41 protein-coding genes (2 of these 41 cut by a window edge) are annotated in these 57,671 nt (G+C 42.7%); 21 read left to right on the top strand and 20 right to left on the bottom strand.

The window, feature by feature from the left end; all coding sequences use genetic code 11:
* The 5 genes from P2W82_RS16385 to P2W82_RS16365 all read right to left on the bottom strand — a co-directional run.
* Nucleotides 1–476, bottom strand: partial view of a PKD domain-containing protein gene (locus tag P2W82_RS16385; RefSeq protein WP_336516992.1) — the 5' portion only. The gene continues 1,210 nt to the left of window position 1, outside the view; only the first 476 of its 1,686 coding nucleotides appear in the window; its start codon is at nt 474–476; the stop codon falls past the left edge of the window.
* 110 nt (nt 477–586) lie between these two features.
* Nucleotides 587–2,080 carry a RagB/SusD family nutrient uptake outer membrane protein gene (locus P2W82_RS16380; protein ID WP_336516991.1) on the bottom strand — a complete coding sequence of 498 codons (1,494 nt, stop codon included), beginning with the start codon at nt 2,078–2,080 and terminating at the stop codon, nt 587–589.
* A gap of 28 nt (nt 2,081–2,108) precedes the next feature.
* Nucleotides 2,109–5,639, bottom strand: coding sequence for a TonB-dependent receptor (locus tag P2W82_RS16375; RefSeq protein WP_336516990.1), 3,531 nt, complete (start codon nt 5,637–5,639; stop codon nt 2,109–2,111).
* A 226-nt stretch (nt 5,640–5,865) separates the two neighbouring features.
* The gene (locus tag P2W82_RS16370; protein ID WP_336516989.1) at nt 5,866–7,071 is read right to left on the bottom strand and encodes a FecR family protein; all 1,206 of its coding nucleotides are present in this window, start codon (nt 7,069–7,071) and stop codon (nt 5,866–5,868) included.
* Between the two features lie 78 nt (nt 7,072–7,149).
* Nucleotides 7,150–7,743 (bottom strand): RNA polymerase sigma factor, encoded by a 594-nt coding sequence (locus P2W82_RS16365; protein WP_336516988.1) that lies wholly within the window; start codon nt 7,741–7,743, stop codon nt 7,150–7,152.
* A gap of 381 nt (nt 7,744–8,124) precedes the next feature.
* On the opposite strand from P2W82_RS16365, the gene P2W82_RS16360 reads away from it, so the two are divergent.
* The 11 genes from P2W82_RS16360 to P2W82_RS16310 all read left to right on the top strand — a co-directional run bounded on the left by P2W82_RS16360 (nt 8,125) and on the right by P2W82_RS16310 (nt 21,509).
* Nucleotides 8,125–11,529, top strand: coding sequence for a VCBS repeat-containing protein (locus P2W82_RS16360; protein ID WP_336516987.1), 3,405 nt, complete (start codon nt 8,125–8,127; stop codon nt 11,527–11,529).
* A 443-nt stretch (nt 11,530–11,972) separates the two neighbouring features.
* Nucleotides 11,973–12,911, top strand: coding sequence for a lysophospholipid acyltransferase family protein (locus tag P2W82_RS16355; RefSeq protein ID WP_336516986.1), 939 nt, complete (start codon nt 11,973–11,975; stop codon nt 12,909–12,911).
* A 235-nt stretch (nt 12,912–13,146) separates the two neighbouring features.
* On the top strand, nt 13,147–14,943 hold the full coding sequence (locus P2W82_RS16350) for a phospholipase D-like domain-containing protein (RefSeq protein WP_336516985.1): 1,797 nt from the start codon (nt 13,147–13,149) through the stop codon (nt 14,941–14,943).
* Between the two features lie 298 nt (nt 14,944–15,241).
* Nucleotides 15,242–15,778 (top strand): YceI family protein, encoded by a 537-nt coding sequence (locus tag P2W82_RS16345; RefSeq protein ID WP_336516984.1) that lies wholly within the window; start codon nt 15,242–15,244, stop codon nt 15,776–15,778.
* A gap of 3 nt (nt 15,779–15,781) precedes the next feature.
* Nucleotides 15,782–16,207 (top strand): hypothetical protein, encoded by a 426-nt coding sequence (locus P2W82_RS16340; protein ID WP_336516983.1) that lies wholly within the window; start codon nt 15,782–15,784, stop codon nt 16,205–16,207.
* 112 nt (nt 16,208–16,319) lie between these two features.
* Complete coding sequence (locus P2W82_RS16335; protein ID WP_336516982.1) at nt 16,320–16,784, top strand: YHS domain-containing (seleno)protein; 465 nt, start codon at nt 16,320–16,322, stop codon at nt 16,782–16,784.
* A 15-nt stretch (nt 16,785–16,799) separates the two neighbouring features.
* Entirely contained in the window at nt 16,800–17,201 is a 402-nt protein-coding gene (locus P2W82_RS16330; RefSeq protein WP_336516981.1) for a MauE/DoxX family redox-associated membrane protein, read from the top strand.
* 6 nt (nt 17,202–17,207) lie between these two features.
* The gene (locus P2W82_RS16325) at nt 17,208–17,804 is read left to right on the top strand and encodes a sigma-70 family RNA polymerase sigma factor (RefSeq protein ID WP_336516980.1); all 597 of its coding nucleotides are present in this window, start codon (nt 17,208–17,210) and stop codon (nt 17,802–17,804) included.
* Between the two features lie 5 nt (nt 17,805–17,809).
* On the top strand, nt 17,810–18,046 hold the full coding sequence (locus P2W82_RS16320; RefSeq protein ID WP_336516979.1) for an anti-sigma factor family protein: 237 nt from the start codon (nt 17,810–17,812) through the stop codon (nt 18,044–18,046).
* Nucleotides 18,047–18,279: 233 nt separating this feature from the next.
* On the top strand, nt 18,280–18,720 hold the full coding sequence (locus P2W82_RS16315; RefSeq protein ID WP_336516978.1) for a YHS domain-containing (seleno)protein: 441 nt from the start codon (nt 18,280–18,282) through the stop codon (nt 18,718–18,720).
* A gap of 134 nt (nt 18,721–18,854) precedes the next feature.
* Nucleotides 18,855–21,509 (top strand): sensor histidine kinase, encoded by a 2,655-nt coding sequence (locus P2W82_RS16310; protein WP_336516977.1) that lies wholly within the window; start codon nt 18,855–18,857, stop codon nt 21,507–21,509.
* A 441-nt stretch (nt 21,510–21,950) separates the two neighbouring features.
* On the opposite strand, the gene sucD is transcribed toward P2W82_RS16310, so the two are convergent.
* The 6 genes from sucD to P2W82_RS16280 form a co-directional block, all read right to left on the bottom strand.
* Nucleotides 21,951–22,823, bottom strand: a complete 873-nt coding sequence (sucD, locus tag P2W82_RS16305; RefSeq protein ID WP_336516976.1) for a succinate--CoA ligase subunit alpha — start codon at nt 22,821–22,823, stop codon at nt 21,951–21,953.
* 251 nt (nt 22,824–23,074) lie between these two features.
* Nucleotides 23,075–23,878: a DUF4198 domain-containing protein gene (locus P2W82_RS16300; RefSeq protein WP_336516975.1), complete on the bottom strand. Its 804-nt coding sequence runs from the start codon at nt 23,876–23,878 to the stop codon at nt 23,075–23,077.
* On the bottom strand, nt 23,875–24,693 hold the full coding sequence (locus tag P2W82_RS16295; RefSeq protein WP_336516974.1) for an ABC transporter ATP-binding protein: 819 nt from the start codon (nt 24,691–24,693) through the stop codon (nt 23,875–23,877). The genes P2W82_RS16300 and P2W82_RS16295 overlap by 4 nt, the downstream gene beginning before the upstream one ends.
* A gap of 24 nt (nt 24,694–24,717) precedes the next feature.
* A complete protein-coding gene (locus P2W82_RS16290; RefSeq protein WP_336516973.1) occupies nt 24,718–25,455 on the bottom strand; it encodes an MlaE family ABC transporter permease in 738 nt (245 codons plus the stop codon).
* Between the two features lie 41 nt (nt 25,456–25,496).
* A complete protein-coding gene (locus P2W82_RS16285) occupies nt 25,497–26,537 on the bottom strand; it encodes a hypothetical protein (RefSeq protein ID WP_336516972.1) in 1,041 nt (346 codons plus the stop codon).
* Nucleotides 26,538–26,570: 33 nt separating this feature from the next.
* Entirely contained in the window at nt 26,571–28,910 is a 2,340-nt protein-coding gene (locus tag P2W82_RS16280; protein ID WP_336516971.1) for an NADP-dependent malic enzyme, read from the bottom strand.
* Between the two features lie 256 nt (nt 28,911–29,166).
* On the opposite strand from P2W82_RS16280, the gene P2W82_RS16275 reads away from it, so the two are divergent.
* Together P2W82_RS16275 and P2W82_RS16270 are read left to right on the top strand one after the other, a co-directional pair.
* Entirely contained in the window at nt 29,167–29,601 is a 435-nt protein-coding gene (locus tag P2W82_RS16275; protein WP_336516970.1) for a hypothetical protein, read from the top strand.
* 642 nt (nt 29,602–30,243) lie between these two features.
* On the top strand, nt 30,244–30,648 hold the full coding sequence (locus P2W82_RS16270; RefSeq protein WP_336516969.1) for a hypothetical protein: 405 nt from the start codon (nt 30,244–30,246) through the stop codon (nt 30,646–30,648).
* A 48-nt stretch (nt 30,649–30,696) separates the two neighbouring features.
* Here P2W82_RS16270 and P2W82_RS16265 read toward each other — a convergent pair whose 3' ends face one another.
* The 3 genes from P2W82_RS16265 to secA all read right to left on the bottom strand — a co-directional run bounded on the left by P2W82_RS16265 (nt 30,697) and on the right by secA (nt 35,990).
* Nucleotides 30,697–31,878, bottom strand: coding sequence for a M20 metallopeptidase family protein (locus P2W82_RS16265; RefSeq protein ID WP_336516968.1), 1,182 nt, complete (start codon nt 31,876–31,878; stop codon nt 30,697–30,699).
* Nucleotides 31,879–31,903: 25 nt separating this feature from the next.
* Complete coding sequence (locus P2W82_RS16260; protein ID WP_336516967.1) at nt 31,904–32,329, bottom strand: SPOR domain-containing protein; 426 nt, start codon at nt 32,327–32,329, stop codon at nt 31,904–31,906.
* A gap of 328 nt (nt 32,330–32,657) precedes the next feature.
* On the bottom strand, nt 32,658–35,990 hold the full coding sequence (gene secA, locus P2W82_RS16255; protein ID WP_336516966.1) for a preprotein translocase subunit SecA: 3,333 nt from the start codon (nt 35,988–35,990) through the stop codon (nt 32,658–32,660).
* Nucleotides 35,991–36,239: 249 nt separating this feature from the next.
* On the opposite strand from secA, the gene P2W82_RS16250 reads away from it, so the two are divergent.
* The 7 genes from P2W82_RS16250 to P2W82_RS16220 all read left to right on the top strand — a co-directional run bounded on the left by P2W82_RS16250 (nt 36,240) and on the right by P2W82_RS16220 (nt 46,037).
* Nucleotides 36,240–39,101 (top strand): outer membrane beta-barrel family protein, encoded by a 2,862-nt coding sequence (locus P2W82_RS16250; protein ID WP_336516965.1) that lies wholly within the window; start codon nt 36,240–36,242, stop codon nt 39,099–39,101.
* A 371-nt stretch (nt 39,102–39,472) separates the two neighbouring features.
* Nucleotides 39,473–40,363: an ATP synthase F1 subunit gamma gene (gene atpG, locus P2W82_RS16245; RefSeq protein WP_336516964.1), complete on the top strand. Its 891-nt coding sequence runs from the start codon at nt 39,473–39,475 to the stop codon at nt 40,361–40,363.
* A gap of 95 nt (nt 40,364–40,458) precedes the next feature.
* Nucleotides 40,459–41,169, top strand: a complete 711-nt coding sequence (gene scpB, locus P2W82_RS16240; RefSeq protein WP_336516963.1) for an SMC-Scp complex subunit ScpB — start codon at nt 40,459–40,461, stop codon at nt 41,167–41,169.
* A gap of 291 nt (nt 41,170–41,460) precedes the next feature.
* On the top strand, nt 41,461–42,684 hold the full coding sequence (lysA, locus tag P2W82_RS16235) for a diaminopimelate decarboxylase (protein WP_336516962.1): 1,224 nt from the start codon (nt 41,461–41,463) through the stop codon (nt 42,682–42,684).
* Between the two features lie 87 nt (nt 42,685–42,771).
* On the top strand, nt 42,772–43,266 hold the full coding sequence (locus P2W82_RS16230) for a DUF4442 domain-containing protein (RefSeq protein WP_336516961.1): 495 nt from the start codon (nt 42,772–42,774) through the stop codon (nt 43,264–43,266).
* Nucleotides 43,267–43,694: 428 nt separating this feature from the next.
* Nucleotides 43,695–45,098, top strand: a complete 1,404-nt coding sequence (locus P2W82_RS16225; RefSeq protein ID WP_336516960.1) for an MBL fold metallo-hydrolase — start codon at nt 43,695–43,697, stop codon at nt 45,096–45,098.
* A gap of 78 nt (nt 45,099–45,176) precedes the next feature.
* Nucleotides 45,177–46,037 (top strand): alpha/beta hydrolase, encoded by an 861-nt coding sequence (locus tag P2W82_RS16220; protein WP_336516959.1) that lies wholly within the window; start codon nt 45,177–45,179, stop codon nt 46,035–46,037.
* 65 nt (nt 46,038–46,102) lie between these two features.
* Here the strand turns inward: P2W82_RS16220 and P2W82_RS16215 are convergent, their stop codons facing one another.
* Nucleotides 46,103–47,554 carry a Xaa-Pro peptidase family protein gene (locus tag P2W82_RS16215; protein ID WP_336516958.1) on the bottom strand — a complete coding sequence of 484 codons (1,452 nt, stop codon included), beginning with the start codon at nt 47,552–47,554 and terminating at the stop codon, nt 46,103–46,105.
* A 1,181-nt stretch (nt 47,555–48,735) separates the two neighbouring features.
* Between P2W82_RS16215 and P2W82_RS16210 the strand changes: the two genes are divergently transcribed.
* Nucleotides 48,736–49,266, top strand: a complete 531-nt coding sequence (locus P2W82_RS16210) for a hypothetical protein (RefSeq protein ID WP_336516957.1) — start codon at nt 48,736–48,738, stop codon at nt 49,264–49,266.
* A gap of 42 nt (nt 49,267–49,308) precedes the next feature.
* Here P2W82_RS16210 and P2W82_RS16205 read toward each other — a convergent pair whose 3' ends face one another.
* The 5 genes from P2W82_RS16205 to P2W82_RS16185 all read right to left on the bottom strand — a co-directional run.
* Entirely contained in the window at nt 49,309–51,918 is a 2,610-nt protein-coding gene (locus P2W82_RS16205; RefSeq protein ID WP_336516956.1) for an MGH1-like glycoside hydrolase domain-containing protein, read from the bottom strand.
* Nucleotides 51,919–52,494: 576 nt separating this feature from the next.
* On the bottom strand, nt 52,495–53,325 hold the full coding sequence (locus P2W82_RS16200) for an SMP-30/gluconolactonase/LRE family protein (RefSeq protein WP_336516955.1): 831 nt from the start codon (nt 53,323–53,325) through the stop codon (nt 52,495–52,497).
* 49 nt (nt 53,326–53,374) lie between these two features.
* Entirely contained in the window at nt 53,375–54,622 is a 1,248-nt protein-coding gene (locus P2W82_RS16195; protein WP_336516954.1) for an NAD(P)/FAD-dependent oxidoreductase, read from the bottom strand.
* Nucleotides 54,623–54,792: 170 nt separating this feature from the next.
* A complete protein-coding gene (locus P2W82_RS16190) occupies nt 54,793–56,814 on the bottom strand; it encodes a glycoside hydrolase family 127 protein (RefSeq protein WP_336516953.1) in 2,022 nt (673 codons plus the stop codon).
* Nucleotides 56,815–57,149: 335 nt separating this feature from the next.
* Nucleotides 57,150–57,671 carry the 3' end of a 4-hydroxyproline epimerase gene (locus P2W82_RS16185; protein ID WP_336516952.1) on the bottom strand. The gene runs 546 nt beyond the window's last position, so only the last 522 of its 1,068 coding nucleotides appear in the window; the start codon falls outside the window, past its right edge; it ends in the stop codon at nt 57,150–57,152.

The raw sequence follows: 57,671 nt of genomic DNA, 5'->3' as shown, positions 1-57,671 counted from the left end.
TTGATCAGATCGTTTACAAATGCCGCACTCGTAAACGGACCACTGCTCCAATACACATCTTTTGCTCCAAAACCACCAAAACCATCCATGGTCTGGTACTTTGTATTCTTATCAATGGAGATTTCTACGGCCCTTGTATTTACCTGTACACTGACTTCAACAGGACTGTTAACTTTGTCACTAACGGATAATTTCACCTGATATATGTCCGCCAACGGATAACTGAATGTTTCATCGGGCCCACCTTTTTTCGTCGTGCCTTCGCCGAAATTCCAATTGTACTCCAGCGGATCACTATCTGCGTCGCTGGCCGTTGCCGTGAACCGGTAAGTTACCGGTGAAGCGCTTGTCATTTCTGCGGTCAGGCTTACCTGTGGTTTCGTATTGGTTTTGTTTTCAGCGGATGATTTATTGCAGGAAACCAACATGATGAGAAGGCAGCATATCATTACATCATATTTTATATTTTCAATCATATCATTTGATGATTTAAAAAAGACCCCCGAAGGAGGTCTTTGATCTTAACCGAACTCTAACTGGTATGAAAACGTTCGACGATAAAACGTTACACGTTAAACGTGCAACCTTAATAACCTGCGTTCTGTCGCATATTTGGATTTACGTCTAATTCGGAATTGGGTATTGGCATCAGCAAATGTTTACTGGCATCAAAAGCCATCGGCACATTAGAATTGAAGAAAGCATTATTGAGTGTAATGATTCCCTGCAGATGCCATCTTCTTAAGTCAAACCAACGCTGACCCTCACCCGCTAATTCCCTGAATCTTTCATCCATGATCCATTGCATGATTTTAGCTTTATCGGATTCTGATGTACTGAAATCTGAAGGAACAGCGCCACCCGCACGGGCTCTTGCTCTTACCTGGTTGATCAATCCAATAGCCTCTGAAGTTGATCCTCCTGATTGCAAAATTGCTTCAGCCTTCAGCAATAACACATCAGCATAACGAAGTAGTCTCGGATTATTCGCGCTTGCTACACCAGATTGCGTATACTTATCCCTTACCACATATTTGTTGATCGTACGATCTGCAGTAGCCAGGGTAACAGGAATTCTTGGATCGCCGGCATCGAATGCACTTACCAGTTTCGGAGTTGCAAACCAGCGCGACTGTCCGAACAACGCGTAGTTGTTATTGTAGTATCCCCAGAAAATCGACATAGATCCAATCGCATTGTCAAAATCATTTGACAACCATACATTATCAAAAGCGAATGGCTGAGACGCCTGGAATTCAAAGAGTGATTCAGCATTATTTTCTGTATCGAAAGCAAAATTGTCTTCGAAAACAGGAACTAATGTAAGGCCGCTGAGTTTGGCAAACGCAGCAAGTGCTTCCGTATAATCAGCCGTTGTTTTTGTTGCCGATGCCCTGAACACAAGTGATTTCCCCACCATTCCATTCGCAGAATTTGCTGTTGCTCTTCCGCGATCTGCATCACCCCATGCCTGCGGAAGAAGCGTCGCCGCTTCTTTAAAATCGGCAATTGCCTGGTCCAGTAACTCGGTACCTGACGTCGGGGAAGGAGTAAATTGATCGGCAGACGTTACGCGTTCATTCCTGAGCGGTGCTGTGCCATAATAATTCCAGAGATGGTAGTAGGCAAGCCCGCGGAGAAACAACGCTTCACCTTTATGATAACTTTTCAGATTCGGTGTTGTATAAATTCCATCTTTTACCTCAGCTATTTTCTCAAGAACCACATTCGCACGCGCGATCTGCACGTATAAATTCTGGTACATATAACTGACACTGCCATTGCTCGGTTGTATCGGACCGAAAACCTCAAATGGCTCTGAGGACGCATTAGTTGTGATGTCATCTCCTTCGAGAAACCACATCGGTACCAAAGAACTACCAGCATTGTACCAGTAAAAATCACTCAGTTTGGAATATATGCCATAAACTGCTTTTGAAAAATCAGATTCCTGAGCGAAGAAATTGGCTTCTGTCGGACCGTGCGGAAGCAAATCAAGTTTATCCGGGTTGCAGCTCAGCGATAGCATCAACGCCACCACTACAGAAACACAGGACATTTTTAAATTAAGAAGCTTCATACAAATTATATTGAATTGATTTTCGTAATTAGAGACCAAGCGTTATACCAACGAGCAATTGTCTTGTAGGAGGTATTCCGCTGACTTCAGGATCGAGGCCGGTGTATTTTGTAATAGTGAAAAGATTTACACCACTCAGATAGATTCTCAGGTTGCTCGCAAATCTCATCCTTGTTAATACGTCCTGTGGAACACGATATCCAATCTGCACATTTTTCAATCTCAGGTAACCGGCCTGTTCTACATAGCGTGATGAAGTGCGGTTGAACTGCGCGGGATCACCGTAAATAGCACGCGGCATTTCGTTGGAGGGGTTGGTTGGAGTCCATCTTCCTAGAACAGTCGCCCACTGATTGGCAGCGCTGCTCATGGCTTCGAGCCCGGATCTTTCAAAATTGTATTTCTGCACATCGCCTACACCCTGGAAGAAAATACTCAGGTCAAAACCTTTCCAGTCAGCTCCGATATTCAATCCATAATAGTAGCCGGGAATTGTTTTGCCGAGATATGTTCTGTCATTTGAATTGATCAAACTATCAGGTGCCAGACTATACCGGTCTTTTGATCCCGGTGCAGGATTGCCATATACATCCTGGAAATAAAGATCACCTAACTGGTACTGGTAGCCGCCAATATTTCCATCGCCTTTTGGATGTGCCGCTTTCCACGCATCAATTTCTGCCTGCGACTGAAATATTCCTCCGGTTTTGTATCCCCACAGATAGAACATGGAATAACCTTCTTCAATCCTTCCGAATTCACCACCGATCGGTGTTCCTTCATTCAGTTTCTCGACGCGATTTTTTACTGTTGTAAGATTACCTGTTACATTGAAATTCACCTGGCCGAAGTGTGTATTATACCCGACTACCAGTTCAATACCCTTATTACTTACACTCGCCACGTTGAGATCAGCAGATAATTCAATACCCGTGTTTGGCGGAAGCGCAACAGATTGAATGATATCATACGTTTTTTTGCTGTAGTACTCCGCAGTTAAAGTGATTGCCCTGTTGAAAAGTATCGCGTCGAATCCGATACTGGTTGTCTGTACTTTTTCCCAGGTGAGAGTTGTATTTGCAAAATTCGGTAACCTCGCTCCCTGGTTCTGATTACCAAAAGGATTTCCATTGCCAGAGCCAAATGGATAATCAGGAGTTAGACCAACGTTTGATAAAAACTGGTATGGGCTTGCTGATTGATAATTGCCAAGCCGTCCCCATCCACCGCGGATTTTCAAATCATTGATAAAACTTGTTTTTGGAAAAAAGTCTTCTTCACTGATACGCCATGCAGCTGCAAAGGATGGAAATGTTTCCCATTTATTTCCCGGTGCTAGTCTCGAAGAGCCATCCCTGCGTACTGTGGCATCTAAATAATATTTATCACGGTACTTATAACTGATCCTACCGAGATAGCCAATCAAAGCATCTTCCTGGATGATATTCTGAAATCCTTGTGTATATGGAGGCTGGTTAGTAATCTGGCGATATTGCGGATCGGTATAGTTAACATTTCCGCTCAGATCCGTGGCACTCCATTTTGAAAACTGATCAGAAGCACTGAGGATTACATCGATGCTGTGATCATCATGAAATGTTCGATTGTAGTTGACCGTTAGCTCCTTGTTAATGTTGGAAGTTTTTCCCTCACGTTCGCCATATCTTCCTTTGGCATTACCGTCAGTACCTGCATAAGGATTGCCTGGGGTCTGTGAAAATCTCCAGGAATCAAAATCATTCCAGCTTTTCCTGAGGTTATTGTACTTCTGGCCACCGACGGATGCTTTGATTTTTAAACCGGTAATGGGTTCCACCTGCACATAGATATTTCCCAACAGATTGGTGAGATTATAATTGTTCGTCATCAATTTCTGGAAACCAAAAACATTAAATCTTGTCTGTGTTCCCCATAGCAATCGGGGATCGCCTGGTGCAAAAAGGTAAGGCGCGCCCGGATCCAGTTTGGTAGGGTCATAATCGGGGTTAGGAATAAATGAACCTGCGGCGGCAGGAGCATATCCTGTTACATCATTCGGATCATAAAATGGCTGAAATGGAATCGTGGCCATCATCGTATTGAGATCTGCCTGTGTATTGTCCAATGCATTCTGCTGAACCAAACGGATATTCATACCTGCAGAAAGAAACTTTGTGATGTTTGCATCAACATTGGAGGCAAAAGAGTAGCGCTCCATGTAGTTTGCCTTCAACGGACTTTCTGTTTTGTTATACCCGGCAGAGAAAAAGTAAGTTGTGTTTTCACCACCGCCGGAAACTTTTGCGTTATAGTCCTGTATTGATGCATTCTTGTTACGCAATTCTTTATCCCAGTTATAGGTTGGTCCATTGCCAACATAAGAAGGATTTGTTTTATCGTAAAGCGGGCCGAACTTCTGTGCGAATGTGGTATTTGCATCCGGATTGGCAGCATAAGCTTCTTCAAGTAATGAGAAGTACTGCTGAGTGTTCAGTGTTGATATTTTTTTCGGAATATCCTGCACGCCATACAGCGCATTCAATTCAATTTTTGCACGACCTGATCTTCCTTTTTTCGTAGTGATGAGGATCACACCATTGGATGCACGAACCCCATAAATTGCGGCAGCAGACGCATCTTTCAGCACACTGATGGATTCGATATCCGCAGGATTAATCATAGAGAAAATATTCAGCGGGGAACGAATATCTCCGACTGCGCCGGAAGTAACTCCTGCTCCACCTTCAAAAATGGGCACCCCATCAATTACATAGAGCGGTTCGCTGAAACCGAAAGTATTTACACCACGGATACGCACAACCGGCCTTGCACCTGGTGCGCCTCCGCCGCTTTCGATAAATACACCGGCAGCTCTTCCCTGCAATGCCATTTCCGGGGTCATGGCTGTGCTTTTCTCAATATCTTTTGCTCCAACAGTGCTGATGGCACCGGTCACATCTTTTTTCCGGCGTGTACCATAACCCACCACTACCACTTCGTCCACTTTGGAGTCTTTCAGATGCATGTTTACCCGTAGCGGCGCGGATCCTGCAACCTTCACTTCTATGTCTTCATAACCGACATAGGAAATGATGAGCGCTGTAACGGTCTCCGGTACATCCAGCGTGAAATTTCCACTTTCTGAAGTTGTCGTTACAATGTTCGTATTACCTTTCGCGCGGACTGTTGCCCCTGCAAGTGGTTTCCCCGATTCATCGGTCACCGTTCCGCTCACGGGAGCTGTTTGTACTTCCCGTTCTGCTAAAGGAGTCGCGGTAACGGCCAGCTCTTCTTTCGGTTTTACGACGATCGTCATACCGATAATGCTGTAAGTCAACGGTTGTTCCCTGAAGCAGGCGTCGAGCACTTCGGCAACGGAAGCATTCTTTAGTTTGATGCTTACAGTCTTCGCCTGTTGCAGCCATTTGTTGTCATAGAAAAAAACGTATTCAGACTGTTTCTCAATAGCCTTAAATACCCTGTTTAACGGGGCGTTTTTTTCTGAAATGGAAATTTGCGAGAATCCTTCAGCACTTACATGCATGAAGCCGAAGAACATCAGAACGATCATAATTTTCATGACACGCAATGTTTGCCTGTCTATCCTTTTCCAGGAGAAGGCAGGGCGTATTTCAGTAATTGGTTCTTGAGTAAAAACCGCATTACAAAATGCCTCAAAATGCATAAATTTGATTGTTTTGGTTAACGATAAAAAACCTTCCAGGTATAATAAGCGTGGACCTAAAACATATTCCAGAAGTGTTGCACCACTTCTGGTTTTTTTTAAGCCTGCCCGAACGAAATTTTTATGGTGTTACTATAATTTTCCTTCCTTCAACTCTGAAATGCACTTTTGACTCCTGTAAAATTTTTAATACCTCTTTTACATTGCTGTTGCGGCTGATCTTTCCGACAAATTCTCTCTTCGGGATTTTCCCTTCGTACTCGATGCTCACATCATACCATCTTTCGATCTGGCGCATCACCGTTTGCAGATCGGCTTTGTTAAAAGAGAAGAAGCCATTTTTCCACGCGACGACTTCATCCACGTCAACATCATCCACCAGTTTGAAATCCTCAGGGCCAGCGGCCTGAGCCTGTTGTCCGGGTTTTAATACTTGGCTGTGATTACCATTTGAAAGCTGTACACTGCCCTGCAAAAGCGTAGTGTTGACCGAGCTTTCATCAGTGTATGCATTGACGTTAAAATGCGTACCAAGAACTTTTATATTCAAGTCATTTACCTGGACGATGAATGGTTTTAATGGATCATGCGCAATTTCGAAGTAGGCTTCACCAGTTATATTCACATGCCTTTCTTCATCAGTAAAGACAGTCGGGTACCTGATGGAAGAAGATGAATTCAACCATACCTGGCTACCGTCAGGAAGTGTCAGTTTATATTGCCCACCCCTGGGTGTCGATAGTGTGTTGTATTGAGTAACGTCTGCAATTTCTCCGGATGATTTGTACACCAGTTCGCCGCCGGCAGTTTTATACACCTGCACATTTCCCTGCTGTGCCACAGCGCCGTTTTTCGCGTCATCAAGTGAGATGGTTGCGCCATTGCCAAGTGTCAGCGTAGCTTTATTGCCTCCGGGTAAAATTTCTGCTGCCAATGATTTTGAAACAGCTGGTTTATCTTTTTCGCCGTTCTTTTCAGAAAAAATGGTGTATAAAAAATATCCTGAAGCAACAAGAAGGATAATCGCAGCGGCACTCCGATAAACTTTTCGCCAGATAATTAACCTCAACTGGTTTTGCCTGGTCGATTCGGTTTGCGCAAGTTCAAACTGATCCAAAGCGCGTTCTATTTGCATTACGACGCTTGCATCTACTTCTTCGGGTGTAATATTTTTTGAAAGAATGATCGCCTCATATTCCTCCGCATAAAATTTAACCTCATCTGCCGATGCTGTCTTCAACCAGTTGATGAATTCCTGATGTTCAGCAGGGCTGTGCATCCCTGCAGCATATTTTTCCAGAAAATCAGAAATCTCGTAAGGGGTCATACAATCGTCTTACAACTGATGACGATTGAGCCGTCCGATTTCACCCCTTGGTTTAAAATTTTTTTTTTGGCGGCAGAATTAAAGAAAAGTCAACGCGAAAATGACCGACATGGAAATTTCGCCATGCTCGAAAAGATATTTTCGTACGAAATGGGAAGCGCTGTACAATTGCTTTTGAACTACCGAACGCGAGATTTTCAGTTGATTTGCAATTTCATCCTGGGACAATCCATTTTCAGTATTGAGTCTGAAGATCAATTTTCTCTTAGGTGGAAGTTTATCGATGGCTTGCTGTACAACAAGGTAGTATTCACGATAAACACAGTCATCGCCGGTTGTATTTGCGAAGCTTTCTCTTGACCGACGGATTTCCGACAAAACACGATGCCGGGTCTGCATGCTCCGGACTTTGTCGATGATTTTATTTTTGGCGATTTGTGTGAGATAGCTTGATGCTAAATCGATTTCTCTTAGTTTTTCCCGGTTCTCCCAGATCTTGATAAATATGTCCTGCAGAATTTCTTCTGTGTCTTCTTTCGATTTTGTGAATAAAAAAATATAACGGTAAAGCTTATTGAGATGGGAAGTGTAAAAGGTTGTGAAGGCAACACGGTCGCCCTCAGCAATCCTTTGTAAAAGGACTTTGCTTTCTTCATATCCAGCAATCGGCATAACGGTTAAGCTTCGCAGTTCAGTGAAATGCACAGGTTAAGAATGTGTTTTCACCGAAGATTATGGGTTAAAGTATCTATTTTCCAAAATTCTGCTGTCCTGCTGCATCTGCCTCAATAAAAAGACCACTGTATTCACAGGGATGTTGCAGCAAACCTTTTGCCAGCCGACCTCGAAGTAAAACCTGGCAGGTCTTAAGACCTCGCAGGTTTTTAAGACCTGCCAGGTCTTTTAAACCTGGCAGGTGTTTGTAGTAATCGTACTACAACCTGTCATGTTTATGCCGCGCACATATCCCGGAATTTCTGTTTCAGCCAAATTCCATAAGTTAGTTGAATTGTTCCGCCGGTACTAAAACCCCATTCCGCTTATATTATTAGGATGCGAAAAAGAATATTAAGATTATCACCTAAACATTTTGGATCTGCAAGGGTGCAACTTACATTTTTGGTACTATTGAGCTTAAGCTTTGCCAATTGTAAAACGGATCTGAAACGATTTACCAGGATTGCTTCCAGTCATTCCGGTCTGACTTTCCAGAATACAGTCATAGAAAACGATTCGATTAATCCATTGGATCTCGAATTTCTGTACAACGGCGGAGGTGTAGCAGTAGGGGATTTTAATAATGACTCTTTGCCGGATCTCTATTTTACAGCAAGTATGGTTCCCAACAAACTGTATCTCAATAAAGACAAGTTCCGGTTTGATGATGTTACAGATATTTCTAAAACAACTGGTGAAGGTCGCTGGGCCAATGGTGCATCGGTAGTTGATATCAATAATGATGGCTGGCTGGATATCTATGTAAGTACCACCATCAAAAAAAATCCCAACGAAAGAAAAAACCTCTTGTATATCAACCAGGGATTGAATGAAAACAAAATTCCGGTGTTTAAAGAAATGGCTGAAGAGTACGGACTTGCAGATACCAGCTGGAGTGTACAGGCATCATTTTTTGATTATGATAATGATGGTGATCTTGATATGTATCTTATGACAACCAAACTTGCAAGACGGGCGGCGGTTGATTTTAGTGGAAATAAGATCGATCCTGATCTTTCGGATATTGATAAACTGTTCCGCAATGATCCGAATGAATCCCTGGGTCATCCTGTATTTACCGATGTTTCCAAAGAAGCAGGAATTATTCATGCAGGATTTGGATTAGGTCTTTCAGTTGCTGATATTAATCTTGATGGCTGGAAAGATATTTATGTCGCGAATGATTTTTTCGGCAGTGATCTGTTGTACATCAACAATAAAAAAGGAGGATTTACAAACGAAATAAAAAGTTATCTGAAACATACTTCGCAAAATGCGATGGGTAATGATATCGCAGATATCAATAATGATGGTCTTGCAGATATTTTTTCTGTTGATATGAATCCGGAAGATAATTTTAGGAAGAAGAAAAATCTGAACGGTAGCAATTACTATATCTATCAAAAACAAATTTATGAAGACCTGATGTTGCAGTATGTGCGCAATACATTTCAGCTGAACATGGGTCCGGCGAAAATAAATGACAGCGTTACACATCCGGTGTTCGGCGATATTTCATTTTATACTGGTACTGCGGAAACAGACTGGAGTTGGAGTGTTCTAATGGTCGACGGTGACAATGATGGTTACCGAGATATTTTTATCACGAATGGTTATCCGAAAGATGTCACTGATCATGATTTCGCTTCATTCAGATATAAAAGTGAAAGATATATTGCTAAACAGGATATCATCAGTGAAATACCGCAGATCAAAATTCCAAACTATGTTTTTCATAACAAAGGCGATCTGCAGTTTGAAAATACGACCGTTAACTGGGGAATGAATGAATCGATATTTTCAAACGGTGCAGCCGCTGTTGACCTGGATAATGATGGTGATCTTGATTATGTAGTTAATAATATCAACGACGAAGTTTTACTTTATAAAAACACAACGAGAAATGGAGAAGATACAGCAGGTTCAAATTTTTTGTTTGTACAGTTTAAAGGCGATGCTGCAAATAGAAACGGAATCGGGGCGATCGCTTCAATTTATTATAATGGTGGCCAGCAACAGGTATATGAAAATTCACCGGTTCGGGGCTACTTATCTTCTGCTGATCCAAAGGCTTTTTTTGGGCTTGGTCAAAATGTAAAAGTGGATTCTCTCGTCATCATCTGGCCCGGCGATCAGAAGCAGGTAATGAAGAACGTCAGTACAAATCAGAGGATCATTGCCGATATTAAAAATGCGGATCGGGTTCATACATGGAACCATACAAACACAAAGCCGCCGCTTTTTGAAGATTACGCAGCAGCATCGGATTTACATTTTCGTCACCAGGAAAGAGATTATATCGATTTCGATAAAGAAAAACTCATTCCTCACAAACTATCAGAATATGGGCCGCAGCTGGCTGTGGCAGATATTGATGGTGATGGATTGGAAGATTTCTATGTTGGAGGTTCGGGCGATTATGCAGGTAAATTTTTTCTTCAAAAATCAGATGGAAAATTTATTCAGAAAGAATTACCTGCATGGGTGGGGAAAGATGCAAGACGTCCGGAAAACACAGGCGTTCTTTTTTTTGATGCAGACAATGATGGCGATCCCGATCTGTATTGTGCAAGTGGAAGCAACGAGTATCCTGCAAATACGAAAAACTACCAGGATCAGTTTTTTATCAATGATGGCAATGGCACTTTTGTTTTTGATACCAGCAATGCATTTCCTCAGAACTACACAAGTAAAAGTTGTGTAAGAGCAGCCGATTACGACAATGACGGTGATCTCGATTTGTTCCTTGGTGGCAGATGTTTGCCTGGCAAATATCCTTATCCGGTGAGCTCTTTTATTTATCGGAATGATTCTGAAAAAGGAAACATAAAATTTACTAATGTCACTGATGAGATTGCGCCGGTATTGAAAAGTATCGGTATGGTTTGCGATGCAATCTGGACAGATTTTAATAATGATAAAGTTGTCGATCTTGTAATTGTTGGAGAAGGAATGCCAGTCACTTTTCTGAAAAATTCAGGTGGGAATTTTACCAACAATCCAAAGCTATCTGGAGTTGAATCCTCGATCGGTGCCTGGAACAGTATCGTTGCAGGTGATTTTAATGGCGACGGATTGATGGATTATGTTGCCGGAAACCTGGGATTGAATTCATTCTATCGTGCGCCGGTTAGTATTTATGCAAAGGATTTTGATGGCAATGGAGACACTGAATCGATAGTCACGGTTTTTCTGAAAGATAAAGATGGAGTAAAGAGGGAATTCCCTGCATTTAATCGCGACGATATTGTTTCACAACTTCCCGGCTTGAAAAAGAAAATTCTTACATACAAGGAATTTGGAAATGCTGATATCAATACCATTTTCGGTAAAGAGAAATTGGCTGATGCGTTGAAAATTACGATGACAAATTTTGCTTCCTGCCTGCTATTGAACAAGGGCGATGGCAGATTTGAAATAACTCCGCTTCCGCAGCAGGCACAGTTTTCACCGGTTTTCGGAATGGTCGCCGATGATTTTGATGGCGACGGACGTATAGATATCGCATTGAACGGAAATGATTTCGGAAACGAAGTAACCAATGGACGATATGATGCATTCAACGGGCTGATTTTAAAGGGCAATGGTAAAGGTGGATTCAGGGCGATGTTGATTTCAGAATCTGGCTTTTATATTCCCGGAAATGGGAAGGCTCTTGTGAAATTGAAAGGGTCTGGCAACTCTTATATGCTGGTAGGCTCGGAAAACCGGGGAATGCTTCGGGTTTTTCGGAAGAATTAACGTAGCCACGAACCTCACCGGGTTCTAAGATTTCGAATAAAAACCTGGCAGGTTTAAGACCTTGAAGGTCTTTAGGCCCGGCAGGTTTTATAAACCTGGGAGGTCTTAGACCTCCTAGGTTGGCATTTTAACAAAATGAATGTCCCTCAAAATAATTCAACCTCAGTTTCAGGCTTTCTCAAATGCAGATACCTAAAAAAGGCAGAAGGTTTCTTGTACTCCCTTCATCTTTAAAACAATACATATGATAACTCTAAGACCTCAGAAGTAATACCTGGCAGGTCTTAGACCTTGAAGGTCTTTTAAACCTGGCAGGTTTTATAAACCTGGGAGGTCTAAAACCTCCCAGGTTGTCAACTTTTTATAGCTGCTATCCGTTCAGATAGTACCTTCCGGAATTATATCCTTGGGAAACCATCGTCAACTCTTGCTTAAGCCCGATTATGTACTATATCCTTTATTCTCTTTTTTTCCTGGTCTCGCTTCTTCCCATGCGTGTGCTGTACTTTTTTGCTGACCTGATGTTCCTGATCGTATACCATGCGATTGGTTACAGAAGAAAGGTTGTGATGCAAAATCTTCGCCGAGCATTTCCTGACAAATCTGAAACGGAACTTCACCGCATCGAAAAGCAATTCTATCACAACATGATTGACTCCTTTGTGGAGACTTTCAAATTGATTACTGCTTCACGTAATTTCCTGCAGAAAAGAGTTACAGCCAATTGGGATATCTTAAAAAGCCTGCATGAGTCCGGTAGAAATTGCCAGGTACATCTTGGCCATACATTCAATTGGGAATGGGGGCAACATGTTCTTCAGATGAATACGGGTTACCAGGTGCTGGTGGTATACAGTCCGTTAAGCAGTAAATCATTTGAAAGACTTATGCTTAAAATAAGAACCAGGTTCGGAAGCAAGTTTATTCGCGGTACTGATATGAAATCATCTATCGTGCAATACAATAATGTTCAATACCTCCTGGGTCTCGTTGCAGATCAAAGTCCTGCCAACCCGGCCAATGCTTATTGGCTGAACTTTCTGAATCAACCAACCGCATTTGTACCAGGTCCCGAAAAAGGAGCGCGCAACAATAATTTGCCCGTTGTTTATGCATCTGTTTATAAAAAGCGCCGAGGATATTATCACGCAGAACTTTCTGTTATCTCTGAAGAACCCACCCAGCTGAAAGAAGGAGAACTTACGAGAAGATATGCTGAACTCCTGGAACAGAATATCAGAAGTCATCCTGAGAACTGGCTTTGGAGTCACCGGCGCTGGAAGCTGGCGTATAAACCAGAATATTTGTCCCAATGGATCGGACAAGACGCTCCTCCGGTAATAACCGAAGAAAAGTCACAAACGATGAAAGTGGCCAGGTAATAAACCGCAACTCATAATCAAAAAAGAAGTCCTTTTTGTCAATGTACCTTTCCTGAATCTATAAAATTTTTAACTGAGATTTGAACTCAGTGATTGTTTCGCCTTGTTAAACTGAAATTTAATTCAGTCAGGTGAAAAAACGGTTGATACTTTTGAACTGCATTTCAACCTTTATATCCCACTCTGTAAAAGCTTCGTTACGCCGGCCTGTTTGTGCACTGTCAAACTTCAAACCATGGCTTCAAAAACAAAATCCAAAGGCGGTCTTACAGTGAAAGCATATTCCGGTGATGCAATGACAATGCTTTGTTTTGATCTTCAGAAAGCAAAAACAACGGACTGCGTGGGATTTACTATCAGGGTAGAGACGCCTTCCGGCAGGAAGTTTTTTCTGCTGAACAGATTGTCGTTTGATAAGAAATTAACCACTGATTCAGATCTTGAAGACAGAGAAGAAGCAAGTACACCGACAGACAAAGCACCCATACAAAAATTCCGTTGGCTCCATGTTCCTGGTTCTTCTTTCGACGGTAAAGAAGAAATGGGTGAGTATACATATACAATCACTCCAAGATATTGGAAGAATGACGCATTGCTTGCACCCGATGTTGATTTGTCTGTTATCATTTCCATCCAGGTGCAGCCATTTAAAAAGGGAAAATTCGCACTGGGTTTTACACGCGGCTTCATGATTTCACAGGCATATGCCCGGAGATTTGGCAATGATTCTGAAATTGAACCAAAGGATCGTGAATTGCTTTTTGATGTCAATGAGAAAAGCGGGGTATATCCTGATGATCTTCCGGTGGTGGGAGGAAAACCATTTACTTACAAAGCTCAGTACGAATGGATGGGATGGCAGGCAAAAGACAGGTTGCTTGAAGTACTGGATGAAGTGATCGATAATAATAAAATTACAGTTGATGTATTTGCTTATGATCTGGATGAGCCGCAGATCTGCAATCGCTTTCTGACACTGGCGAAAAAAGGACGCATCAGGATTATTCTGGACAATTCTTCCGGACATAAATCAACTGCAGATGAAGATAGCATGGAGGATTTATTTGAGCAGGAATTTGAATCGGTGAGGACAGGAGCCGCTACACTAATTCGTTGCAAATTCGGACGACAGGCACATCAGAAAACTTTTATACTGAAGAAAAGTAAGAAACCTTTTAAGGTGGTGACAGGGTCAACAAATCTTGCCGTGAACGGGTTGTACATCAATGCGAATCATGTAATCGTCATCGAAAACAAAAAAGTTGCGGATCTGTATCAGAAAGTTTTTGATCTGAGCTTTGACCATTTTTCAAAAACACCTGTTCCGGAAATTACAGAACTGAAAAAGAACCAGGAATTCAAAAAGCAATTCAATTTTAGGGAAGCTGGTTTGCCGGCAATGAAAATTAGTTTCGCACCGCACACGGAAACCGATGCAAACACAGTTATGAATGATCTGAATGATGCGCTGTTGAATGCGAAAGACTCCATTTTATTTGCTGTGATGGCTATGGATTCAGATATCAGCGGACCGGTGATCCCGACATTAAGAGAAATGCATAAGAATGATGCTATATTCAGTTATGGTGTTACTGATAAATATGATGGCGTTGTGGTTTTCAAACCAGATTCAAAAAGAGGAAAGATGGTTTCAACTCAGAAGCTGCAAAGAAATCTTCCAAAACCATTCAATAAAGAATTGAGTATCGGTTTAAAGCATAAAATTCATCACAAATTTGTGATCATCGATTTCAAAAGTGCAAAAGCAAAAGTCTATTGCGGTTCCTCCAATCTTGCTTTACTCGGTGAACAACAAAATAACGACAACCTGCTTGAAATAAACGATACCGATATCGCAACTGCATTTGCAATCGAAGCGATCCGGCTGGTTGATCATTTTCATTTCCGCGCTTCGATGGTTAATGCTACGAACAGTGATCCGTTGATGTTGAAAAAATCAGATATATGGTTGAAAGATTATTATAAAGAAGGTCATATGAAAAAGATAGAGAGGGAGTATTTTATCGAATGAGGATTGAAACACTGCGTAAACGATATTCTTGATGACGCCATGTATTGCGTGCCTGGACAAACAACCTGTATTAAAGCTGGAAACACAACCCAGGGAATATCCAATTTGTTAAAGAATTTATAAAATCACCTTGCATTTAAGGGAGAAATTCTTCCGCCCAATAAGCCACTGCCTTCTGCCTACTGCCCACAGGCCCTTAACCCGTTTCGTCGCAACATTTACGACGCACACCTCAATATTTTTCTTTGATCATGGTTTTAATCTATTTTTAATTTCCTGAATACAAACAACTATTACCATGAAAAAATTTTTCTATCCTTTAGCGGCTGCATTGTTGCTGACCTTTTCAGCATTTACTGCATTCAAAGCGATCGACTACAAAATCGCAGATGGCTATTCTGTAAAATTCGAAGGTGATCATCCCAAAAAAGATCCCTCTGGTGAATTCAAAGGTCTGACCGGCAAGATCAGTTTCGATCCTGCAAATCTTGCTGCATCCAGTTTAAACGCTTCGATCGAAGTGGCGACCATCAATACAGGAAATGGTATGAAGAATACGCATGCGAAAAGCCCGATGTGGTTTGACGCTGCTCAATATCCGACGATCAGTTTTGTTTCTACTTCAATTACAAAAGGTGATGCTGGTTATATAGCTAATGGTAAACTGACGATGCACGGTGTTACAAAAGATGTTTCTATTCCTTTCACATTTGAAAACAATGTATTTGCAGGAACATTTGAAATCAATCGTCTCGATTACAATGTAAACGTTGCAGAACCAGATCATGGCGCTGCTAAATTCAAAGTTTCTATTTCAGTACCCGTTACTCAATAGTGAATGTTTAAAAAGATTTTCATACATGGCCTTACGGCCGGAGTATTGGCTGCTGTAGCTGGCATTATATATAACAGGATTTATTTCTTCGCTACAGCAGTTGATTATTCCAAAGTGTTGAACACTGTTAGCATTATCGGATTGTCTGTTGCTGCATGCATCGCTGCCTGCTTTATTTTTTATGCGCTTACGAGTTGGTTAAAAACGAAAGGAGAGGTCATATTCAATTTTATTTTTTCGATGGGCTCGTTCGCATGTGTTGCTATTCCTATTTCCATTTCACTTCCCCTTGATGTACAGTTTCCCGAATTATTTCCAGGTCTTGCCGTACCAATGATATTCTTCCCGGTAATTGCGTGGATGACGATAAGACCATTATTTAAGTATGAGTTTGACTACCGGCCTGGTCAAAAGCCGGCGGGAGTGTAAATGTTCGGAGCGATTTCCTTGATACAGTATCCACTGGACGGCCAGGCTGAAAAAATTTTCCAGCGTTTGTAAGGATTGTCAATTTCTTCCGTATCCACAAAAAAACAGGATCATGCGGAAGCTATTCTTCTTCTTATTTTCTACAATCATTTTCAGCTCCGGGTTTACACAACCCAAGGCAGACCAGGCTTATAATCTTTCCGGCAAACAGCTTGCTCTCGAAGGTTATGACCCCGTTAGTTATTTTCTGAAGAACAAAGCAATTAAAGGCCAGTCTTCCATCACTGCCGTTGATAACGGTATTACTTACCAGTTCGAATCGCTATCAAACAAAAATACGTTTCTCACAAATCCCTCCCGGTACGAGCCGCAGTACGGCGGTTGGTGCGCATACGCCATGGGCGCCAGCGGTGAAAAAGTAGAAGTGGACCCGGAAACGTTCAAGATTGTAAACGGAAAACTCTATCTTTTTTACAACAGGTTTTTCAACAATACGCTGAAAAGCTGGAATAAAGATGAATCTGCACTGATGAAAAAAGCAGATATGAACTGGTTAAAATTATATCCTCAACATTAAAAATCAACAGGTGTCATGAAAGCAAAACAGGCTATTCTGTGGATCTGCCGGATTATCGCGGCATTGATTTTATTACAGACACTTTTCTTCAAATTTTCAGGAGCGGAAGAGTCTGTGTATATTTTTACTAAAGTACATATGGAACCCTGGGGACGAATTGGTGTTGGAGTAATGGAGTTGATTGCGGGAATATTGTTGTTGATACCGCGCGCATCGGTATATGGAGCCGTTATTGCGATTGGCTTGATGCTTGGTGCAATAGCTATGCATTTGTTCATTTTGGGTATTGAAGTGATGAACGATGGCGGACAGCTTTTTATTTATGCTTTGCTGGTGTTGTTTGCCTCAATTTTTATCGTGTGGACAGAACGTTTTCAATTGATGCAAATGCTTCAGAAACGCAGACTGGTATTGTAAGTTGAAATGAAAAATATTTCTATAAAGAAAGAAGAACCGACAGCTATCAGGCTTCAACCGGATCGATGGGTGGAGAATTACGCATCTCAGTTATTCGGTTATACCTTTGCGCGAGTGGCAGATGAACAACATGCTGAGGATATTGTCCAATCGACATTTTTTAGTGCATGGAAAGGCAGGGAAGGATACAATGGTGAGGCTTCTGAAAAAAACTGGTTATTTGCCATCTGTAAAAATAAAATTATTGACTACTACAGAGACAGAAGCAGGAACAGAGACATAAACAGTGAATCGAAGGGGGAAGAAGATATTTATTTCGATCATACGGGCCACTGGACGGAGGAGGCTGCGCCGAAAGAATGGGGTGCAGTAATGGAACATCCCGGCGAAGACCGTGAATTTTATGAAGTACTTGCACGATGTACTGCCAAACTTAAACTCATACAGCAACAGGTTTTTTCATTGAAATACCTCGATGATCTGGACGCTGAACAAATTTGTGAGGCACTTAAAATCACGCAGTCAAATTACTGGGTTTTAATTCACCGGGCAAAGTTGCATCTACGTGTATGTCTTGAAAAAAACTGGCTTCACCTAAAATGATCAACATGAAAAGTTGCAAAAAAGCGACATTTCTGATTTCAAAAAAAGAAGAGGGCAAACTTACTTCCAGTGAAGCCATCGGACTTGCATGGCATCTGAGCGTGTGCAGTTTCTGCCGGTCTTTTGAACGCCAGACCAGTTTTTTTTCTTCGAAGATGAAGGGCGATAAAGTTGAGTATAATTTGCCCGACGAAACAAAAACAAGGTTGAAAGAGAGTTTGCGGAAATTGATGGATCGCTGATTTTTCTGTTTTTCGCCAGGTATCCGATACTTGCAAGTATCGGATACCTGGGAGGTTTCACGAAATTCAAAAGCATTTTCCAAATAAACAAGGGAAAAATCTTTTTTCAAGAGGTTTTTTTCTGTCTTACTGCGTGATTTTTCGATGGTGTTAATCTTTCTGCAGTTGAAAAAATTTGTTATTGGTTGTAAGGATTAATAAGAAGTTACGTACTCATCTGTAAATATAATAAGATGAAATCCTCCATTTTTCTATTGGTCATTTTCTTTGCAAACTTCAGTGGTGCTGATGCACAGTCCTCATCAATTTTCTCAACAAAAAATGGAGCAATTGACGGATACGATGCAGTTGCTTTTTTTGTTGTTTCAAAGCCAGTGAAAGGGAAGCCGGAATTTAAGTATGAATGGAACGGAGCGGAATGGTACTTTTCTTCAAAAGATAATCTTGACTCTTTTTCAGTTTCTCCATTAAAGTATGCGCCACAGTTCGGAGGTTATTGCGCCTTTGGAATGTCGGATGGCGAAGGTCATAAGGCTCCGACGCAGGTCAACACGTTTTCGATCGTAAACAACAAATTATATCTCAATTACAATATCCAGGTAAAAGAGCATTGGAAAAAAGCGATGGATTCAAATATTGTAAGAGCTAACAATAACTGGCAAAGATTTAAGTGAAATGCCTTCACTAATGACTATATGTTAATCGCTGAAGCGGTCATTAATCTTATCAATCCTGGGAATGAAGACATTCAATAGTTGGAGATTTTTAAGTATATTAGTTATACTACCAACACCTCCATTTTTAGAACATGGATCAGCAACAGGTATTTTCGAATGAAAAGGAATGGCAATTCCGTGTTGCTGCATTAGAAGAACAAATTTCACAACAGTCTTTAGCTCTTGCAGAAAAAGATCGAGAGCTTGAAATTTCCAAAAGCCTGGCCCGTGTACGTGCAGTGACCATGGCGATGAATAACTCTTCAGAATTAAATATCGTTATCAATGTAGTGTATGAAGAGATTGTAAAACTTGATCCACAACTCGATCGTTGTATAATTTTTACCATCGATCCTGTCACCAGGACTTCTCTTTGGTGGATGGCGTCCGGTGAAGATATTCCATTTCAATCGGGGCTGTTTATTGATTACCACGAGCATGAACCTTACCTATCCTGTCTGAATGCATTTGATAAGCAGACGGAACGCTGGTCATACTTATTGGAAGGCGAAACAAAAAAAGATTGGGACGCGTATCTTTTTGAGTACTCCGGACTTCGATCCTTGCCTGAAATCGTAAGGCGGAATATGATGTCATTTGACCGGATTTATTTATTTGGATCATTCAGTGACTTCGGATGTCTGTCCAGCGGATCAGTCGAGCCATTGGGAGAAGATTCAATGGAAATGCTTGTTCGCTTTACAAAGGAATTCAACCTGACCTACAGGAGGTTTCTTGATTTCAAACAACTGGAGAGGCAGGCGCGTGAAGCAATGATTGAAACTGCTTTGGAGAAAGTACGTAGTCGTTCTCTTGCTATGCACCATAGCGATGAATTGCCACAAGTTGCGGCGATTGTTTTTGAAAAGCTGACGGAATTAAAATTCACTGTAGATGATGGTGCCGTTGGTATATTGATTTTTGAAAAAGGATCAAAAGAACATCAGCAGTGGATTGCAGATCCGGAACATATTTATCCATTCAGATTTCATATTCCCTATTCTGACCACCAAATGTGCAGAGAACTGATCGAAGGCTGGGAAAACGAAATCGGGTTCAGCTCAAAAATCTATTCGTTCGAAGTAAAGAACGAGTACATGCAATACCTCTTTACTCATTCTGAAATGGGGCTTATTCCGGAGGATGTGAAAAAGCATATTCTTTCGAGTAAAGAATATGGGGTGTCAATTGCTTATGAAAAAAATACCGGCATTCTGATTCCTACAAATTCCGGTCGACTTGTTGCAGGCGATCAGGTGGAGGTACTGAAACGATTTTCGCGTGTATTTGAACAGGCCTATATCCGGTTTCGGGATTTGCAGAAAGCAGAAACACAGGCATATGAAGCTCAGATTGAAACTGCACTGGAGCGCGTACGAAGCCGGACATTAGCAATGCAGCATTCGGGCGAACTTGCTGAAACTGCAGGTGTGCTTTTCCGGCAGTTGAACAGTTTACATATCGGTCCAAATCGCCTGTACATTTGTGTTTTCAATGAAGAAAAGAATGAGATTGAATTCTGGCTCACTGATGATGAAGGAATCAATATAACCTCGAAGTTCGCCGGAAAAACTGATCGCAATGACACCATCAGGAAAATGTATGAGGGGTGGAAGAAAGAGCTGAGGTCGTTGATCGTTGAAATGAATGATGAAGAGCTTGAGAAATATTTCAGATATTTCGGGAATGAATTGCATGTGCCGTCCAGGTTTGCCCAGGCACATAGGAAACGTTTCCAAAACATCGCTTATTTTTCGAAGGGATTTGTCGGGATGGCTTCTCCGGAAGAGCAGCCTGCATCGACTCTGCAATTGATGGAGCGTTTTGCTTATGTATTCAATCTCACATATACACGGTTCAGTGATCTTAAACTTGCTGAAGCGCATGCTGTGCAGGCTGCGGAAGACCTTGTAAAATTGCAGGCTGAGAAAAAAAGGGCTGAAGAAGCATTGCTCGAATTGAGGGCTACACAAAAGCAACTCGTACATGCTGAGAAGATGGCTTCGCTCGGAGAACTGACAGCAGGTATTGCCCATGAAATTCAGAATCCTTTGAATTTCGTGAATAATTTTTCTGAAGTAAATAAGGAAATGCTTGCTGAACTCGAAGAAGAAATAAAAAAGGGGAGTTTGGATAACGCAAAAGCAATAGCTGCCGATCTTATACTGAATGAAGAAAAAATCAACTTCCATGGTAGAAGGGCCGATGCAATTGTGAAGGGCATGCTGGAACATTCGCGTACCGGAGGATCAGAGAAGGAAGCATACGATATCAATGCATTGACACATGAAAATCTCTTTTTTTGTTATCATGCGTTAAAAGCAAGAGACAAGAGTTTTAATGCGGCGATTGAAACGCATTTTGACCCGTCAATTGGTTTGATGCATATTACGCCGAAAGATCTTTCCCGCGCGATTCTCAATATTGTGAACAATGCTTTTTATGCGGTTAATCAAAAAAGCCAGGGAAATGAATTGCGCTATGAGCCTAAAGTAGTAGTCACCACAATAAGATACAACTCACATGTGGAAATTTCGGTTAGGGATAACGGTGATGGGATCCCGGAAAAAGTAATGGACAAAGTATTTCAACCTTTTTTTACTACCAAACCGCCAGGGCAGGGGACCGGCCTGGGTTTAAGTCTTGCGTATGATATTGTAAAAGTCCATGGCGGAGAAATAAGAGTCAACAATCATCCTGGTGCGGGCGCTGAATTTGTGATCGTCCTCCCACTGAATTCTAACTAGGTTCTGCTGTTTTTTCGTGCAAATCCTGGTGGATATGAATGGAAAAGAAATTTGACATCAGTGTCCGCATGGATGTAAAAGTCAACCTGTAAAATCTTGTATGCGGTTGGCCTGCATATCAGATTTATACTTCGGATTTTTTATTCTGCATTTCTGCAAATCACCACTTTTCAACGAACAACGATGAACGAAAAACCTGCCTTTCCCGGCTGCCTGTCCGGTAGGCAGGGCAGGCAGGCGAAAAACGCCGAATGCCCTCACCTTACCAGCAAGCACTAACTAACAATTGAATTTGAAGCAGATGCTTGCTTTCCATGTTTGATAAAATAAAAAAGACGCGATGAATGCGTCTTTGAAATTTTGTATCTGAGTTATTGATTAATTGGTCGCAGTTGAATTTTCGTAGAGACGCAATGCATTGCGTCTCTACGAAAATTCAGACTATTTCTTCATCGCTTCTGCCATCTTCTTTCCGATATCCGCAGGACTGTCCACCACATGGATTCCGCATTCGCGCATGATCTTCATTTTCGCAGCAGCTGTATCATCAGATCCGCCAACGATTGCTCCGGCATGACCCATACGACGTCCGGGAGGTGCAGTCTGCCCAGCGATAAATCCAACTACGGGTTTTTTACTATTGGCCTTGATCCAGCGCGCAGCTTCGGCTTCCATACCACCACCGATCTCACCGATCATAACGATACCTTCTGTTTCAGGATCGTTCATCAGCAATTCAACCGCGTCGCGGGTGGGTGTTCCGATGATCGGATCGCCGCCGATTCCAATCGCGGTCGTAATACCCATTCCTGCTTTTACGATCTGGTCAGCAGCTTCGTATGTCAGCGTTCCTGATTTTGAAACAATACCGATATTGCCTTTTTTGAATATAAAACCAGGCATGATACCTACTTTACATTCGTCGGCAGTGATAACACCAGGACAGTTAGGTCCGATGAGCCTTGTTTTCGTTGAGGCCAGGTAATTTTTCACCTTCACCATGTCCTGCACCGGAATACCTTCTGTGATACAAACCACGAGTCCGATGCCCGCTTCTGCAGCTTCCATGATCGCGTCAGCAGCAAAAGCCGGTGGAACAAAGATGATACTAACGTCAGCACCAGTCTGCTTCACAGCATCTGCCACCGTATTAAAAATCGGTTTCTCCAGATGAGTACCACCACCTTTGCCGGGGGTAACGCCACCCACCACCTGGGTGCCGTATTCAATCATCTGGGTCGCATGAAAAGTGCCTTCTGTACCTGTAAATCCCTGAACAATAACTTTTGAGTTTTTATTGACTAGTACCGACATAGAGGATTCTGCTTTCGGTTAAAAAAAAATGAAAGTGCCGCAAAAATAGGGCAAAGAAATGAAGTTTGGAGTAAGGAGTAGACAGGCAGGAGATTTAGTGTGTAGTTAATAGTACCAGGCTTTTGGGGTATAAACTTGTATTTTTTAGTAGTACAATCAAGAAATGCGGCTTGCAATTGTTTTAAACTTGAGGTTTACGACAATGCCTAATAAAAGATCAGCCTCCGTCCTTGTTTTTATTCGGGTGGATTTCAATAGTAGCCCCAGGTAAACGATCCCCAATAGCTCTGCCAGCTGGCGGTGGTATCATCAGGTAGCCTGACTATTTTGACTGTACTCAGCATCCATTGGCCATATGGATTGATTTCCATTTCGACGATTCCCTGTTCATCGGTCTTTAGATCAAGCATTTCGGTTTTTCCTTTTGAACGATGCCAGAGCTTTATCAGCTGATTCGATAGAGGATCTCCTTCAAACAACACTTTCGCCTGGAAATGTTGTTTCTTTTTTATCAGGTAGGGATGTGAGAGTGGAATGATATCAAGAGGGAGCTCAGTTGTTTTCTTATATGTGGAATCGATCACTGAACCAATCTGCATCAGCGATTTGATGTTTCGCTGATAGAACTCCCGACCTGAACTGTCTTTTTCATTGTACTCTTCACGAAGCTTGATGGTTTCTTCGAGTCCATCCTCTTTCAAATACTCCAGGAATTTTTCAGGCTCCAGTTGTATGAATTTATTGGAAGTCTGGCAGGAAGCGAGTACAGTGCCTTCATCAAAAAACTGTACAGTAAGTGAATCGCCGTTTGTGCTGTCGCTTAGCAGATTTTTTATGTCATCGGTGTATTCCGCGAAATGCAAACGGATATCACGCATCGATGCTTTATTGCCACTCCAGTTTTCGCCTTCAAAATTTTCACCCACCTGGAAACGAATGCGAATGGGTTGTCCGCGCTTGAAATGAAATCGCTGTGGCTGAATCCAGAACTCATGCCCTGCAAGACAAAGAACAAGCCCGAGGCTTATAAAAATGGCAGTGATCTTTTTTTTCATAGCCCGTTTTTGAGCAGATCATCCATGTCACGATCATTGTCGATCTTGCCTTTCATCTCCAGCATACGCATGTCTTTTGCATCCTGCAGAAACTCTGATGCGAAAATGAAGCTGTTGAGTTTTTCATTTTTGCTGAAGATGATTTCCTTGTTGCTTCCTTCCCACTCCTTATCACCCTTGTACATATAAATGATCTTATCACCTATTTCCATCACGCTGTTCATGTCATGGGTATTAATTACTGTCGTGATATTGTATTCCTCGGTAATTTCTTTGATCAGCTTATCAATGACTAATGATGTTTGAGGATCAAGGCCGGAGTTCGGTTCGTCGCAGAACAAATATTTTGGATTGAGAACGATGGCGCGCGCTATACCCACGCGTTTTTTCATACCCCCGCTGATCTCTGCAGGAAATTTTTTATGCGCGTCTTTTAATTTGACGCGATCGAGTACTTCGTCTACGCGTTTCTGTTTTTCAGCCCTTGTGGAATTGGTGAACATATCCAACGGGAAGAAAATATTCTGTTCAACCGTCATACTGTCGAATAATGCTGAACCCTGGAACAGCATCCCGATTTTCTGACGCATCGCTTTTTTCTCTTCAGTAGTCATCCTGATGAACTCCTGTTCATCATAAACGATCTCGCCGCTATCCGGCGTAAACAGTCCAACAATACATTTCATCAATACCGTCTTCCCGCTTCCACTCGCACCGATGATGAGATTGCATTTACCCGTTTCCATCACTGCGGATACGTCGTTGATCACCACGTTTTCACCAAAACTTTTCTTCAGATTTTTCAGTTCGATCATCAGCTAAAATTCTTTTCAGATCAGTTAAAGCAATATCGCAGCCAGTACATAGTCCGCCAGCAGGATCATAATACAACTGGTAACCACAGCCGAAGTACTCGCGCGACCGATTTCCAGTGCGCCTCCTTCCACATTATACCCATAATATGCAGGTACGCTGGAAATGATGAAAGCAAAAGTATATGCCTTGATCAAAGCGAAAAATACATTGTATGCCAGGAAACCGGAGAGCAGACCGCGGTCAAATGTTGCACCCGAAAGAATATTTGCTGCGCTTCCTGCAAAACGGCCACCCCAGATACCCAGTACCATCGCGAAAATAACGAGCAACGGAATCATGATCAGGCTGGCCAGGATTTTCGGAGCAACGAGATAAGCTTTTGTATTGATGCCCATGATTTCGAGTGCATCGATCTGTTCACTCACTCGCATATTCCCCAGCTCACTGGCAATCTTACTGCCAACCACACCCGCCAGTACGATACAACTCAGCGTAGGCGCGAATTCCAGGATGATGGTATCGCGCACGATCTGCGCAATGGTTGATTTGGGTATCAATGGACTTACCAACTGGTATGCCGTCTGCACCGTTGATACCGCACCAATAAATACTGAAATGATGGCAATAATTCCCATCGATCCGATTCCGAGCTCAGCGCATTGATGCATGAGTTCCTTCCAGTACATCTTGAAATTCTCCGGGCGGCTGAACATCCCTCTGATCATCAATATAAACCTGCCCAGGTGATTGAAAAACGTCATGCAAATGGTTTATGGACAAAAATAAGTAAAAGAAAGCAGGGTTATTTAAGATCCGCTGCAAGGTATTCATTCATATGCATCTGTAACAATTGTGCCATGGTGGCGCACGTAATGAAATCCGGATTATTGTGATACCGGCTCAGTTCGAGGGCCAGTTCAGCTATTTTCTCCGGTGTCGAAAATACATCATTGGCAAGGGCTTCATGCAGATCATCAAGGCGTTCTTTCTCCGCACGAACCCTCCGCGCAAAAAGGGATCTTTCTTCCATCCTGTACTGCGTGATCACATCCGGATGAAGATGTTGCTGCACCATATCCACGAAAACCTTGTTCTCTTTGAAAAACTGTGGCAGGTAGATATTCTTTCTCCCCTCGAAAGCCTGCTGATCAAAATCGATACAGCGTATGCGAAACTGAATATCATCAAAATCCTGGCTGATATCAAACACAAAATTATAACTGCGCATATCGCCCAGTAACCGCATAAAGCATCGTTCATTGAACTTCACAAATTCTTTCGCAATCCTGCGATGGTTGAATTCCGGGCGGGATAAGAATTGCAGCACAAACACATCTCCGGGAATGCCGGAAATATGTTCCTCGATCAGCGTTTGATCGTCGACGATATAGTTGATGCGGTAAGGCGAAAGCAAATGCTCCAGCTCAAGTCCCCAGATACGTGATGAGTCGGGCACTTTTACATAGAAGTAATCGTGCACCTCATTATAATTGTTTACAATTTTTATTCTGAAGGGCTTTGAATTGCCAAAAACGCAATAATCGATCCGTTCAATATGGAGATGTTCTTCTGCTTCTGAATGTCCGCTCGCTTTCAGCAAAGAATATATTCTCTTTAATCCCTGGTGGATTTCAGCGGTTACAGATGGGTGGTAGAAGACAGTTTCCCAGAACGTGTCCTTTCCTTTAAGATCATATAACGGAACTGACCCCGAATAATGTTTCAGGGTCAGATAACTTACAGGCAAGTCGGTTTCGCGTCCATATCGCGAAAGATATTCCTTGAAATCCCGACCAACAGGATAACTCGGTTTTTTCTTTGAAATATGTTCTATAGCTGACAATTATTTTCCTGTTTCTGTATTCTATATCCTCATCTATTTCGCGCTCGCTTCTCTCTGCTCCAGCGCTGGTTGAATATTATGTTCTTTCGCTTTCTCCCGTGGATTTTTTGATTGGGCATCAATCACAGCAATCAGCACCATGTTAAAAATGCTTCTAACGGAAGAGCCTAGTTGAAGTATATGTACCGGTTTCTTCAGACCTAAAAGTATCGGACCGATCGAATCCGCACCACCGACCTCCTGCAACAGATTATATGCAATGTTTCCCGCACTCAGGTTGGGGAAGATTAATGTATTCACATCACCTTCCATAGCGAGTTCTGAGAACGGATAATTTTCACGGATGATCTCTTTATTGAATGCCATGATGGCCTGTATCTCTCCATCCACTACAAGGTTCGGAAACCTGTCTTTTACAACTTTACGCGCATCACGCATAATATTTGCTTCCGGCGTATCACTGCTGCCGAAATTGGAATAACTGAGCATGGCAATCCTCGGTACGATACCAAATGAACGTACTTCCTCGGCAACAAGTGCAGTAATGTCTGCGATTTCCGCTGCGGTCGGATTGAAGTTAACTGTTGTATCCGCGAGGAATAGTGGCCCGCGCTTGGTCATCATGATGTACATGCCCGCAATCTTTTTCACACCATTTTCGGTACCGATAATTTGAATCGCCGGCCTGATCGTATCGGGATAAGTACGACTTAAGCCTGAGATCATCGCATCTGCATCACCCATTTCCACCATCATACATCCGAAGTGGGTGCGGTCCTTCATCTTTTTAAATACTTCATAATAGTTTATGCCGCGACGCTGGCGTTTTTTATAATAAATCTCGCCATATAGATTTCGGCGTTCTTCCATTTCGTCGCTTTTCGGATCTATGATGGTGATGCCTTCCAGATTGATCTTACTTTCTTTCGCCAGGTCCAGGATTTTTTTCGGGTCACCTAACAGGATAGGATAAGCGACATTTTCATCATACGCCAGCTGTGCAGCTTTGAGCACCTTGATATTTTCTGCATCAGCAAAAACAACCCGGCGTGGATCTTTTCTTGCTTTAGATCCGATGGCCCTCATCAACTGGTTATCGTGGCCCAGTTTCTGACTCAATGAAATTGAATAAGCTTCCCAGTCGGTGATGGGTTTCTGAGCAACGCCACTTTCCATAGCCGCTCTCGCCACCGCCGGTGAAACTGTTTCCAGCAAACGCGGATCCAGTGGCTTGGGAATAATATAGTTTGCACTGAAGCTGATGGTGGTTTCATTGTAGGCCATATTCACTATATCCGGAACAGGAGTTTTTGCCATTTTTGCAAGAGCTTTTACCGCTGCAAGTTTCATGGCCTCATTGATGCTTGTTGCCCTTACATCAAGAGCACCCCGAAATATATAAGGGAAACCGAGGACATTGTTCACCTGGTTGGGATAATCTGATCGACCGGTTGCCATAATTACATCCTTTCTGCAACCCGTTGCTTTCTCCCAGGTAATTTCAGGATCCGGATTAGCCATCGCGAAGACGATGGGTCTTTTTGCCATGCTCTTCACCATTTCTTCACTCACCACATTGCCTTTGCTCAGACCAATAAATACATCGGTACCAACAAATGCATCTTCAAAACTCAATTCAGTGGCAGGCACTGCGTATTTTGATTTCCTTTCGTCAAGATCGTTCCTTCCTGCATGAACCAATCCTTTAGAATCATACATTTTTACTTTTCCGGGATCAGCACCTAAAGCAACATAGAGATCAATACAGGCTATAGCTGCGGCTCCTGCGCCATTGCAAAGAATGGTGACTTCGCCGATTTTTTTCTTTTGAAGTTCCAGTGCATTCAGCAAAGCTGCAGCACTGATGATTGCAGTACCGTGCTGATCATCGTGCATCACGGGAATATTCATTTCCGCCTTTAATCTCTGTTCGATGTGGAAGCATTCCGGCGCTTTGATATCTTCCAGGTTCACGCCACCAAATGTGGGCTCCAGCGCTTTTACTATCTCAACAAATTTGTCGGGATCTTTTTCATTGATCTCAATGTCGAACACATCGATATCGGCAAATATTTTGAATAATACTCCTTTCCCCTCCATCACGGGTTTTCCTGCTTCAGGTCCGATATCACCAAGGCCCAGAACGGCAGTTCCATTACTGATCACAGCTACAAGGTTGCCCTTGGCAGTGTATTTATAAACTGTTTCGGGGTTATGGAATATTTCCATACAGGGTTCTGCTACGCCCGGCGAATATGCCAGGGACAGATCCCTTTGCGTTTTTGCTTCTTTTGTAGGAATCACTTCTATCTTTCCTGGGCGGCCTTTGGCATGGTACTCAAGTGCCTGCTCTCTGCGCAAATCTTTCTGCATAGTGTTGAATTAGGCGGCAAGATAAGAATTTAAAAAAAAGGCCTCTTCCCTGCCACATTTCTGATCTGATGTTCTGTGAGCGTCAAATGTAAGATTGTTCAAAAATTATATTGTCTTCAAATTGTTTTCTGCTATAATAGTTACCAGATCAGCAAATTGTATTCATATCAGCAGAAATGCAATTGATTGGTTAATGCAACAGAAACAGAAGTGCTGCTGTCAGCAGGATGGAGTAAAAAAAAAGAAAATCAGTATCATGAGATTAATTGTCTGTGCTTTTCTGTTAACAGCACTCGTTTCCGGATGCAGCAAGGAAAAAAGGAATTTGAAGAAAGCCGATGCATCGTTGAAAGGTGTCTGGGAATTGAGGCTAGTGAGCGGAACAATGTTACCTCCCCAGCCATATGCTGCCGGGAATGAGAACAGACTTGAATTTGATGGGTCCCGATTTAAGAAATATGAAAACGGAACTCCTGTAAAATCCGGTACCTATAACATAGTGCATGAACCCAATGCGCAGGACGTTATTTGTATGATGGTCGACCCGGGCACCTTTGACGAAAAGATCGTATTTAATCCTGAATCAGATCTGCGACCGATGCTGATTGAAATTGATGGAGATAAGTTAGCGGTGTTGACCGGTTGTTTTGCAATCGATGGGGGCGCGAGATATGATTATGTTCGGAAGTGAGCAGTAGTTTATTGCTCACAGGAACAACCGTTCTAAGGAGTAGTAGACGGCAGGCAGCAGACCTGGCAGTAAGCAGTCAGTAGAATCAAGGATCCGTGATAGCAGTGACTTCGTATAAAAAAATCCTCAAGACTCATTGAATTCGTTGGAATGTATGATATAAATAATGTAAGCAGTTTTCTCTCAAGGGGAATTCGTTTGATAAATGAATTATTTCGCAATCACAAAAACTATGAGGTTCAATTAATTTCCATTCTGTCAAAAACACTGCATCGACTCAGTTCAAACTGAAAACTGTCAGCTGGCAGTTCCTGTGGCCACTTGCCCGCACACGATTGTCCGTATTTAAACTTTTCGTTAATCCCACAATTTTCCTTGTACTTAATCGTTTTAGTTGTATATTTGGTTACCTGCTTTCAGATATTCGAAGTCTGAATAACAACAGCTGTTCCAGCGTCCTGCTCCTGCCAATGAATGGCCATTTCTCCCTGATTGTTTTGCCGCGACAACGATAGTGAAATTTTCTGCTGATGCATGCAAATGTACACAGTAAGGACACCTCTGCCCCTAACGAACTTGCATAACTGAAAAATTGCTTTTAGTCCGTATGAAAGAGCATTAAAAACTTAAAAAATTACAGTTATGAAAAAGACTAACAATTCATTCAAGGCATTCATCGCAACTGCATTATTAACCGGTGTGTTGTCACTTGGCGCAGCTGCTCAGCAAACAGTAACTCCTTCCGGCAATATAGCTTCCGAAGTGACAGTTAAGGAAACATCACAGGGAACAGCATTGCTTGATTTAGCAGTAAACAACAAATCAACATCACCCTTCCTGGTATTGGTGAGGGATGAAGGCGGTTCAATCGTTTTTAGAGAATGGGCGAAAGGAAATTCCTACAAAAAGCGCTTCAAACTCGATATCGTGGAAAGCGATAAATTTTATTTTGAAGTTCTGCAGGACAAAAAGCTTATTGACAGCAAAACTCTTAAAGTTGCACATCACACAGAAGAACTGATTGAAGTTCTCGCGGTAAATAACTAGTTGCTGTTCTACGTTCTACGTTTAACGTTCAACGTTAAACGTAGAACGTTATATTTTAGCCGTTGCACCGAGCCAGGCCATCATGCCAACACCAATAGGAATAGCGTTTTCATCAATATTGAAAGTGGGTGTATGAACGCCGGATTGAATTCCTTTTGATATATTTCCTGTACCTAGCCTGAAAAAACAGCCGGGAATTTTTTGAGAATAGTAACCGAAATCTTCAGCTCCCATGCGGAGTTCTGTTTCTAAAACATCGTCCTTACCCATGTATTTTTCCGCAAGATGAACTGCCACTTCATTCAGGTGTTCATGGTTGTAAACATTCGGGTAGCCTATATCGATATGCAGGTCTACTTCAGCGCCCATACCTTCTGCAGTGGAGTACACGATCCTGCGTATGAGCTCATGTGCCTTGAAACGCCAGGCTTCATCCATCGCCCTGAAAGTGCCCATCATCTTTACTTCTGAAGGGATAACGTTGGTGGTATTTCCCCCCTGGAAGGAACAAATGGATAAAACTGAAGGTGAGAACGGATTGCTGTTCCGACTCACAATCTGCTGCAATGCAACAACAATATGTGATGCAACGAGTATAGTATCGATCGTTACATGAGGAGCTGCTGCATGACCACCCTTACTCCTCACCGTTATATAAATTTCATCTGCACTTGCCATAACTTTTCCTGCACGAAAACTGACTTTACCGGTTTCCATAGTCGGATGAACATGCAATCCAAAAATGGCTTGCGGTGTCGGATTCTCCAACACTCCTTCTTTGATCATGATACTTGCGCCGCCGGGATTTCTTTCTTCGCCGGGCTGAAATATAAGTTTCACAGATCCTTCCCATTCTTTTTCCAGCGTTTTCAATACACGCGCTGCGCCCAGCAGACAAGTGGTATGTACATCGTGGCCGCAGGCATGCATTACCCCTGGCTTTGTTGATTTATAGGGAACGTCATTTTCCTCCTGGATGGGTAATGCGTCCATATCAGCGCGAAGCGCTACAATTCTTGAACCCGGATTCTTGCCTTCGATCAATGCCGTGATCCCGGTTTCAGCTAGTGGTGTATAGGAAATTCCCCAGGAGGTAAGTTGTTTCTTTATAAATGCAGATGTTTCAAACTCCTGGTAACTCAATTCCGGATAGGCGTGCAGGTGATGCCTGTACTCAACACAGGAAGGTCCAAATTCTTTGGCTAGTTGCCTGATCTTTTCAGCTAACATCCACCGAAGATACTGCGCAACGACCTTAATTCGCGAGGTCTTCGAGGTCTGGTTTAAGTTCGACTGTAGATGGGACTACAATTACACCGGTAGGGTAAAGTGAAAGAATTTTCTGACGGAGAGAAGAAGCTTCTTCGCGATCCCTGAAATTTCCAATCTGCACTTTGAAATAGGGAGATTGATAAATCAGGTAGGTTTTATGTTCAGGAAAGCGCGACATCAGTTTTGATTTTACTTCGAAAGCTTTTGCGCGATCATTTGTATTAACTACCAATACGCGAAAACCTGCGCCGGTACGGTTGTTCTGCAGGTACACCTGGCGGTTAAGTTCAACTTGTTTTTTTATTAACAGATCCAGGCGCGGATCTTTAATGATTGCAACACCATCGTTGGTCTGACTATAACCGGAAATAAAGGCAAAGGTGAAAATTGCAGGAAGAAGTTTTCGCATGGTAAAATGTATGCAAAAGGTATGCCTTTTTAGGCAGCAGTAAACAGGCAGCAGGCGGCAGATAAGATGCAGCGAGAATAAGGCAAATGGCAAAGTGAGGAGGTAAAAGGAGTTATGGGTTGTTGCTTGTAAGTCATCAGATCAGTTGCAGGTATGCAGAATCCTGGTGATCAGTTTTTTTTAACAAAAAGAACGGGATGTAATTTTTTTTTGAATTACATCCCGCACGTTAGTTTCAAATCGTTCGAAGTAACAACATATCGCAATGAACCGCGGGCTGTTCCCACTTACCTGCCTGCCGGCAGGCTCACTGCTCACTTATCCGGCCTTATGCTTCCTTCCCATGACAATTCTTAAACTTCTTCCCACTTCCGCAGGGACATGGATCATTACGGCCAACCTTAGGTCCGACTTTCACCGGTTCCTGTTTTACAGGAACTGAAGGATCATGGTATTCCTGTCCTCCTTCCATCATTTCAGGTTCGCCACCGCCGGCACTCACCATTTCGTCTTTGCGTACACGCATCTTACTCATGTCGGTACGCTGCTCACGACCTTCCCTGATCTGGTTTCTTCCGGGCTGCTCGGCAGGTAAGCCGGCATGGCAAAGGAAGGAAACGATATCCTTGTTTACTTCACCATCCATTGTTGAGAACAATTCGAACGCTGTTGTTTTATAAATCACCAACGGATCTTTCTGTTCGTACACAGCTGTCTGCACACTCTGTTTTAGATCATCCATTCCTCTCAGGTGCTCTTTCCATGCATCATCTATGATTGCGAGCGTGATGGTTTTCTCCAGTGAATTCACCAGTTCTTCGCCACCACCAGTGATTGTTTTGTCAAGATGCGACAATACATTAATTCCTTTTTTTCCATCGGTAAAGGGAACAACCACATTTTCAATATGTGTGCCCTGGGTTTGACGGATATTCTGGAAAACCGGAAGCGCCTGCTTTTTCAGCTCTTCTTTTTTGCGGGTATAATGTGCAATCGCTTCATGGTAGAGTTTCGGAGCGATATCTTTCACATGTGCTTTTTCAAATTCATCCTGGTTGATCGATGTATCAATTCCGAAATTGACAATCGTTGCCATTCTGAAGCCTTCATAATCATTCATTCCCCTGAAGCCCTGTATTAAGCTTTCTGCAACAGAGTAAAATGCATTGTCAAGGTCAAGCGCGAGGCGATCACCAAACAACGCGTGCTGTCTTTTGGTATAGACAACATTTCGTTGTTTGTTCATTACATCGTCATATTCGAGCAGGCGTTTACGTATGCCGAAGTTATTTTCCTCTACTTTCTTCTGCGCTCTTTCAATACTCTTGGTGATCATTGAATGCTGGATCACTTCACCTTCCTTATAGCCCATGCGGTCCATCAGCGAAGCGATTCGTTCGCTGCCAAACATACGCATCAGATCATCTTCCAGTGACACATAAAACTGTGAACTACCCGGATCTCCCTGGCGACCGGAACGACCACGCAACTGCCGGTCAACACGACGGCTTTCGTGACGCTCGGTACCAATGATCGCAAGTCCACCCGCTTCTTTTACACCAGGGCCAAGTTTGATATCCGTACCACGACCCGCCATGTTCGTTGCGATAGTAATACTTCCGGCCATACCCGCTTCCTGTACGATCTGTGCTTCACGCGCGTGCTGTTTCGCATTGAGTACATTATGAGGAATTTTTTTCTGATTCAACATACGACTCAGCAACTCACTCACTTCCACCGAAGTTGTACCTACCAGTGCAGGACGACCAGCATTGCGGAGCTTTTCAATTTCATCTATTACTGCTCCGTATTTTTCACGTTTGGTTTTGAATACCAGATCCTCCTCATCCTTACGGATCATCGGCAGGTTTGTTGGTATGGAAACCACATCGAGTTTATAAATGTTCCACAATTCGGCCGCCTCAGTTTCTGCCGTACCCGTCATACCAGCCAATTTGTGGTACATGCGGAAATAGTTCTGCAGTGTTACTGTCGCATATGTTTGTGTTGCAGCTTCAATTTTTACATTTTCTTTTGCTTCAATCGCCTGGTGCAGACCATCACTGTATCGACGTCCGTCAAGAATACGGCCTGTCTGCTCATCAACAATTTTAACCTGGCCATCAAGTACAACATACTCGATGTCTTTATCAAAAAGAGTGTATGCTTTCAGCAACTGCTGAACAGTATGAATGCGATCGGCTTTCTGCGAGTATTCGTTCAGCAACTGTTCTTTACGGGTGAGCAACTCTTCAGCCTCCAGTCCTTCTTTTTCAATTTCAGAAAGCTGCGTACTCAGATCAGGAAGTACAAAGAAGTTAGGATCCTCACCACCCTTTGTGATTTGGTGCAAACCTTTCTCAGTAAGTTCTACCTGGTTGTTTTTTTCGTCGATGTGGAAATACAATTCCTCATCAACTTTTGGCATATGTTTCTGCTGGTCTGCGAGATAATAGTTTTCTGATTTCTGAAGTTTCACCCTGATTCCGGGCTCACTAAGATATTTAATGAGTGCATTATTCTTTGGCAAACCACGAAATGCACGTACGAGATGTAATCCACCATCCTGTGCATCATCTTTTCCTTCGTTGATCAGTTTTTTTGCTTCGAGCAATGATTTGTTCACCACCTGCCGCTGCACTTCCAAAAGTTGCTGGACACGTGGTTTCAGGATATGAAACTGCTGATCATCTCCTTTTGGAACAGGGCCGGAAATAATAAGAGGCGTACGAGCATCGTCGATCAGTACACTATCCACCTCATCGACCATGGCAAAAAAATGTGTGCGCTGCACCATCTCATCCGGAGAGTGAACCATGTTATCTCTCAGGTAATCGAAACCGAATTCGTTATTTGTTCCGTAAGTGATATCGCACTGGTAGGCCTTGCGACGGTTGCCGCTATGTGGTTCGTGTTTATCAATACAGTCTACAGTAAGTCCCAACCATTCAAACAAAGGGCCGTTCCATTCACTGTCACGACGGGCGAGATAATCGTTCACAGTTACAATATGCACACCTTCTCCCGGCAATGCATTCAGGTATGCGGGTAAGGTAGAGACCAGGGTTTTACCCTCACCTGTTGACATTTCCGCAATCTTACCCTGGTGCAGCACCGTACCCCCCATCAACTGAACATCATAGTGAACCATGTTCCAGGTAACAGTATTGCCTGCAGCCTGCCAGGTGTTTTTGAATACAGACTGATCTCCGTTGATTGTTACATAATCTTTCTTAACACTCAACTCACGGTCAAGCTCAGTTGCCGTAGATACCAGCTCGGTATTGTTTTTAAAACGGGAAGAAGCTTCTTTTACTAAAGCGAATGCTTCCGGCAGGATAGATTCCAGGACAACTTCGATCTCCTGGTTTTTCTTTTTCTTTAATTCGTCAATTCTCTTGTAGATATCGTCTTTTCCCCCAATGTCAGCCGGATCGAGTTCTGCGGCAGTTTTATTGAGACTCTCAATTTCCTGCTCCACCGGTACGAGGTGATCCTTGATTCGCTGGCGGAACTCTACTGTTTTATTGCGAAGTGCATCGTTACTAAGTTGCTGATATGTAGTAAAATGTTGGTTAATAGTAGATACCAGGGGCTGAAGTCGCAACACATCCTTCTCCGACTTGCTGCCGCCAAAAAGTTTTGAAAAGAGTTTCAACATATCGTGAATATTTTGCATGCTCCTGCGTCACGCAGGAACGGTTTAATTGTCAAATTTAATGCAGAAAAAAACCTCAGGTCATATTGACAGGTGGACAAAGGTACTAAAAGCACACGGCAGGAGGAAATGGCATTCAGCAGTTTTAAATGAGATGTTCATCCTTTCATCACAAAATGCGTGTGCGACAAAAGGGAGGAGGTAGTTTTGGCATCTTATTCTGATTCAACCCAAATCCAGCCAGAATTCATTATGAGATCATCGCTTATTGCTTTCGTGGGAATTGTTTTGTTTCAGGTTTCTGCCGTCGGACAGAGTACCCGGCAGGTGAGTGGTCGGGTAATGGACAGCGTTCGGAATCCTGTTGGCGGAGCAACGATCTGGTTGTTCAGCAAACAGGTAAAGGACACACTCAAAACAACCTCCAACAACAACGGATATTACAATTTCAAGGGAATATCTGCTACAGAATTCACTATCCGGATATCGAGTATTGGTTTTCTTCCAAAACAGAAAACGTACAACTATCCGATTACAGACGAGCGCATTCAACTGGAAGACCTGACGCTCAACAATTCAGTAACAACATTACAGGAAGTCATCATAGCGCCTCCACCGATCCAGGTAAGGGAAGACACCGTTGAGTACAAAGCGGATTCGTTCAGGGTAAAACCCAATTCCATGGTAGAAGACCTCTTAAAAAAGATGCCTGGTATTGAGGTAGATAAAAATGGCGATATCACAGCGCAGGGCAAAAAAGTATCCCGGATTAAAGTAAACGGAAAGGATTTTTTTGGTGGCGATCCCAAAACGGCAACAAAAGAATTGCCTGCTGACCTGATCGACAAGGTACAGGTAGTAGATGACTATGGGGATCTCTCTGCAGTTTCCGGGATCAAAGATGGCGAACCGGAAAAAGTGATCAATCTCCAGTTAAAAAAAGACAAGAACAAAGGCATATTCGGCAGGGCGACTGCGGGATATGGAACAGATGATCGTTACCAGGCCAATGGTAATATCAACCTGTTTGATAATAATAAGCAGCTGTCTGTTATCGGCAATTCCAACAATATCAACGGAAGCACTTTCAACACGGGGAGTGGCGGTGGAGGAATGGAGCTAGCAGGTCGCGCGATGGGTGGTGTTTCAATGGCCGGTGCAAACAGTGGCGCCGGACAAACACAACAGGTGGCCATGATAGGAGGTGGTAACCGCGGCTTTGGTGGTGGTACAGGTTCTTCCGGAAGTGGCGGTGATGGTATTTCCACTACACATTCACTCGGTACAAATTTCAGAAATGATTTTTCCGGAAATAAAGGCAGTCTCTATGGCAGTTACAGTTTCACCCGCAGAATGACAGATGGACTTAGTGATATTTCGCAGCAGAATTTTTATGAAACGAATTCATTTGTGAACGATCAGAATAACAGGTTTTACAATCAGAATAATAACCACAGGGCATTCATCAATTTTGAATACCAGATTGATTCATTCAATTATATCAAAATCAGCCCATCGTTTTCCTACGGGCAATCGAACAATCAGAGTCGCTCGGATTTTCAATATTACATGGACAAAACGACCCTTACGACAGAGGGGATCAACAAGGATTCAACAATCAGTAAAACGCCCAATCTCAACGCAAATATTATTTACAATCATCGGTTCAGAAAAAGAGGTCGCAATCTTTCCGTCAATGTGAATATGGGAGGTAATTCGAATGAAAGTGAAAGTGACAAATACAATCTGACTAATAATTATAATCTTCCTCAACCGGTAGATCTGCTGATCCGTCAGGCCATTTTCCAGGATAATGAATCGCGGAATTATGGTTTCAGATTGAATTACAGTGAGCCCATCAGAAAAGATCGGTTTATTGACCTTATTTATAGTTACAACAGATCATACACAAAAAATGACCGAAAGACCTATGATATCGAACCCAACGATGAATTGAATTACAATCCTGCATTGAGTAATGCCTATGAAAATGTGTTCATCAATCAGCGTTACCAGGTCAACATGCGTACTGTGAAGAAGAAGTACAATTACACTTTGGGAGTGATGTTTCAGCCGGTGAATCTGCAGGGATATTCAATCAGCAAGGACAGCGGTTATACACCCCAAAAGAGAGTCAATATTTTCCCTGTGGCAAGACTTGCATACAACTTTACAAAGACAAAGAATCTCAACTTCAATTATTTCGGAAATGCACGTCAGCCAGGCTTTGAGCAGTTACAACCAGTGAGAGACATATCAAATCCGCAGTACCAGACGCAGGGTAATCCAAACCTCAAGCCGGAGCAGAATCACAACTTCTCGCTGATGTACAACAATTTCAATTTTATTTCCGGCAGGGTGTTTTTTGTAGGAAGTAATTTCATGCTCACGCAGAATAAAATTGTAAACAATAATATCCAGATCGGGAATTCGGGCGCACAGTTAAGCATACCCGAAAACGTAAATGGTTTTTATAATGCAACAGGTTTTTACAATTTCAGCAAACCTTATAAAAACCGTACTTATGTTTTCTCTCTGAATGGTATGGCTAATTTCAACCATAATATTACGCTGATTGACAGCGCGAGAAATGTTGGTAATAATCTTGTGTTTTCACAGGGATTTAATTTCACTTTCAATCATAAAGACTGGCTGGAATGGGATGCAGGGGTGCGTTACGCTATGAACTCCACCAGGTACTCGCTCGATGGTCAGCAGGATATTGACTACAGTTCCTGGACCTTCACTTCTGCGAGCAGGATTGATATCAAGGGCGGATGGATCTTCCGTTATGATTTCGAGTATGTACTCAATAATGGTTTGGCCGCAGGAGTTAATCAGAACATCGCTTTACTGAATGCATCTTTTGAAAAAACCATCTTTAAAAAGAAGAACGGATTTATCCGGGTTTCAGGATTTGATATCCTCAAACAAAACCAGTCAATCACACGTACGGTTAGTGGAAACTATATTACCGATACCCGAACGAACAGATTGACCAGGTATTTCATGCTGACTTTCACTTACCGTCTGACCCGGTTCAAAGGCCAGAACCAGAATCAGCAACAGTTTGGGCCGGGAGGACCGGGAGGGATGAGGATGATGAGGGACTAAGAAAGGTAAGAGGTATGAAGTAAGTGGTGAGAAGTAAAAGGCAAAAACCTATGGATGAGCGAGAGTTTGGAATTTACCATTTTACTGCCCATATTTTGATTGGAAGCTTTATTACTATTGTGTTGGAGAGAGCAATAGTATCATCATTAGTAACTTTATTCCTGAGTACGCAATGGACTTTAACACTGGTTATCAATAGCTTTTAGGACTTGCAATAGCTAAATCATAAGCCGAAATAAGATAGATTTCACCTTATAAAATGTTTACAATTCGTCGATACTTCTTACCTCTTACCTCGTACTTCTTACTTGTTTTTCCTACCTTTGCCCCCGCAAAATCATCCCAATCACCATATTTTCTGAGCATATACTATGGCCGGTCAGCTTAAAGAGGTACGCAACAGGATAAAATCAGTTCAGTCTACACAACAGATCACCAAAGCGATGAAAATGGTGAGTGCTGCCAAACTCAGGCGCGCACAGGACGCGATCATCCAGATGCGACCTTATGCTATGAAGCTGCAGGACATGCTGAGCAATATTGTGAGCAATGTGGAAGGCGGTGATACCGGAATGAAGCTGGCGATCGAACGTCCGGTGGAAAAAGTCCTGCTCATTGTAATTACCAGTGATCGTGGCCTTTGTGGTGCATATAACGCTAATATTCAAAAACTTGCACGCCTTACCATTGAGGAGAAATACTCAGAACAGCACCGCAGGGGAAATGTGACCATCTGGGGAATCGGTAAAAAAGGATGTGAATTTTTTCAGAAAAGGAATTATAAGGTAAGCACCGCTTATCGCGATACATTTTTAAAGCTGAGTTTCAGCAATGTCCAGGAATGTGCGGAAGCTGCGGTAGAAGGTTTTGTAAATCGTGAGTTTGATGTGGTTGAGCTGGTGTACAGCGAATTCAAGAATGCTGCTACGCAGATGTTCAAGGTGGAGCGTTTCCTGCCGATTCCGAAGGCAAAACCCATAGAAAGTAAAAAGGCGATTAAAGCTGATTTTATATTCGAACCGGCTATTGATACCCTGATCGCCGAACTCATGCCGAAAATACTTAATACACAGTTGTTTAAGGCAGTGCTGGACGGTAACGCATCAGAACACGGTGCGCGAATGACAGCGATGGATAAAGCATCGGAAAATGCTAACGAATTACTGAAAAATCTGAAGATTTCCTATAACCGCGCCCGCCAGGCAGCGATCACTACTGAGCTTTCGGAGATCGTGAGTGGCGCAGCAGCGCTCCAGGGTTAACATTCTGTGGAAAGCCTCTGCCCTTAAAATGCAATTCGGCGGAGTGTTTTTCTTAGTTTTCCGGTCTGATTCGTTCAAAAATCCATCCCACAGTTATGGAAATTTCAAATCTGATTACACATATTGAAGCGCTGATCTTTGCCAGCGAAAAGCCGTTGACCAGCATGGACATTGTTGAGCTGATCAATAATGCCTTTGGTTTTATGGATGACAAGGTTACGTTGGACCAGGTTGAAACTTCCATTGAAGGCGTACGTGAAAAATATGCTGCTGAATTTTATCCGTTCGAATTGAGACAGAGTGGTGGCGGATGGCAGTTCCTGACCAAGAAGGAATTTCATAAAACAATCGCTCAGCTGAATGGCGATAAATTCCTGAAACGCCTGTCCGGGGCAGCACTTGAAACGCTCGCGATCATTGCCTATAAACAGCCAATTACGAAAGGAGAGATTGAAGCTATACGTGGTGTGAGCAGTGACTATAGTATCCAGAAACTTCTCGAAAAAGAACTCATCGTCATCAGCGGGCGCAATGAACAGTTGCCGGGGAAGCCGCTGGTATACAATGTATCCCGCAACTTCATGGATTATTTTGGTATCAACTCGCCTGAGGATCTGCCAAAGATCAATGAAGTGCTTTCTGAACAGATCATCGAACCAACACTTGTTAATGCCGAACACTTTGAAGTGGAAAAAGGCGAACTGTTAGCCGTAACCGAAGAAGGACAGCTGGTGGAAAATGGAGATGGTAGTATCGGTGACGGAGAAGCGGAACCGGATGTTAACCCTCAACAGGACCCGTCTTAAAGAGACTGTAGACGGTAGACAGCAGACAGTAGAGGCAATAGTAAGAAGGCAATAGTAACAGCCGGTTTGTGTGGATGTCAGACGTAGCTGCTAGCGAAAGGATTCATCTTGCTTCTATTCTCAGTTGGCTGTTTCTGGTTATTCAAAAGTCTGCTCTCGAATTTTAAAGCATATGAATTTTTTTTGCAACACAGCTATTTATTGGACTGATGTGAAATGATCTGTTGCCTGGCTGTTCAAACTGTGAACTGTGAACTCCCTTTACGTATATTTACCCATTAAATGCAGAATATGGTCATGACGAATACGGAGATCTCGCAGCGCCAGCTGACAGAGATAGCAAAAGAGTATGGTACGCCTGTTTATGTGTATCATGCAGAAACCATTGCCCGTCAATACAACAGGTTGAAAGAAGCTTTCAGTGATTGCAATGCAAGATTTTTTTATGCCTGTAAGGCCCTGACCAATATCAATGTTCTGAAGTATATGCTGAGGCTGGGTGCTAACCTGGATTGTGTCAGTATAAATGAAGTGAAGATCGGTTTGATGGCAGGTTTTGCGCCTGAGAATATTTTGTACACGCCTAATTGCGTTGACTTCAGCGAATATCTCGAAGCACAAAAGCTCGGCGTCAACATCAATATCGATAATATTTCTATTCTCGAACAATTCGGAAATCGTTTTGGAAGCAGTTATCCTGTTTGCATCCGCTTAAATCCGCACATCATGGCTGGTGGAAATTTTAAAATTTCAACTGGCCATGTAGATAGCAAATTCGGAATATCAATTCACCAGATACGACATATCGAAAGAGTTGTTCGTTCGACAAAAGTCCAGGTGAAAGGCATTCATATGCATACAGGTAGCGAGATAAAAGATGTGGGTGTTTTTCTTGAAGGTCTCGAAGTGATGTTTGGACTCGCATCGCATTTTCCGGAACTTGAATTTATTGACCTGGGAAGTGGATTTAAAGTACCTTATCAACCAGGCGATGCTGAAACTGATATTCAACAGCTGGGTTCAAAAGTGGCCGAAGCATTCAGGAATTTTGAAAAAGAATCTGGAAGCAGGTTGCAGGTCTGGTTTGAACCAGGAAAATATCTCGTAAGTCAGTGTGGTTATTTTGTTGTGAAAGCGAATGTGATCAAACAAACACCCGCTACCGTTTTTGTCGGAGTAAACAGCGGATTTAATCACCTGATTCGTCCGATGTTTTATGAAGCTTACCATCATATTGTAAATCTGTCAAATCCTGACGGGCCTGAACGCATATATACTGTTGTGGGAAATATCTGTGAAACGGATACGTTTGCCTGGGACAGAAAACTGAACGAAGTACGTGAAGGTGATCTGCTGATGTTTCAGAATGCAGGCGCATATGGTTTTGAGATGAGCAGCCAGTTCAATTCACGATTGAAACCTGCAGAAGTTTTGGTGGTTAACGGTGAGGCGCACCTGATCCGCAAACGCCAGGAGTTTGAAGATTTACTCGAAGGGCAGATTGAAGTGTTGTAATTATTAATTTAAGTTTTTCGGTATAACCCTTTGAAACCACAACGCCGGTTTAACTACCCGGCGCTGACGTACTAAATGGTTATCACTATGAACGCTCATGCCAGCGAGTTTTTAAAAATTGCCAGGAGTCGGTTAAAGTTTAATTTATTTCTTCTCACCAGGCTGCCTGCTGCTTTTTTTGCGGGTCTGCATGTAATCGAAGTCTCACCTGCGAAAAGTGTTATCGGGATAAGTCATCGATGGAGTAATCAGAATCCCTTCAAATCCATCTACTTTGCATGTCTTGGTATGGCGGCAGAAATGAGTTCAGGAATTCTCTCCATGATGCACGTATACAAACGTGAACCAGGTGTTTCGATGCTCGTCCTAAAAGTAGAATCAGAATACTTTAAAAAAGCAACGGGTAATATTCGCTTTACCTGTAAAGATGGAGAAGCCATTCAACTGGCTGTTGAAGAAACTGTTGTAACACACGAACCTGTCGTTTGCGTAGTTAAGTCGATTGGCATTAACGACAAAGATGAAGTGGTGGCTATTTTTTCGATTACATGGTCGTTTAAGGCGAAGGTGGGAAAGAGTTGATCGTTCATCGCCTGCCTGCCCTGCCTACCGGACAGGCAGGCGGCATAGGCAGGTTCTTCGTTAATCGTTGAGCGTTAACAGCCGGCAATAGCCAGCAGGCAACGGACAATTTCAGGACGTGCTGGGGAAATGTTGTGTTGTCGGATTCTAAAAAGATCTGTTTCAGCGAAAATTCATTTGCATGCTTTTCTCTTTTTTTGTGAATGGTGAGCTTGATCTGCTGCCCTTCAAGATACTGTGTGGGCCTGCTGACTAGAACAGGCTCTATCCAAAAACGCAGCAAGTCATTAATTGCATACGCCGGCTGTTCTACTACTTACTACTTACTACTTACTACTTACTACTTACAACTACTTACTACTTACTACTTACTTCCTCTCTCCCACAATTTCCTTATTTTCATCTTCTTTTCTTCAAAACGATTTGCAATGAAAATTTCTTTTCACGGGGCTGCGCGATGTGTTACTGGTTCCAAACACCTGCTTACTGTAAAGGGTAATCGAAAAATTCTTCTGGACTGTGGAATGTTTCAGGGAATGGGTAATCAAACAGTGGCATTAAACAATAACTGGGGGTTCGATCCGGCGATAGTAAACTTTCTTGTCCTTTCCCACGCACATATCGATCACAGCGGATTGATACCGAAATTGGTGAAAGACGGATTTAATGGAAAAATATTTGCTACGCCTGCCACAAAAGAACTTACGGGAGTACTGCTGGAAGATTCTGCTAAAATACAGGAAGATGATGTGAAATATGTCAACAAGCGCAGAGCAGCACAGGGGCAGCCATTATTGCAACCGATGTACACCAAGGCAGATGCAGAACGTGCTATGGATTTATTTGAAACCGTTGAATACGATAACTGGTTTAAGATTGAAGATGGTGTTGAATTGCTGTATACGGATGCCGGACATATTATCGGCAGTGCTGCCGTACACCTTCGCATAACCGAAAACGGGAAAACTGAACAGGTGACTTTCAGTGGTGATGTTGGCAGGTACAGGGATATGATCCTGCGATCCCCTAAGGAGTTCCCACAGGCAGATTACATTTTACTTGAATCCACTTACGGAAATTCACTGCATGACCTGCATAAACCGGCTTTTAATGAATTGCTTGACTGGATCACAAAAATTTGCATTCAGAATAGGGGTAAACTGATTATACCTGCATTCAGTGTTGGTCGTACACAGGAAATTCTCTTTGCATTAAATCAGCTGGAACTCGAGAGAAGACTTCCTGACCTCGATTATTTTGTAGATAGTCCTTTGAGTATTGAAACCACTGAGATTGTAAAAAAATATCCAGGCTCTTTCAATAAGACAATTCAAAAAATACTCCAGACCGATAATGATCCGTTTGCATTTCGTGGACTGAAATATATTAAGAATGTGGAAGAATCCAAAATGCTCAACTTCAGGAATGAGCCATGCGTAATTATTTCCGCTAGCGGAATGGCTGAAGCCGGCAGGGTAAAACACCACATCAGTAATAATGTGGAGAATAGTCGCAACGGAATTCTGATGACCGGATATTGCGAACCGAATTCGCTTGGTGCAAGATTGCAGCAGGGCAGGAAGGAAGTAAGCATCTTCGGCGTCAATCATGAAATTCACGCGCAGATCGGGGCAATAAGAAGTATGAGCGCACATGGGGATTATGAGGATCTCAGTCAATTCCTCGCTTGCCAGGATGCTTCAAAAGTTAAGATGCTATTCCTTGTGCATGGTGAGTATGAGGTCCAGGAAGATTTTAAAGAACGATTACTTCGGAAGGGATTTAAAGATGTTACCGTTCCTGAACTGCATTTTGAAACCGGGCTCTCATAAACTTTTCTGTTAGTTAATAATCCATCTTTTGGGTAACTTATTTTACGGTTTTTCGTAACACGAAATCAAGTGGTACGAATGCATATTCCGAAACTGACTGTTATAGTAATATTGCTGCTGAGCGGAATCCCAAAGGTTGCAGATGCTGATGTGACACACTATTATATTCATATCAAACACGACGCCGTAGAAATCGGCTGTTATGATAGTTTGCGTTTAAAACCGGTACCGTTTAAATCCTATAGGTGGGACGATGTTAATAAAGACGAAATAGCAGCATACCTGATCGGAGAAGATTCGCAAGCTGTTCTTTTCTATTTGCATTGCTGGTTAGGCAGTGTTGGATTTTATAATAAAGATGTTTTAAAAAAACTGGAAAATCTTGATGGGATAGACAAAACAGTATCAATTGTTTGGGAAAGCAGTGGATTGAGTTATCATAAAAGTTGGGAGAAAGCACGGCAGCAAGGTCACCAACTTTCCCGTCTGTTCGAATATATGTTGCGATTTAATGAGGATTCGAAGAACGTGCTGCTTTGCCATTCCATGGGGCATAGTGTTTTCCTTGGATTGCTTGATGGTTTTCAGGAAGGCAGAAATTATTTTAAACTGATCCTTTTTGCAGGTGCTGATCTTCCTTCCGATATTTTTCAAAATGATCTGCAAAATCTTAATACAGCGGCTGATTCTATTGTTATCTACACACATCAACGCGATTATATTCTTCTGATTTCATCCATACTGAATCACCAGAAAAGACTAGGTATGCTGTCTTCAGTTGAACAAAATGAGTTGTCTGCATTTCCCAACGTTGAAATAGCCGATGTAACTAAATGGCCCGGAAATAAAGCGTTGAGCCCGAGCAATCATATTTATTTTAAGGAACATGAAGGTGTGCGGTATGATATGATGAGGAGAATAAAGGAAGCAATAAAATAATCAGAATACATGCAGAGAAAAAAGGGATGGATGACCAGCATCCCTTTTGTTTGACTACATTCATCTTATTCTTTATCCCGTGGATATTTCTGCAGCATTCCTTCTTCCTTCATCAGTTTTTCAATATCTGCAATCTCCATTGGCAGATAAGAGGTGATAATATCCGCACCGGTTTCAGTAATGATGATCATATCTTCCAGCCGGATATAAATTTTTTCTTCAGGTACAGTCAGTGCAGGTTCAATTGTAAATACCATTCCGGGAAGAAGCGGTCCTCCATCGTAACCGCCGACATCATGCGTTGCCATCCCTACCCAATGTCCGAGTGGACTTTTAGGATTTTCTGCTGATTTGCGATAACTTTCGACGAATGCTTTAGCTGCATTCTCATGAATGGGTTTGGAAAACTTACTTGTTTTGAGTGCTTGCTCCATTTCTATCACTGCCTGTTTTTTGATGTTTTGTGGTGTAAGGCCTGGTTTTATATTTTTGAGAATGGCCTTATAACAGATGAGATAAAAACCATACAACTCTTTCTGCCAGGTATTAAATTTACCATTGGCAGGCATCATCCGTGTGACATCGCTCATATAATAGCCATAATCCGGTGCATAATCCATCAAAAGCAAATCGCCATCTTTCAATGTTCTTTTGCCTTCGTGATAATGCGGGTAATATGCATTTTCTGCGCTTGCAATGAGTGAGTAGTAAGCGTCACCCTGTGATCCGTTGCGGTAGTAAATGTATTTTGCCATTCCATCGAGCTCGTATTCTTTAATGCCAGGTTCAGTAGAGCGCATGGCTTCCATCAGGGCAAGCGCCGACAATCTTGTTGCTTTTTTAATCAGCATAATTTCCGCAGGACTTTTGATCAAACGCATTTTATCCAGTATTGGATTCAGGTTTTTAATTTCAAATTTTGGAAACCTGTTTTTGATCATTTCGATAAAACGTGTTTCATGCGATTGACGCTGATCCCATGGATCTCCCATGGCATCGGCGTTCACCCGTATTCCGAGGTCGCGGCTGACAGCAAAACCTTCGGCGGGCTCAAAAAGTGTATACACCGAATGAATACTTCCGGAAGAAAATCTTCCCAGGTGTTCGCTCAGCAGATCGACGCCATACACGTTATCAATTCCACTCAATTGTTTGATTAAATCAATATCCTCGGCAGATAACATTTTTCCTTCACCTCTTTCGCGGCCAGCATTGCGGTGCGGCAGGTATAACGTTGCTGTACGTGAAGAACCGTTCAGTAGCAGGTAGGCATGCGGTACTTCAATTCCGCATAAATAATAAAATTCATTCGACTGACGGAACTTCACATAACCGACAGGGCTGGGCGCACCCTGGATCAGTGCGATCGCATTTGATCCGATGGAATCATATATGCGGCTACGACGATCTGCAAATTCCTTTATTGTAAACTCAGATGTAAAGAGGGGAATGTCCTGTGCGAATGCGATAGTTAAATTGATGCATGCGAAAATGAACAGGCAGAAACGGGATATCATCTTATTCCGGATTTAAATATTGGGAAAGGATAAAGATAGGGTGAAGCGGTGAGTCCCGCAGCGACACGCGATATGGCGGGTCCCGCAAAGTTTAAGTTTGCTGAGCTGCTTACAATTGGGAAAGCTCATGCAAGTGAGCGAGGAGCAGCTGAGCGAGCGGTGGAGCTTTACGGCGAGTCCCGCGGAGTTTGAGTATGTCGAGTTGTTCACAATATGGAAGCTGATGCACTTGCGCGGAGACTCGCCTTATACAGACAATAAAACGCTATTGCCGACTCAACGCCCGAGGCGAGTCTCGCTGCGGCAATAGAGCACTCATACAATTAATCAGACTTTATCATATAGTTGGTTCGCAGCGGACTCGCCGCTCAATTGCGCGTAGGAGCAGCCGGTAGAGTGTGGTGCTATTACGGCGAGTCCCGCGGCGTTTGAGTATGTTGAGCTGTTCACAATATGTAAGCTGATGCACTTGCGCGGAGACTCGCCTCAAGCGTATTGTGGATATAATTGCGAAACCCTGCATCGATAGCGCCCGAGGCGAGTCTCGCTGCTGCAATAGAGCAGTCATGCAATTACTCAAACGTTTCCATATCGTTCGTTCGCAACTGACTCGCCGGTCATTTACGAGAGAGAAGATCTGCGCGAGCGGTGGAGCTTTACGCCGAGTCCCGCGGCGTTTGAGTATGTTGAGCTGTTCACAATATGAAAGCTGCTGCAATTGCGCGGAGACTCGCCTTATACAGACAATAAAACGCTATTGCCGACTCAACGTCCGAGGCGAGTCTCGCTGCGGCAATAGAGCATTCATACAATTAATCAGACTTTATCATATAGTTGGTTCGCAGCGGACTCGCCGCTCAATTGCGCGTAGGAGCAGCCGGTAGAGTGTGGTGCTATTACGGCGAGTCCCGCGGTGTTTGACTATGTTGAGCTGTTCACAATATGAAAGCTGCGGCAATAGAGCACTCATACAATTAATCAGACTTTATCATATAGTTGGTTCGCAGCGGACTCGCCGTAAAAATTCCACAAAACAACCGAATCGGAGCAGAAAAATCACACTTAATGAACGTGTTCATCACTTTTAATCTGCTTTGTGTGTCATTATATTCATAAATGCCTGTCAGCAAGAAAATTCCAAAAAATTTCGGTCAATATTTTATCACGTTTACATGTTTTGATTGGATCGATCTCTTCGAAATACCAACAGCTACGACCTCGTTTATAAATGGTTCGATCATTTGAAGAGGGAAGGGTACTACATCAATGCATTTGTTATCATGCCGAATCATTTACATGCCATTATCGGATTCAGAGAAACAAATAAATCGATCAATACTATTGTTGGAAATGGTAAAAGATTTTTAGCCTATGGTATTGTCAATCGCTTAAAGAAAATGGGTCGTAATGATATATTAAAGAAGCTGTCATTTGGTGTTGTTGGTTCAGATCACTTACGTGGGAAATTTCACAATGTCTGGGAAGACTCTTTTTGCTGGAAGGAATGTGTAACCCCAATGTTCTTAACACAAAAGCTAAATTACATACATTTTAACCCATGTCAGACGAAAAGGCGCCTGGTTAATAATCCATCCACTTATATTCATAGTTCAGCAGGATATTATCTTGAAGGACACAGTTGCATTTATCCGGTTACTCACTATTCAGAAATGAATTGCATCGATTTATCGGCTGGTTTTGATGGCCGATGAGCTTTTAGTTTCAAATATCTTAAACCAATTTTTTTTCAGCTTTTACTCATCCATCTCCAGCAGCAAATTAGCAATCAATGCCGTCCAGCCGGTTTGATGTGATGCACCAAAACCCTGGCCCGTATCGCCATGAAAAAATTCGTAGAACAGATGATGATTTCTGAAGTGCTCATCTGACCAGTTTTCATGATCCGGCGAATGGTATTGATACTGACCGGCTTCGTTCTTTTCGAAAATCTGCAGCAGTCTTTTGGTTAACTGATTGGCGATCTGCCTGAGCGTGAGTTTATTTCCTGAGTTCGCGGGAAATTCAAAAGTGTAGCTGTCGCCGTAATACTCGTAGTATTTTCTCAGTGAATTTATGATCAGGTAATTCAACGGTAACCATATCGGTCCGCGCCAGTTGGAATTACCACCAAACATTGAACTTGAACTTTCCCCCGGTTCGTACTGAATCGTATAATGACTTCCCTGATATCCGAAAGTATATGGATTGTCCTGGTAGCATTTCGATAAGGAACGGATTCCGTAATCAGATAGAAATTCTGCTTCATCAAGCAATCGCTTCAGCAGGTGTTCAAGCCGATCCCCAATCATTATTGCAAAGAGATATTTGCCATCCTTGTTTTTCTTTTCAATATCTGATATGATGCGCGTAAGATCAGGGCGGGTAAGACGAATTACCTGTAGGCGCGTATTGAATTCGCGAAGATGATCAAACACCTTGCTTTGCATAATTTCAACGGCAAGCAGGGGAATGATTCCGACAAGTGAACGTATTCTCAGGCGTTGACTCGTTCCGTTTTCAAACTGAATTGCATCATAATAGAATTTATCCTGGTTATCCCAAAGCGAAATATCCTTTTTCCCGATATGATGCATTGCCCAACCAATGTTGAGAAAATGCCGGAAAAATTTTGCGGCCGATTCTTCATAGGCATGATTGTGTTGCGCAAGCTCCAGCGAAATACGAAGCATATTGATTGCATACATCGCCATCCAGCTGGTAGCATCGGCCTGCTGTAATTTTTTTATGCCAGGAGGCATCTGGTTGCGATCAAACACACCAATATTATCGAGGCCAAGAAACCCGCCTTCAAAAATATCGATACCATTTGCATCTTTCTGATTTACCCACCAGGTGAAATTCATCAGCAATTTCTGAAATGCTCTTTCAAGAAAATCCCAATCGGACGCGCCCGTTTTTTTCTTATCCGTTTCGTATACATACCATACACTCCAGGCATGAACCGGCGGATTCACATCACTGAAATTCCATTCATATGCAGGAATCTGCCCATTGGGATGCATATAATATTCACGCAGCACCAATAGCAATTGCTGCTTCGCGAAGGAAGGATCAACATGTATAAAAGACGTAGCGTGAAAAGCAAGATCCCATGCCGCAAACCAGGGATACTCCCATTTATCCGGCATGGAAATGATATTGCGCGAAGTGAGATGCTGCCAGTCGTAATTTCTTTTGTGATTGCGATGTGGCGCAGTTTCATCCGGCTCACCAAATAGCCATTTGAAAACATCCAGATAATAAAACTGTTTCGTCCACAACAAACCACTAACCGAACTTCTCAAAAGACTCCTGTGATCCGGTGATAAAGTTTTTGGTGTGATCTTGTTGAAATATTCTTCTGTTTCTTCAATCCGTTTTTTAAAGACGCTGTCAAAATCACTCCATGGATCTTCGATCTTTGATTTTCGTAATCTGATCCTGAATGTTTTTGAAGCGCCGGGTTTTATCTTTTCCTTTAACCATATTGCAGATTTGGTTCCGCGCTTTTCCGGATTGACAGTATTTTGTTTATTGACAATGAAATTGTTTATCCCATCTTTCACGTACGCGGAATCGTTAGGACGATGATACATGCGCTCGTTATTCGTTTCATTGTCGCAGAATAACTGCTCGCCTTCTTCATGATAAAGAAAAAAACTGCCGTTGCGTGAGGATGTTGCCTGCAGACAATTAGTTGTTGACGCGATTATGTTCGGCTTATTGAATCGTGGATTATGCTTCCAGAAATTCCGGTACCAGAAATGCGGCAGCACATGGATTGTTGCAGCTTCCGGGCCCCGGTTGAAAACTGTAATCTTTAAAAGAATATCGTTCATTTCAGCCTTGGCATATTCTACATAGCAATCAAAATAACGGTTGTCCTTAAAAATCCCGGTGTCCAGCAGTTCATATTCCGGACTCAGGCGGCTTTTCCTGTTATTCTGAATCAGATCTACATAAGGAAATTCCTTCTGGGGGTATTTGTACAGGAATTTGCAATAGGAATGTGAAGGGGAGGAGTCAAGGTGAAAATAGAGTTCTTTTACATCCTCGCCGTGATTGCCTTCATCATTTGTGAGACCAAACAATCGCTCTTTAATGATGGGATCTTTCCCGTTCCAGAATGCGGGAGCAAGGCAAAGCACCTGGTCGCTGTCGCAGAACCCCGCAATTCCATCTTCACCCCAGCGATACGCATAACTCCGGGCCAGGTCATGATTGATATAACTCCATGCCGTTCCGTTAACACTGTAATCCTCCCTCACGGTACCCCACTGACGTTCAGCAAGATAAGGCCCCCATTTTCTCCAGTTTTTATTATTAGGGGATGTATACAATCTCAGATCCTCGACAGTATTCAAATCAAGTATTTAAAAAAATAAATATGAATTGTTTCGCAATGCTCACCTCTAATATATAAAATATGGCCTCTGGAAAAATGAATTGTAAATAATTAAATATGAGTTTGTCAGTTGATTTCAAACGTTACTGCCCTAACCCAATGGCGAGGTAAAAGCTGCATTGGGAGGTCGGCTTACTGCCAGGTTCCAAGACCCTGATTTTAAAATTGATATCGCTGTTTCCGACCCCGGACGGCAACAACGGGATGACCTTACCGGAGCATAAGCATTGCCTTTTGCCTCAATCACAATAGCATCTGGCATGCATTAAGGCTAACTATAAACTTACTACCTCCACCCCAAACATTCAAGTCCCAAAATGACAGAAGCCGGACAGCGTCCGGCTTTATAAGTTCAGTCCAGTGTGACTGTGATTGACTTTTGATTCAGCTTGGTTGGTAAGGTCAGGTTCCGTTATGTTCGTGCTTCAGTAATTACTGATTGCATTGTAAAGATGCATCGTAATTTTTCGTTATGAAAGTTTTTTCGGTGTTCGGATAAATACGTTCGACTAACGGAACATATCAACCGTTTTTTCTATTTTAAGCTGTAGGCAACCACAGAATTCTTCCAAAACGTTGGTACATAAACAATTCTGTTCCTGGCATCATAACCTATATCCGCTGAATTAATCTTTAACTCCCTGGTATCCAGCAGCGATTCCTTTTTACCCTGGGTCACCAGCCAGATAGCTCCGGCCCAGCAGGAAACGATATATTCGCCAGGTTTCACCTGCTCAATACCATCAGTTCCCCCTTCCATTCCTTCCGCCAGCAGGGTCATACTTTTATCGCTGGCAACTCTAAACAGCGAGCCGTTATCAACGATTAAAAAGTCTTTGCCTGCTACCAACACCCCGTTCGGACCATTCAGGTTCTGTAGATAAACTTCTGACTTGCCGTTTTTAACCGTGAGGATTTTTTTAGCTCTTGAATCTGATACATAGATTGTTCCATCTCCTGCCACGGAAATATCATTAAGACCCTGTGCGCCTTCCACCTGGATTTTTTCAACAATCTTTCCTTTTTTTACATCGATCACTACAATCTCCGTCAGATCGGCAACGTATAACCGATTTTTGTGCAGGCCCATTCCTTTCGGCGCATTCAATCCGGATACCCATTGAAGATCAAGTATCTTACCATCAGGGGAAACCCGACTGATAAAACCTTTTCCATCTTTTTCCCAGGGTTGATCACCTTCGATATTGGCGACATATAATACTTTGCCACCTTCGTCATAATAAACCGATTCCGGTACTTTCAATACAGAATCCGTTTCCCACAATTTTACTAACTGATGTTCCTGTGCATTTAAAATGATTACAGCAAAAAATGCTGAGAAGAATAGCAAGCTCAGTTTTTTCATATTCCATTTTTGGGGTGAATATTAAGTCGGGATCAGCAATTTACCGATTTCAGGCAAACCGGTGAACATCAAATGCCGAAATATCAATGCTTGTTTTTCTCTGACCGATAAGTTCTTCAGCAATTTTACCGGTTGCCGCTGCAAGAGATAAGCCCAGCATGGCATGACCTCCTGCTATGACCAGGTTTTTGTACTTACCTGCTCTTCCGATATATGGAAGACCATCGGGAGACAAAGGCCGCAATCCGCTCCAGATCTGATCCGTGGAAGGAAAGTTTACCTCAAGTCCGGGATAATAATTTCGTGAAGCTTTAAAAATCGCCTGTGCACGTTTAATCAGCATCGGCGAATCAAGCCCGCTGATTTCCATTGTACCTCCCATCCGGAGATCTGCGCCCATGGGAGTCATTGCAACACGATCATCAACAAGTATGGCTGGGTACCGAAGGTTTTTCTTCATGCTCTTAAATGTCATGCTGTATCCTTTTCCTGCCTGCATGATCAATTCTACTCCCAGCATTCTCGTGATCAGCGGCATCCAGGAACCGGCGGCAAGTATAAATTCATCGCCTGCAATTGTTCCCTGGCTGGTCACAACTGCGCTGATCTTTCCTCCTGATTTTTCGAAACCCGTTATAGTTGAATTCAATTGAAATTTTACTCCCCTGTTGTGTAAATAATTTTTCATGCTGCGCATGAAATCACCGGGATGTAAATGACAGTCGATCGGATAAATTATGCCACCGCGTACATTCACTTCCACATCCGGTTCCATCGCCTGTACTTCCGCAGCAGATAATATTTTTGTTTCTATTCCTAATTCTGCAGCCTGCTCCGCCATTTCAATTTCATGCTTCTCGGTTGCAGCCTGCTTGTACAACATAAAGCATCCAATCTCTTCCATTCTGAAACTATTGCCGATGTCTTCTTTTATTTCAGACTGCAATCTTCTGCTCAGCTGAAGTATAGCATTCATGGGCGGGATATGTCTTTCTACTGTTTCTTTATTCGATGATTTCCAGAAATTCATTCCCCACTTGATCAGGTCTGCATTGAGCCTGGGCTTGATATAAAATGGTGATGAAGAACTCAGCATCCATCGCAATCCTTTTGCAATTATTCCCGGTGTTGCCAGCGGTATAAAGTGACTTGGAGAAACATAACCTGCATTTCCAAAGGAAGTACCATCGGTAATATCTCCGCGATCAATAACTGTTACGTCATGACCTTCTTTTAATAGATAGTATGCACTACATAATCCAATAACACCGCCACCGGCGATTACGACTTTTGACATAGAGATTTTTTTGAGGCAGGAGAGGGGAGCCAGGAGAGTTAGCATTTAATTCAATAGCCGCAACCATCCGCAAGTCAACTTCTGAAATATTTAATTAACTATCCAAAAATGGATGCTTGTCACTATCCTCTATTCACTAACTCTCCTGCCTGCTTGCTCCTTACTCCTTACTAATAATTTATTTTAATATTTTCAATCTTCTCGGGCATCCAGACCTGCATCTGATTACTTCCCCTGTTACACCAAACATAGTATGGTATTGCAGTAATTGTTTTTTCAGTAGTGGTTACCGATAGACCATTGTTGGTAACTGACAACACAGGTAGTGAACTACTAAGACTAACTACTTTTTCAGTCAATACCATGGTTTCTCCTTCTGTAAAAATGGCTTTTTCTGGCACGATCATGTTCCATGCCTGACCACCATTATCTGCGCCTTCCACACAATAAATCAAGGGTCCTCGCTGTAATGCAATCCTGTCATTATTTGCCTTTACTTCATCGCGGCTCACTACTTTCCTCACACTCATGGGTAGACGAATTTCGATCACATCACCTTTTTTCCATACCCTGTCAACAACTGCATATCCATCATCTTCGCGATAAGCGAATGGTTTACCATTGACAAGTACAGCAATGCTTTCATCAATTTTGTCTTTGAAACTGTATAAACCACCGGGAGCTGCAATGTTTTTTGCCCAGCCTGGAATTCTGAGACGTATACCTGCGGCAGTTTTACCTGCATCAAGAATGGTGATTTGTGATGCTCCCTGCCATGGATAGTTGGTCTCCAGTTTCAGTTTGATTTTATTTTTCTCCAGCGGAATTTCTGTTTCGCTCCCGATATAAAGGTTAACCCATAGATCTTTTGGTCCGGATGTGTAAATATAATTTCCAAGTGATGCTACCATGCGCGCTATATTGGCCGGGCAGCACGCAGTGCCGAACCATTCGCGGCGATAATGCCTTCCGGTTGACGCAAGCGGGTTGCCATAAAAGAAGCGATCACCACTCAGTGACAACCCGTCAAGTGCCGCGTTGTATAGGCTTTTCTCAAGTACATCAACATATTCACTCTTTCCCGTCAGCGCATTCATTCGCTGGTTCCAGAAAACCATTCCGACGGAAGCACAGGTTTCGCAGTAGGCCTGCTCGTTAGGCAAATCAAAATCCGTAGTGAAGCCTTCGTTGCTGCCTGCTGATCCGATTCCACCAGTGATATACATATTGCGAAACACTACATCTTCCCAAACCCTCCGCATTGCTTTCATATAATCCTGGTCGCCGTTTGCAGACGCGACATCGGCCGCGCCCGTGTACATGTACATTGCACGTACCGCATGACCAGTGATCTCGCTCTGATCCTTTACTGGAACAACATCCTGTGCATATGCAGTGTCCTTCCAGTCGGTCCAGGTATACCCATGTGCAAGTTTTCTTCCACGTTCAGACAGGAGCCAATCGGCAAGTTTTAAATATTTCTGATCATTAGTAACGCGATATAATTTAACCAACGCAAGTTCAAGCTCCTGGTGACCTGTTACCCAATCGCGTTTACCCGGGCCAAACAATGAATCAAAATGATTAGCCCAGCGAATGCAAACATCAAGCAGTTTTCTTTCTCCAGTGGCATCATACCAGGCAACACCAGCTTCGATCATATGTCCGCCATTATAATCTTCATGCATACTCATATCCGTCCAGCGCTTATCAAATTCACCCAGCGTATAATAAGTATTCAAATATCCGTCCGGCAATTGCGCAGCGGCTATTTTATCGATCCATTCGCTGCCTTTTTTCCGGATTGCAGCATCAGGTCTTGTTTTTAAAGTATAAGCCATCGCTTCGAGAGCTTTAAATACATCTGAATCATCATAAAAAATACCCTCGTGTTTTTCACCCTGCTTACGTGCCACTTTTTCAAAGTTCCTGATGCGCGGCGTTTTCACTTCCGTCTGATAAATACATGCAGCAAGCGTTGCAGTCGCCACCTTATCAATCTTCGGTTTCCAGAATACATCGGTAATATTCACTTTGGAAAAATTCACCGGAGTGCTTACACCGGTTTGTTGGGCGCTTAGCTGGGTATTTATGAGAACAAGAACTACTGACATTACGCATTTAGGCAGGAGGCAGGAGTTTGGAGGCAGGAGATTTAGTGAGTAGTCTTTAGCAACAAGCCTGAAATTCATAGACACTTTTTTAGTTGATAAATGATTGGATAGGCAGGATGCAGTAGGTTGGGGGCAGGAGAACCAGATGGAGGCAATTAGTACCAGGGCTGATATTCATAGTTTCTTTTTTTTGATTAATGGTGTTGCAGAAGATTATTCAGGTTTTGAGAAAAAGCATCATCGTTTTTAACAGTACAAATTCTCATGTTGAAAAATTCTCTGGTATCTTTTAAAATATTCACACTTAATAATCTGACAAATTTTTTTGAGAAGTGAAATTGCCATTGATATAATGCTTGTGACTATTCTCTTTCTTCTAAATCTCCTGTCTCCGATCTCCTGCCTCCTCCCTGTCAAATGACCTGAAATCCATATGCATAAGGATCATCCTCCTTGTCAATCGAAATCTCATTATATCCGTAAATCTTTGCCCAGCCTTCGATGGAAGGACGGATCGCGGGCATTCCATTCACAGTCATTTCTTCTTCGATTCTTCCTTTGAAAATACTACCAATAATACTCTCGTGCACAAAGACATCATTTGCTTTTAATTTTCCTTGCTTATACCATTGAGCCATTCTTGCACTGGTACCTGTTCCACAGGGGGACCGGTCGATTGCTTTGTCACCATAGAATACCGCATTTCTTGCAGTTGATGATGGATCGATTACAGATCCTGTCCACAATACATGTGAACAGCCACGGATCGTTTCATTTTGCGGATGTACAAAAGAATATTTTTCGTTTAGCCTTGTACGTATAGTACGTGCCCAGCTGATCAGTTTGTCTCCGGGATAATGTTCCAGGCCTTTGAAATTTTCCTGTACATCAACGATCGCATAAAAATTTCCACCATAAGATACGTCAACGCGAAG

This window comes from Pollutibacter soli, from assembly GCA_029269725.1.
GTDB classification, from domain to species: domain Bacteria; phylum Bacteroidota; class Bacteroidia; order Chitinophagales; family Chitinophagaceae; genus Pollutibacter; species Pollutibacter soli.
Note: the sequence above shows the minus strand (reverse complement) of the source record. Positions and strands in the feature narration are given on the sequence as shown.

What these genes read in the sequence shown, in the direction of transcription:
- P2W82_RS16225 (WP_336516960.1), top strand. Translation starts at nt 43,695, where the DNA reads ATGAAAATTTCTTTTCACGGGGCTGCGCGATGTGTTACTGGTTCCAAA.
- P2W82_RS16230 (WP_336516961.1), top strand. Translation starts at nt 42,772, where the DNA reads ATGAACGCTCATGCCAGCGAGTTTTTAAAAATTGCCAGGAGTCGGTTA.
- P2W82_RS16325 (WP_336516980.1), top strand. Translation starts at nt 17,208, where the DNA reads ATGAAAAATATTTCTATAAAGAAAGAAGAACCGACAGCTATCAGGCTT.
- P2W82_RS16215 (WP_336516958.1), bottom strand. Translation starts at nt 47,554, where the DNA reads ATGATATCCCGTTTCTGCCTGTTCATTTTCGCATGCATCAATTTAACT.
- P2W82_RS16330 (WP_336516981.1), top strand. Translation starts at nt 16,800, where the DNA reads ATGAAAGCAAAACAGGCTATTCTGTGGATCTGCCGGATTATCGCGGCA.
- P2W82_RS16265 (WP_336516968.1), bottom strand. Translation starts at nt 31,878, where the DNA reads ATGTTAGCTGAAAAGATCAGGCAACTAGCCAAAGAATTTGGACCTTCC.
- P2W82_RS16320 (WP_336516979.1), top strand. Translation starts at nt 17,810, where the DNA reads ATGAAAAGTTGCAAAAAAGCGACATTTCTGATTTCAAAAAAAGAAGAG.
- P2W82_RS16290 (WP_336516973.1), bottom strand. Translation starts at nt 25,455, where the DNA reads ATGACGTTTTTCAATCACCTGGGCAGGTTTATATTGATGATCAGAGGG.
- P2W82_RS16250 (WP_336516965.1), top strand. Translation starts at nt 36,240, where the DNA reads ATGAGATCATCGCTTATTGCTTTCGTGGGAATTGTTTTGTTTCAGGTT.
- P2W82_RS16360 (WP_336516987.1), top strand. Translation starts at nt 8,125, where the DNA reads ATGCGAAAAAGAATATTAAGATTATCACCTAAACATTTTGGATCTGCA.
- P2W82_RS16315 (WP_336516978.1), top strand. Translation starts at nt 18,280, where the DNA reads ATGAAATCCTCCATTTTTCTATTGGTCATTTTCTTTGCAAACTTCAGT.
- P2W82_RS16260 (WP_336516967.1), bottom strand. Translation starts at nt 32,329, where the DNA reads ATGCGAAAACTTCTTCCTGCAATTTTCACCTTTGCCTTTATTTCCGGT.
- P2W82_RS16380 (WP_336516991.1), bottom strand. Translation starts at nt 2,080, where the DNA reads ATGAAGCTTCTTAATTTAAAAATGTCCTGTGTTTCTGTAGTGGTGGCG.
- P2W82_RS16300 (WP_336516975.1), bottom strand. Translation starts at nt 23,878, where the DNA reads ATGAAAAAAAAGATCACTGCCATTTTTATAAGCCTCGGGCTTGTTCTT.
- secA (WP_336516966.1), bottom strand. Translation starts at nt 35,990, where the DNA reads ATGTTGAAACTCTTTTCAAAACTTTTTGGCGGCAGCAAGTCGGAGAAG.
- P2W82_RS16340 (WP_336516983.1), top strand. Translation starts at nt 15,782, where the DNA reads ATGTTTAAAAAGATTTTCATACATGGCCTTACGGCCGGAGTATTGGCT.
- P2W82_RS16355 (WP_336516986.1), top strand. Translation starts at nt 11,973, where the DNA reads ATGTACTATATCCTTTATTCTCTTTTTTTCCTGGTCTCGCTTCTTCCC.
- P2W82_RS16310 (WP_336516977.1), top strand. Translation starts at nt 18,855, where the DNA reads ATGGATCAGCAACAGGTATTTTCGAATGAAAAGGAATGGCAATTCCGT.
- P2W82_RS16280 (WP_336516971.1), bottom strand. Translation starts at nt 28,910, where the DNA reads ATGCAGAAAGATTTGCGCAGAGAGCAGGCACTTGAGTACCATGCCAAA.
- P2W82_RS16270 (WP_336516969.1), top strand. Translation starts at nt 30,244, where the DNA reads ATGAAAAAGACTAACAATTCATTCAAGGCATTCATCGCAACTGCATTA.
- P2W82_RS16200 (WP_336516955.1), bottom strand. Translation starts at nt 53,325, where the DNA reads ATGAAAAAACTGAGCTTGCTATTCTTCTCAGCATTTTTTGCTGTAATC.
- atpG (WP_336516964.1), top strand. Translation starts at nt 39,473, where the DNA reads ATGGCCGGTCAGCTTAAAGAGGTACGCAACAGGATAAAATCAGTTCAG.
- scpB (WP_336516963.1), top strand. Translation starts at nt 40,459, where the DNA reads ATGGAAATTTCAAATCTGATTACACATATTGAAGCGCTGATCTTTGCC.
- P2W82_RS16350 (WP_336516985.1), top strand. Translation starts at nt 13,147, where the DNA reads ATGGCTTCAAAAACAAAATCCAAAGGCGGTCTTACAGTGAAAGCATAT.
- P2W82_RS16345 (WP_336516984.1), top strand. Translation starts at nt 15,242, where the DNA reads ATGAAAAAATTTTTCTATCCTTTAGCGGCTGCATTGTTGCTGACCTTT.
- P2W82_RS16195 (WP_336516954.1), bottom strand. Translation starts at nt 54,622, where the DNA reads ATGTCAAAAGTCGTAATCGCCGGTGGCGGTGTTATTGGATTATGTAGT.
- P2W82_RS16220 (WP_336516959.1), top strand. Translation starts at nt 45,177, where the DNA reads ATGCATATTCCGAAACTGACTGTTATAGTAATATTGCTGCTGAGCGGA.
- P2W82_RS16335 (WP_336516982.1), top strand. Translation starts at nt 16,320, where the DNA reads ATGCGGAAGCTATTCTTCTTCTTATTTTCTACAATCATTTTCAGCTCC.
- P2W82_RS16370 (WP_336516989.1), bottom strand. Translation starts at nt 7,071, where the DNA reads ATGACCCCTTACGAGATTTCTGATTTTCTGGAAAAATATGCTGCAGGG.
- sucD (WP_336516976.1), bottom strand. Translation starts at nt 22,823, where the DNA reads ATGTCGGTACTAGTCAATAAAAACTCAAAAGTTATTGTTCAGGGATTT.
- P2W82_RS16375 (WP_336516990.1), bottom strand. Translation starts at nt 5,639, where the DNA reads ATGAAAATTATGATCGTTCTGATGTTCTTCGGCTTCATGCATGTAAGT.
- P2W82_RS16295 (WP_336516974.1), bottom strand. Translation starts at nt 24,693, where the DNA reads ATGATCGAACTGAAAAATCTGAAGAAAAGTTTTGGTGAAAACGTGGTG.
- P2W82_RS16275 (WP_336516970.1), top strand. Translation starts at nt 29,167, where the DNA reads ATGAGATTAATTGTCTGTGCTTTTCTGTTAACAGCACTCGTTTCCGGA.
- P2W82_RS16365 (WP_336516988.1), bottom strand. Translation starts at nt 7,743, where the DNA reads ATGCCGATTGCTGGATATGAAGAAAGCAAAGTCCTTTTACAAAGGATT.
- P2W82_RS16190 (WP_336516953.1), bottom strand. Translation starts at nt 56,814, where the DNA reads ATGAATTTCAGGCTTGTTGCTAAAGACTACTCACTAAATCTCCTGCCT.
- lysA (WP_336516962.1), top strand. Translation starts at nt 41,461, where the DNA reads ATGGTCATGACGAATACGGAGATCTCGCAGCGCCAGCTGACAGAGATA.